This is a genomic window from Streptomyces sp. NPDC020965, assembly GCF_044333555.1.
Classification (GTDB): Bacteria; Actinomycetota; Actinomycetes; order Streptomycetales; family Streptomycetaceae; genus Streptomyces.
Window position 1 is genome coordinate 518,467 of sequence record NZ_JBIRRE010000005.1, and the last position, 47,436, is coordinate 565,902.

Below are 47,436 nucleotides of genomic sequence, written 5' to 3' on the forward strand. Positions count from 1 at the left end.
AGACGCCGGCGAGCGCGGGCGATCCGCTGGGGGAGTGGTGGAGGGAGCGTGCCCAGATCACGTCGTTGTCCGGTGGGGCCACCATGGCGTGCACCTCGGTTCTGATCAGATGTGCCGTCCCCCGTACGGGGGAACGACGTCAGGGCCGATCGGTCACTCGCACGCTAGGCAGCCGGATGCGGCGTCCTGGGAACCACACGGCCCGGGTGCGCGCCATCCACTCGGATGGGCGTACCCGGGCCGGGGCGGGCGGCGGCTCGGGGGTGGGTCCGCGTCGCCCGGGGGTGCGGTTCAGAGCTCTCGCCGGGGGGTGGCTCAGAGCTCGGGCTGGTGCGGCTCAGAGCTTGGTCCACGCCTCCGTGCGCACCGAGGCTCAGAGCTTGGTCCACGCCTCCGTGAGCACCGTGCGCAGGATGGCCTCGATCTCGTCGAACGTCGACTGGTCGGCGATCAGCGGCGGCGCGAGCTGGATGACCGGGTCGCCGCGGTCGTCGGCCCGGCAGTACAGGCCGTTCTCGAAGAGGGCCTTGGAGAGGAAGCCGTAGAGCACGCGCTCCGTCTCCTCGTCCGTGAAGGACTCCTTGGTGACCTTGTCCTTCACCAGCTCGATGCCGTAGAAGAAGCCGTTGCCGCGGACATCGCCGACGATCGGCAGGTCGTGCAGCTTCTCCAGGGTGGTCCGGAAGGCGTCCTCGTTGTCGAGGACGTGCTGGTTGAGGCCCTCGCGCTCGAAGATGTCGAGGTTGGCGACGCCGACGGCGGCGGAGACCGGGTGGCCACCGAAGGTGTAGCCGTGCAGGAAGGTGTTGTCGCCCCGGTAGAACGGCTCGGCGAGCCGGTCGGAGATGATGCAGGCGCCGATCGGGGAGTAGCCCGACGTCATGCCCTTGGCGCAGGTGATCATGTCCGGCACATAGCCGAACTTGTCGCACGCGAAGGTGGTGCCGAGTCGGCCGAAGGCGCAGATGACCTCGTCCGAGACGAGCAGCACGTCGTACTGGTCGCAGATCTCGCGGACCCGCTGGAAATACCCCGGCGGGGGCGGGAAGCAGCCACCGGCGTTCTGCACCGGCTCCAGGAAGACCGCGGCGACGGTCTCCGGGCCCTCGAACAGGATCTGCTGCTCGATCTGGTCGGCGGCCCAGCGGCCGAAGGCGACCGGGTCGTCGCCGTGGATCGGGGCGCGGTAGATGTTGGTGTTCGGCACCTTGCGCGCGCCGGGGACCAGCGGCTCGAAGGGGGCCTTGAGGGCGGGCAGCCCGGTGATGGCCAGGGCGCCCTGCGGGGTGCCGTGGTAGGCGACCGCGCGGGAGATGACCTTGTACTTGGTGTGCTGGCCCTTGAGCTTGAAGTACTGCTTCGCCAGCTTCCAGGCGGTCTCGACCGCCTCGCCGCCGCCGGTGGTGAAGAAGACCTTGTTGAGGTCGCCGGGGGCTTCATTGGCGAGCCGCTCGGCCAGCTCGACGGCCTTGGGGTGGGCGTAGGACCAGATCGGGAAGAAGGCCAGCTCCTGCGCCTGCTTGTAGGCGGTCTCGGCCAGCTCGATCCGACCGTGGCCCGCGTTGACCACGAAGAGGCCGGCGAGGCCGTCGAGGTAGCGCTTGCCCTTGTCGTCGAAGATGTAGGTGCCCTCACCGCGGACGATGGTGGGCACGGGTGCGTTCTCGTACGACGACATGCGGGTGAAGTGCATCCACAGGTGGTCGTAGGCGGTCTTGGAGAGGTCCTGGCTCACGGCTATCGGGTTCCCCACATGTAGGTCTGCTTCTTGAGCTTGAGGTAGACGAAGCTCTCGGTGGACCGCACACCGGGGAGCGCGCGGATCCGCTTGTTGATCACTTCGAGCAGGTGGTCGTCGTCCTCGCAGACGACCTCCACCATCAGGTCGAAGGAGCCCGCGGTCATCACCACGTACTCGCATTCGTCCATGGCGGTCAGCGCCTCCGCCACCGGGTCGAGGTCGCCCTCGACGCGGATGCCGACCATCGCCTGTCGTCGGAAGCCCACGGTGAGCGGGTCCGTGACGGCGACGATCTGCATGACGCCCTGGTCGAGCAGCTTCTGGACGCGCTGTCGTACGGCCGCCTCGGACAGGCCGACGGCCTTGCCGATCGCGGCGTACGGACGGCGCCCGTCCTCCTGGAGCTGCTCGATGATCGCGAGGGAGACGGCGTCGATCGTCGGGGACGATCCGGTCGCGTTCCTGGAGTCTGCGCTTCGACTGGCCACGGAGCCACCATGCACCGGGAGTCGTCCGTCTCGCAAGCCCTAATCGATGAAATTCGTTGTTGATCGCACTCGATAACACTGAATCCGCAGGTATGAGGGGTCAAGGCTAGGGAAAGCGTCACTCCAGCGCTTAGGGTGGGAGGGCTGGGTCGCCCATCCGGCCGGAGTGGCCGGGATCTCGGCCAGGGGGCCGCCCGGGGTTTACGGCGATACTCCGTAGGATTTACGGTGATCCACCGGTATCCATCCAGGTTTTCAGGCATCTGAGCTTTCAGACAGGAGGGTGGCCACAGTGACCACCGAGCTGCGTCGTCTGCGCAACTACATCAACGGGGAGTTCCGGGACGCCGCCGACGGGCGGACCCTCGATGTCATCGACCCGGCCACCGAGGAGGTCTACGCCACCTCGCCGCTCTCCGGTCAGGACGACGTCGACGCCGCCATGGACGCCGCCGAGGCCGCCTTCCCCGCCTGGCGGGACGCCACCCCGGCCGAGCGACAGAAGGTGCTGCTGAAGATCGCGGACGCCTTCGAGGAGCGCGCCGAGGACTTGATCGCCGCCGAGTCGCGGAACACAGGCAAGCCGCTGGAGCTGGTCCGTACCGAAGAGATCCCGCCGATGGTGGACCAGATCCGCTTCTTCGCGGGCGCGGCGCGGATGTTGGAGGGGCGCTCGGCCGGTGAGTACATGGAGGGCCTCACCTCCTTCGTACGCCGGGAGCCGGTCGGCGTCTGTGCGCAGGTCGCGCCGTGGAACTACCCGATGATGATGGCGGTGTGGAAGTTCGCCCCGGCGCTGGCCGCGGGCAACACCGTGGTGCTGAAGCCCTCCGACACCACCCCCGCCTCCACCGTGCTGATCGCCGAGATCATCGGTGCGATCGTGCCCAAGGGCGTCTTCAACGTCATCTGCGGCGACCGCGAGACGGGCCGTGAGATGGTCGAGCACCCGACCCCGGCGATGGCCTCGATCACCGGTTCCGTACGGGCCGGCATCCAGGTCGCGGCATCCGCGGCCAAGGACGTCAAGCGGGTCCACCTGGAGCTGGGCGGCAAGGCGCCGGTCGTCGTCTTCGAGGACACCGACATCGCCAAGGCCGTCGAGGAGATCGCGGTCGCGGGCTACTTCAACGCCGGACAGGACTGTACGGCCGCCACCCGCGTACTGGTCCAGGAGTCGATCCACGACGAGTTCGTGGTCGCACTGGCCAAGGCGGCGGCGGAGACGAAGACGGGTGCCGCGGACGACGCGGACGTGCTCTACGGTCCGCTGAACAACGCGAACCAGCTCGCCCAGGTGACGGGCTTCATCGACCGGCTGCCCGCGCACGCCAAGGTCGAGGCCGGCGGCCACCGGGTCGGGGAGAAGGGGTACTTCTACGCCCCGACCGTCGTCTCCGGGCTGCGGCAGGACGACGAGATCGTCCAGAACGAGGTCTTCGGCCCGGTGATCACCGTCCAGTCCTTCACGACCGAGGCGCAGGCGCTGGGCTGGGCGAACGACGTGGAGTACGCGCTGGCGTCCTCGGTGTGGACCAAGGACCACGCGCGGGCGATGCGGATGTCCAGGGCGCTCGACTTCGGCTGCGTCTGGATCAACACGCACATCCCGCTGGTGGCGGAGATGCCGCACGGCGGCTTCAAGAAGTCTGGGTACGGCAAGGACCTGTCGGCGTACGGGTTCGACGACTACACGCGGATCAAGCACGTGATGACGGCGCTGGACGGCTGACCGCGAGCTGCCCCCCCGGCAGCCCTGACAGCCCGGACCCCCGGTCGCTGGAGCACGCGCTCCGGTTGGCCGGGGTTCACGCTGTCCGGGGATCCGCGGGGGCGGGGGAGTACCGGGCGCGGTGCGTATCGGGAGGCGCGGCACCGGAGGCTCTGGCTCGTCCGCGGACGCGCCGCGGGCCGGACTGGGGTTGGTGTCGGGGCCTGAGGTCGGGGCTACGGCTTGCGGGCGACCGCGCCGTACTGCGCCACGAGCGGGGGCTCGCCGGCGGCCGGGTCGGGGCGCCAGCGGGAGCAGGAGACGACGCCCGGCTCCAGGATCTCCAGACCCGCCAGGAACGAGGTGAACTCCGCACCCGTGCGGGCGGTGATCGGCGGGGTCGCGTTCTCGTTCCAGAACGCCATCGCCTCGTCGTTGCCCTCACCGCCCAGCTCCAGCGTGGGATGGGTCAGGACGAGATAGCTGCCGGACGGCACCGAATCCATCAGCGTCCGGACGATGGAGCGGGCCTCATCGGTGTCGAGTACGAAGTTCAGGATGCCGAGCATGATCACGGCCACCGGCCGGTCCGCGTCCAGCGTCCGCCACACCGCGTCGAGGATTCCGCGCGGGTCGTGCGCGTCCGCGTCCAGATACTCGGTCACGCCGTCCCGTGAGCCGGTGAGCAGGGCGCGGGCGTGTGCCAGCACGATCGGGTCGTTGTCGACATAGACGATCCGGGCGTCGGGCGCGATGCGCTGGGCCACCTCATGGGTGTTCTCGGCGGTCGGCAGACCCGTGCCGATGTCCAGGAACTGCCGTACGCCCGCCCGCTCCGTCAGATAGGTCACGACGCGGCCCAGGAAGGCCCGGTCGGCACGGGCGACCTCGCCGATGCTCGGGAAGAGACCGGTGATGTGGTCGCCGACGGCACGGTCGACCGGGTAGTTGTCCTTGCCGCCCAGCCAGTGGTTCCAGACCCTGGCGTTGTGGGCGACGTCCGTGCGGATCCTGTCGTTCATCTCTGCTCCTCGGCCGGGATACGGGCCGCCTCCCGGCGGGGGGCTCCCATCATGCCGGAAGGATCACGTCACCCCGCTTTCGGGGAGCCCGGCCCCGCGGGCTTCCCGGCGGGCTTCCTGGCGGCCGGTACGGCGCCGGGTGCCGGGTCCGGGCGCGCGACACCGTACCGACCACGGGGATCCGGCGCCGGGATGGCCGGGCCGGTCTCCCGGCGTACGGAGTGCAGGGCGTCGATCCGATTGGTGGTGATGGAGTCGACCCCGGCTTCGATCAGCCGGCGCATCACCCGCCGGGTGTCGACCGTCCAGGCGGAGACCAACATGCCGTCCTGGTGAACCCGCTCGGCCAGCTCCGGCCCGACCAGACCGAACCGGTAGTTGAGCGTGCGCGGCCGGACCGCGGCGATCAGTACCGGCCGGGGCGGCGCCAGCGATGTCCAGGTCAGGGCGATCTCGGCGGCGGCGTCCGCCGTACGGACCCGGAGCATGGTGACCGGGCCCGCGCAGTAGTACACGCGATCGGCTGCGCCGTGCTCCCGGACCGTGTCGACGACCGTCCGCACCGAGTCCTCCGTGGCCCCCGGTAGATCGATCATCAGCCGGTGGGCGCCCGGTTCGGCCAGTGCCTCGGCCAGGGTCGGCACCCCGCCCCCGGTCACCCCGGACACCTCGGCGTGGGTCAGCCCCGAGAGCCGCCGGTCGTCCCCCCACAGCCGCTTCAGCGTGGCGTCGTGCAGCAGCACGGGCACTCCGTCGCGGGTGACGCGGACATCGATCTCGACGGCGTCCGCGCCGCGGACGACGGCCGAGCGGAGCGAGGGGAGGGTGTTCTCACGGACGAGGTAGGGATCGCCTCGGTGGCCTACGGCGGTGATGTTACGCATGGGGGCATTGTTCCCCGGGAGCGGCGCCGCATCCGTGCCGTGTCAGCCGTCCGGTGGCGCCGCATCCGTGCCGTGTCAGCGGCCCGCGAGCCACTCCGCCGTGTAGGCGTCGATCTCCGCCGCGATCCTCGCCTTGCCCGGGGAGTCCAGGAACGACGCGTCCACCGCGTTCTTCGCCAGCTCGGCGAGACCCCGCTCATCCAGGTCCAGCAGCCGGGCGGCGACGCCGTACTCGCTGTTGAGGTCGGTGCCGAACATCGGCGGATCGTCGCTGTTGATCGTCACCAGCACACCGGCGGCGACCATCTCCTTGATCGGGTGCTGATCGAGGTCCACGACGGCGCGGGTGGCGATGTTCGAGGTCGGGCAGACCTCCAGCGGAATGCGCTGCTCCGCGAGATGGGCCAGCAGCTTCGGGTCCCTGGTCGCACTGGTGCCGTGGCCGATGCGCTCGGCCCGCAGCTCGGTCAGCGCGTCCCAGATGGTCTCCGGTCCCGTCGTCTCCCCGGCGTGCGGCACGGAGCGCAGTCCGGCCGCGATGGCCCGGTCGAAGTACGGCTTGAACTGCGGCCTCGGCACACCGATCTCCGGCCCGCCCAGACCGAACGAGACCAGCCCCTCCGGACGCAGGTCCACCGCGAGCCGGGTGGTCTCGGCGGCCGCCTCAAGACCCGCCTCGCCGGGAATGTCGAAGCACCAGCGCAGGACGACGCCCAGCTCGGACTCGGCCGCCCGGCGGGCGTCCTCGATGGCGCTCATGAACGCGGTCTCGTCGATGCCGCGGCGGGTCGAGCTGAAGGGGGTGATCGTCAGCTCGGCGTAGCGGATGTTCTGCCGGGCCATGTCGCGGGCCACCTCGAAGGTGAGCAGCCGGACGTCTTCGGGGGTGCGGATCAGGTCCACCACCGAGAGGTAGACATCGATGAAGTGCGCGAAGTCGGTGAAGGTGAAGTAGTCCGCCAGCGCCTCGGGGTCGGTGGGGACCTTGGAGTCCGGGTGGCGGGCGGCGAGTTCGGCGACGATCCGCGGCGAGGCCGATCCGACATGGTGCACATGGAGCTCGGCCTTGGGGAGCCCCGCGATGAAGGGATGCAGGTCGGTCATCGGGTTCCTCCAGCAGACGATGTGTACCCGGGCGGCATCGCGCGGGCGATGGCGGCGGGCGCTGTGTGGTCGGGTGCGCTGTGTGGTCGGGTGCGCCGGGTGTCCGGTGCCGGCGCTGTGGGTCTGGTGCCGTGGGTGATCCTGCGCGCCGTGGCGGGGCGCGCCGTGTGGTGGGGCCCGGCGTGATTGGGCCCGGTGGTGGGGCCCGGCATGGTCGCGCACCGGCGCGCGACCGGTGTTACGGGACGCCGTTCGAGTCGGAGATCATCGTAGGCGGCCGGTCAGCCGGCCCGGAGCGGGGGAGGCGCCCCCCGGCCCGGAACGGGGGACCGAGCGCGGGAGGTGTACCCCCGGCCGGGGGCTCCGTCGGCGCGGTCCGGATGCGCCCCCGAGTGCCGGGGCCCCTCAGCCCGCGGCGGTCGCGGCTTCCGCTCCGGACCCCGCTCCGGACCCCGCGCCGGCGCCGGCACCATCCCCGTCCCCGTCTCAGGGGCCCTCGGCGTGGCGCAGCTCCGCCCGCGCCTCCATCAGCGCGAATCCCAGCAGATTCAGCCCCCGCCAGCGCGCCGGATCGGCCGCCCGCTCGTCTTCCGCGGCCAGTCCGATACCCCAGATCGGGTCCACCGGGCTGGCCTCGACAAGCACCCGCTCGCCCGTGGCCAGCAGAAACGCGAGCAGCTCGGGATGGTGGGCGAACTTGTGCGCACTGCCCGAGCGGACGATCCCGAACCGCTCGCGCCGCCATATCGCCTCGTCGAAATCGCGCACCAGCCGCCCCGCCCGCTTGGCCTGAGCCGGGGTCGCCGCCGCCAGGATCGACCGCTCCGCCGCCGAGTCACCGAAGAGGCGTGCCTTCTCCGCCATCATCCAGTGCTCCGCCGTGGCGTAGGCGACCCCGGCAACCGTGAAGGGCGACGGCCACCACTGGCTGAGACAGCCCGTGCCGATCCTTCTGTCCCGGCGCGGCGCATGGCCCCAGAAGTGCAGCCACTTCACCCGCTCGCCCGCGCCGATCCTTCGGACCAGCTCTGTCACCCGCTCGGATTCCCCCATACACGTGAGTCTCGCATCCACCACTGACACTCCGTACGGTCAATCGCTTCCGCACACGACAGTTGGTCGACCGATTCCGTCGCGTAATCAAAAGGCAACTACGGAATCACTTGTTGGCGAACTGGTGCTCTGCCAGGATCGGCACTCAATTCGTGCTGGGACGACATTCCGGTGCCGAACACCGAGTGGGAATGACGGAGAACAGTGATGGGCAACCGCCACCAGGCGCTGGACCGCTTCGCGGACGGTGCGCAGTTCATCGGCGGACGGCTGCGGCCCGGTACATCGGGCCGGACCCAGGACGTCGTGGATCCGGCCACCGGGGAGACCGCGTACCGCTATGAACTGGCCTCCACCGCCGATGTCGACGCGGCCGTCGCCGCCGCCAAGGGCGCGTTCCCGGAGTGGGCCGGAGCCACCCCGGGGGAGCGTTCCGACGCCCTCCACCGTTTCGCGTCCGTCCTCGGTGACCAGGCGGGTGACCTCGCCCGGGTGGAATCGCTCCAGTGCGGTAAGCCCATCAGGCTGACCACCGAGTTCGATGTGCCCGGCACCGTCGACAACACCGCCTTCTTCGCGGGCGCCGCCCGGCAGCTGCCGGGACAGTCGGCCGGTGAGTACAGCGGTGACCACACCTCCTACGTACGCCGGGAGCCGATCGGTGTCATCGGCTCCATCGCCCCCTGGAACTATCCGCTCCAGATGGCGGCCTGGAAGATCCTGCCGGCCGTCGCCGCGGGCAACACCATCGTCCTCAAGCCCGCCGAGATCACCCCGCTGACCTCACTGATGTTCGCCGAGGCGGCGAAGGCGGCGGGCATCCCCGACGGTGTGGTCAACATCGTCTCCGGCGCGGGCCCGGACGCGGGCGAGCGGCTGGTGGGGCACCCGGACGTCGCCATGACCTCGTTCACCGGCTCCACCGCCGTCGGTCGCCGGGTCGCCGAGATCGCCACCTCCACCGTGAAGCGGCTCCATCTCGAACTCGGCGGTAAGGCCCCCTTCGTCGTCTTCGACGACGCCGACCCCCGGGCCGCGATCGAGGGCGCGGTCGCCGGTTCCCTCATCAACTCCGGCCAGGACTGCACCGCCGCCACCCGGGTGTATGTGCAGCGCCCGCTCTACGAGGAGCTGGTCTCGGGCATCGCCGATCTCATGGCGACCGTGCGGGTCGGCGACCCCTTCGATCCGGCGACCGACCTCGGGCCGCTCGTCTCGCACGCCCACCGCGACCGGGTCGCCGGTTTCGTGGAGCGGGCGCGCGGCTACGCCACCGTGGTCACCGGGGGCGTGGTGCCCCCGGGCGCCGGCGCCTACTACCCGCCGACCCTCGTCGCCGGCGCGGCCCAGGACAGCGAGATCGTCCAGTCCGAGCTCTTCGGCCCGGTCATCGCGATCCTCCCCTTCGACTCCGACGACGAGGGCATCGCGCTCGCCAACGACACGCCCTACGGTCTCGCCGCCTCCGCCTGGACCCGCGACGTCTTCCGCGCCAACCGCGCCACCCGGGAGCTCGCGGCCGGCTGCGTCTGGATCAACGACCACATCCCGATCATCAGCGAGATGCCGCACGGAGGCTTGCGGGCCTCGGGCTTCGGAAAGGACATGTCGGTGTACTCATTCGAGGAGTACACGCAGGTCAAGCATGTGATGTTCGATAACACCGCGGTAGCGCGCAAGGACTGGCACCGCACCGTCTTCGGGGACAGATAGCGACCCCGCACCGGCCTCATCCCGAAAGGGCAACAGCCTCATGGACCCATACGAGCCCGATGGTCCCTCCCCGGCCCGGCTGGCGGCGGTGCGGCGCACGCTGACCAGTGGCCGGGGCGCCCTCACCCGCCGTTCGCTGCTGCGCGCCACCGGCTTCGGCGCCCTCGGCGCCGGTGGTCTGGCCACCCTGAGCGCCTGTGGCATCCCGCCCGCCAAGCGGGAGGGCGGGGGTGAGGCATCGGACGACCACTCGGCCGACGAGAAGACCGTCACCTTCTCCAACTGGACCGAGTACATGGACGTCAGTGAGGACGAGAAGAGCCGGCCGACGCTGTCCGGGTTCACCCGCCGTACCGGCATCAAGGTCAAGTACACCGAGGACATCAACGACAACGTCGAATTCTTCGGAAAGATCCAGCCGCAGCTCGCGGCGGGCCAGGACACCGGTCGCGATCTCATCTGTGTCACCGACTGGCTCGCCGCCCGGATGATCCGGCTCGGCTGGGTGCGCAAGCTCGACGCGTCGCTGTTGCCGCACGCGTACGCGAACCTCTCCCGCCAGTTCCGTACCCCCGACTGGGATCCGGGCCGCGCCCACTCCTATCCCTGGACCGGGATATCGACCGTCATCGCTTACAACACCAAGGCGACCGGCGGGAAGAAGGTCGACTCGGTCAGCCAACTGCTGGACGATCCCACCCTCAAGGGCCGGGTCGGCTTCCTCACCGAGATGCGCGACACCGTGGGCATGACCCTGCTCGACCTCGGCAAGGACCCGGCGAACTTCACCGACGCCGATTACGACGCGGCTATCGGGCGGCTCCAGAAGGGCGTCGACAAGAAGCAGATCCGCCGCTTCACGGGCAATGACTACACCTCCGACCTGGACAAGGGCGATCTCGCCGCCTGCCTCGCCTGGGCCGGTGACGTCATCCAGCTCCAGGTCGACAACCCCAATATCCAGTACGCGATCCCCGCCGCCGGATACATCACCTCAAGCGACAACCTGCTGGTCCCGGCCGGGGCCAGACACCAGCGGAACGCCACCCGGCTCATCGACCACTACTACGAGCTCCCGGTCGCGGCCCGGCTCGCCGCGTACATCAACTACGTCTGTCCGGTCGACGGGGTGGGGGCCGAACTGGCGAAGATCGACCCGGCCCTGGCCAGGAACACACTGATCATCCCGGATCGGGCGATGGCCGCGAAGTCCCGCGCCGTCCGCTCGCTGAGCAGCGCGGAGGAGACGGCGTACGAGGAGAAGTTCGCCAAGCTCATCGGCGCCTGAGAGGTCCGGGTGCGCCGGTGCCGCCCGACTGGCGCGCGGGTGAACGGGACGGCGCGGGCCTCCGGCCGGACCGGCCGGACCGACCGGACCGACCGGACCGGTCCGCGCGTCCGGCAGGGACCGTCCGCGTGGTCAGCGGGACCGGGTGACCGCTCCCGGCCGTGCGGAGCGCCCCCGGCCGGAGTGCCTTACGGCGGCCCGGAACCCGTACCCGTACCCGTCCCCGTACGTCCGACGCTCGCCTGTCCGCACCCGTACGCCTCACCCCGTACGTACGCCCGTACCTCCGCCCGTACATCCGAGCCCGGCCGGTACTGGTGTCCGAGCACCCCGCCCCCGATCGCCAGCAACCCCTGGGAACGCGACCCATGACTGACACGACAGCCGGCGGCGACGTCCGCCTCTCCGGGATCAGCAAGACCTACGGCAACTCCTTCACCGCCGTCCATCCGCTGGACCTGACCGTGCCCCAGGGCTCCTTCTTCGCCCTCCTCGGCGCTTCCGGCTGCGGAAAGACCACCACCCTGCGGATGATCGCCGGGCTGGAGGACCCGACCACCGGAACCGTCCTCCTCGGCGACCGGGACGTCACCTCCCTCCCCCCGCACAAACGGCCCGTCAACACCGTCTTCCAGAGCTATGCGCTCTTCCCGCACCTCTCCATCCACGAGAACGTCGCGTTCGGTCTCCGCCGCCGCGGCATCAGGTCGGTGAAGAAGCCGGTCGGCGACATGCTCGACCTCGTACAGCTCGGCGATCTCGCCCAGCGCAGACCGCACCAGCTCTCCGGCGGCCAGCAGCAGCGCGTCGCCGTCGCCCGCGCGCTCATCAACCACCCCCAGGTCCTGCTGCTCGACGAGCCGCTCGGCGCCCTCGACCTCAAACTCCGCCGTCAGATGCAGTTGGAGCTCAAACGCATCCAGACCGAGGTGGGCATCACCTTCGTCCATGTCACCCACGACCAGGAGGAGGCCATGACCATGGCCGACACGGTCGCGGTGATGAACGGCGGTCGCGTCGAACAGCTCGGGGCGCCCGCCGAGCTGTACGAGAACCCCCGGACGACCTTCGTCGCCAACTTCCTCGGCACCTCCAACCTCATCCAGGCCGAGGTGGTCTCGGTCGGCGGCGGCACCGTCGAGGTCACCGCCCCCGGCGCCACCCTCCGACTGCCCGCCGAGCGCTGCGCCACCACGCCCGCCGTCGGCGGCGCACTGCTGGTCGGTGTGCGGCCGGAGAAGATATCGCTGACCCACGCGGACGACGCCGACACCGTCGCGGCCGGCCGCAACCGGGTCACCGGCACCATCGCCGACGCCGGGTTCATCGGCGTCTCCACGCAGTACGTCATCGACAGTCCGGTCTGCCCGGAGCTGGAGGTGTACGCGCAGAACATCGAGCGCGATCCCCGGCTGACACCCGGCGCGGCGGTGATCCTCCACTGGAACCCCGACCACACCTTCGGTCTCGACGCGGCCCAGTCCCCGTCGGCCGGGACGGTGGGCGCCACGGCAACTGCCACGGCCACGGCCGGGGAGACGGTCGAGGCGACACCATGACCACCACCGAGGCACCCCCGGCGCCCGACCCGGCCGCCGCGCCACCGGTCCACCGACGGCCGCTGCGCCGCCGACTGGTCCCGTACTGGCTGCTGCTGCCCGGCATTCTCTGGCTGCTGGTCCTCTTCGCGCTGCCGCTGGTCTACCAGGCGTCGACCTCCGTACAGACCGGCTCCCTGGAAGAGGGCTTCCGGGTCACTTGGCACTTCCCGACCTACTGGGACGCCCTCACCGAGTACTGGCCGCACTTCGTCCGCTCGGTGCTGTACGCGGGCACCGCGACCGCCCTGTGCCTGCTGCTGGGGTATCCGCTCGCCTATCTGATCGCCTTCAAGGCGGGGCGCTGGCGCGCTCTGCTGCTGGTGCTGGTCATCGCCCCGTTCTTCACCAGCTTCCTGGTCCGCACCCTCGCCTGGAAGACGATCCTCGCGGACAGCGGCCCGGTGGTGGAGGTACTGAACACCGTCGGCTTCCTCGATGTGACGAACTGGCTCGGAATGACGGACGGCAGCCGGGTGCTCGCCACCCCACTGGCGGTGGTCACCGGACTCACCTACAACTTCCTGCCCTTCATGATCCTGCCGCTCTACACCTCGCTGGAGCGGATCGACCCGAGGCTGCACGAAGCGGCGGGCGATCTGTACGCCACGCCGGCCACCACCTTCCGCCGGGTGACCTTTCCGCTCTCCCTGCCGGGTGTCGTCTCCGGGACACTGCTCACCTTCATCCCGGCCAGCGGCGACTACATCAACGCGGAACTCCTCGGGTCCACGGACACCAAAATGGTCGGCAACGTCATTCAGTCGCAATTCCTGCGGGTGCTCGACTATCCGACGGCCGCCGCGTTGTCCTTCCTCCTCATGGCCATTGTGCTGATCATCGTCACGTTGTACATCCGGCGGGCCGGAACGGAGGATCTGCTCTGATGCGAGACCTGACCCGATCGCTGAGGCGAACTCCCGAGCCGACTCCCGAGCCGACTCCCGAGCGGAATCCGGCACGGCTTCCGGCCTGGTCTCCGGTGGCCTGGATCAAACGGAACCTGGTCGTCGTCGCGGGACTGCTGACGCTCGCCTATCTGATCCTGCCGAACATCGTCGTGATGGTGTTCTCCTTCAACCGGCCGGCCGGAAAGTTCAACTACTCCTGGCGGGAGTTCTCCACCGACGCCTGGCGTGACCCCTGCGGTGTCGCCGACCTCTGCGGCTCGCTCGCGCTCTCCCTCCAGATCGCGCTGCTCGCGACCGTCGGAGCCACCGTGCTCGGCACGATGATCGCCTTCGCGCTGGTCCGCTACCGGTTCCGGGCCCGGGGCGCGATCAATTCACTGATCTTCCTGCCCATGGCCATGCCCGAGGTGGTCATGGCGGCTTCCCTGCTCACGCTGTTCCTCAACCTCGGCGCCGAACTCGGCTTCTGGACGATCCTCATCGCCCACACGATGTTCTGCCTCAGTTTCGTCGTGGTGGCGGTCAAGGCGCGGGTGATGTCGATGGACCCCCGGCTGGAGGAGGCCGCCCGCGATCTCTACGCGGGGCCCGTACAGACATTCCTCCGGGTCACCCTGCCGATGGCCGCCCCGGGAATCGCCGCGGGCGCGCTGCTCGCCTTCGCACTCTCCTTCGACGATTTCATCATCACCAATTTCAATTCGGGTAGCACCGTCACCTTTCCCATGTTCGTCTGGGGGTCGGCGCAGCGCGGTACACCGGTCCAGATCAATGTCGTGGGCACGGCCATGTTCGTCATCGCGGTGCTGACCGTGGTCCTCGCACAGTTCATCGGCGCGCGCCGGAGGAATCGCGCGGGGAGGCCGTAGCCCGCACCGTCTCCATCCCCTGTCTCCTATCGCCTATCTCCTATCCCCCGCACCCTTCTCCTTCTCCTTCTCCTTCTCCTTCCCGTTCCCGTTCTCCTTCTCCGCCGACCCGACCCGACCTGCCCCGACCCGACCTGCCCCGTGTTGTCCGTCCGCCCTGTCCCGTACGTCCGCCCGGTCATCCATCGGCCGCCGAGGAGTGGAAACCATGGCCCCACCCGCGACGTCGTTCGCGTCGTCCCTGTCCGACGCCCGGCCCGTGTCCTTCTGGCTGGACGACCCGGCCAGGCCCGCCCCGCTCCCCGCGCTCAGTGGTGACGAGCGCTGCGATCTGGCCGTCGTCGGCGGCGGCTACAGCGGGCTGTGGACCGCGCTGCTCGCCAAGGAGCGCGATCCGGGGCGGGACGTGGTGCTGATCGAGGGCCGCGAGATCGGCTGGGCCGCCTCCGGCCGCAACGGCGGCTTCTGCGCCGCCTCCCTCACTCACGGTCTCGCCAACGGACTGAGCCGCTGGCCCGACGAGATCCGCACCCTGGAGGCGCTGGGGGAGCGCAATCTCGACGCCATCGAACGCGCGGTGGCCACGTACGCCATCGACTGCGACTTCCGGCGCACCGGCGCCATCGACGTCGCCACCGAACCGCACCATGTCGCCGAGATCGAGGAGGCGTACGAGGTGGCGGGGCGCCTCGGGCTGGACGGGTCGCAACTTCTCGACCAGGACGCCATGCGCGCCGAGGTGAACTCGCCGACCTTCCTCGGTGGCCTGTGGGACCGGCGCGGCACCGCGATGGTGAACCCGGCCGGGCTGGTGTGGGGACTCAAACGGGCCTGTCTGGACCTCGGGGTGCGGATCCACGAGAACACCCGTGCCCTCGACCTCGCCCCGTCCGGCACCGGAATGGCCGTACGCACGCCACGGGGACGGGTCTTCGCCGCCGAGGTCGCGCTCGGCACCAATGTCTTCCCCTCGCTGGTGCGGCGGGTCCGCCCGTACATCGTCCCGGTCTACGACTACGCGCTGATGACCGAACCGCTCAGCGCGCGGCAGCTCGACGACATCGGCTGGCGGGGCGGCCAGGGGCTCGGGGATGTGGCCAACCAGTTCCACTACTTCCGGATGACCGCCGACCACCGGATCCTCTGGGGCGGCTACGACGCGATCTATCCGTACGGTGGCCGGCTCAGTGCCGGGCTCGACCATCGCCGGGAGACCTACCTCAAGCTCGCCGAGCACTTCTTCCGCTGCTTCCCGCAGTTGGAGGGCGTGCGGTTCAGCCATGCGTGGGGCGGGGCGATCGACACCTGTTCCCGGTTCTCCGCCTTCTTCGGCACGGCCCACGGCGGCCGGGTCGCCTATGCCGCGGGGTACACCGGACTCGGCGTGGGGGCGACCCGCTTCGGTGCGGAGGTGATGCTCGATCTGCTGTCGGGGCGGCCGACCGAGCGCACGGAGCTGGAGATGGTCCGCGGCAAGCCGTTGCCCTTCCCTCCGGAGCCGTTCGCCTGGGCCGGGATCGGTATCACCAAGTGGTCGCTGGCCAGGGCGGACGCCCAGGGGGGCCGGCGCAATCTGTGGCTGCGGGCGATGGACCGCATCGGTCTCGGCTTCGACAGCTGAACCTTCCTCCCTTTCCCTCCATCCCTCCATCCATCCAGGGGATCCGTCGGCCAGGAGAGTTCGTACGCCGGAAAGGCCCGTACGTCGGGAGGGCGTCGGGGAAGCTCGTACGCCCGGAGGCTCCGTACCTCGGGACGGGTGGGCGCCTGGGGGGCGTACGACCGGGGCGTACGGGACGTGACCCAGTTCACTACCAGTGAGTAGCAAAACCCGCGTCATACCGCGAGCCCAGCCCGCTCTCTCCGTGTGAGAGGCGCTCACAGCGCCCGATGAACCACACGCGGAACGACGGATGGAGGCCGGGCGATGACTGGCTCGGGGGCAAAGACAGCGGTGGAGTGGCTGACGTCGGTGGCGCCGGACCCGGACGCGTGCCGGTGGGAGTGGGAGCGCAACCCGTTCGGGGTCGCCCTGCTGCCCGCCGGCCGCCACTGGGACGTACTGATCCTGCCGGGGGAACTGGGGCACCCGACCCTCGATGTGCTGTGCCGGCTGGTCGACCGACCGGGACCGGTGCTCGCCGACGCCGGTGACGCCCGGATGGGCTTCTTCGTCCCGGCCGGGACGGTCACGCACTGGCTCGGCACCGGTATCCGTGGTGCGGGCCGGGGTAGCTGGATCGTCGTGCCGTACCCGGGCCGCCCCGGCGGGAGCGGAGTCCGCTGGCTGATCACTCCCGACGGTTCGGGAACCCTCAGCGACCCCGTGCTGCTGGAGCTGGCGATGCACGAGGCGGCGGCCGTACGGGCCCGTCGGGAGGGGGAGTGAGGCTCTGGAGACTCACCTGGATCCTGGCGCGAGTGTCTGCCAGAAGTCTTGACAAGCCCATTGGTCTGGACCAAATTGTGCGCGCTCCCACTTCCCACCCCCCACGCACGGAGGCAGTTGTGGAACGCACCAGAGACCGCACCAGACTCATGGCCGCGCTGACGGCGGCCGTCCTCGCCTTCGGTGGACTCGTCGCCGCGACGACCACCGCCGAGGCCGCCGACGCCGAACTCGCCGTGAACGGAGGCTTCGAGGCCGGCCTCAGCGGCTGGAGCTGTACGGCGGGCAGCGGAGCCGCCGTCGGCGCACCGGTCCACGCCGGCACCTCGGCCCTGAAGGCCACCCCCTCGGGCGGTGACAACGCCCGGTGCAGCCAGACGGTCACCGTCAGACCCAACTCCGCCTACACCCTCAGCGGCTGGGTCCAGGGTGGCTATGTCTACCTGGGCGCCTCCAACACCGGGACCACCGACGCCGCCGCCTGGACACCGTCCGCGAGCACCTGGCAGAAACTCTCCACGACCTTCCGTACGGGCGCGTCGACCACTTCGGTCACCATCTACACCCACGGCTGGTACGGCACCCCGGCCTACCACGCGGACAGCATCTCGCTGTTCGGCCCCGGAGGCGATCCGGTGCAGATCCCGGCCGCCCCCACCGGGCTGACCGCGGGGTCGCCCGGCGCCACCTCCGTACCGCTGAGCTGGTCGGCCGTGCCCGGCGCCACCGACTACCACGTCTACCGGGGCACCACCCGGGTCGCCTCGGTGACCGGGACCTCCGCGACCGTGACGGGGCTGACCCCGTTGACCCCGTACACCTTCCAGGTCACGGCGGCGAACAGCGCCGGCGAATCCCCGAAGTCGGCGGCGGTGAGCGCCACCACCACCAGCGGTGGCACGCCCGGTGGCGGCCTCCCGGCCCATGCGCTCGTCGGCTATCTGCACAGCAGCTTCGCCAACGGCTCCGGCTACACCCGGATGGCGGACGTCCCCGACTCCTGGGACGTCATCAACCTCGCCTTCGGCGAACCGACCTCGGTGACCTCCGGCGACATCCGGTTCAGCCTCTGCCCGGTGGCGCAGTGCCCCAACGTCGAATCGCCCGCCGAGTTCAAGGCGGCGATCAAGGCGAAGCAGGCGGCGGGGAAGAAGGTGCTGATCTCCATCGGTGGCCAGAACGGGCAGGTCCAGCTCGCCTCCACCGGCGCGCGGGACGCGTTCGTCACCTCCGTCTCGAAGATCATCGACGAGTACGGACTGGACGGCCTCGACATCGACTTCGAGGGCCACTCCCTCTCCCTGAACACCGGCGACACGGACTTCCGCGCCCCGACCACCCCGGTGATCGTCAACCTGATCGCCGCGGTCAAGAGCCTCAAGGCGAAGTACGGCCCCGACTTCGTGCTCACCATGGCGCCCGAGACGTTCTTCGTCCAGCTCGGCTACCAGTTCTACGGATCGGGTCCCTGGGGCGGCCAGGATCCGCGTGCCGGATCGTATCTCCCGGTCATCCACGCCCTGCGCGACGACCTCACCCTGCTCCACGTCCAGCACTACAACTCGGGTCCGATCATGGGCCTGGACAACCAGTTCCACACGATGGGCAACGCCGACTTCCACATCGCCATGGCGGACATGATGCTCACCGGCTTCCCGGTCGCGGGCAACCAGTCCCGGATCTTCCCGGCGCTCCGGGCCGAACAGGTGGCCATCGGCCTCCCGGCCTCCAACCAGGCGGGTGGCGGATACACCTCGCCCGCGGATGTGACCAAGACCCTCGACTGCCTCACCAAGAAGGTCAACTGCGGCTCTTACGCCACCCACGGCACCTGGCCCGCACTGCGCGGGCTGATGTCCTGGTCGATCAACTGGGACCGGTACAACCAGTTCGTGTTCTCCCGGAACTTCGACGCCTATCCCTGGAGCTGATCGAGCTGATGGACCTGATCGAGCTGATGGAGCTGATCAACAACAACGCTCCGCACAGGCACCAACTGCCGAGGACGTCCAGCGGCCAGTGATAGCCGCGCAGCACCAGGCCGATGCCCGTCGCCAGGGTCAGCACCCAGGCGGCGGGCATCGCCCATCGGCGGCGCTGGTACGGGGCGAGCAGCAGGGCGGCGCCGCAGTAGGCGACCATCGCGGTGGCCGCGTGGCCCGAGGGGTAGTAGCCGCCTGTGCCGCCGATGCCGCTTCCGTCGGCGAGCGGGCCGGGGCGGTCGATCAGGGCCTTGAGGGGTACGACGAACGCGGGTAGGGCGACCATGACGAGCACGATGCCCAGTGCCTCGTACCGCCGCCGCCGGGTGCCTCCCGTGCGGGGGGATCCGCCGTCGGCCCGACCGCCGTCCTCATGCCCGCCGCTGCGGCGCCGTGCCGTGCGGTCCCGCCAGAGGGCGTACGCGAGGGCCGCGGTCAGTACCGGCAGCGCGACCGCCAGATTGCCGAGGTCGGCCAGGAACTCGGTGAGTGGTTCCGGTCCGAGGCCGACGATCGCCCGCTCGATCCGCTCGTCGACGGAGCGGGCCGGGCCGTCCGCCGCCACCTGCCAGGTGATGAGCGCGAAGAGAACCACACAGAGGATCAGGGCGCCGAACGGTGTGGTGAACGGCTTGATGACCGCCGTCCTGGTGACCGTCTTGGTGAACGCGGCCGTGAACAGCCGAAAGGCCGGCCGTCCCGGAACAGGGGGGTTAGTTCCGAGAGGGCCGGCCTGATCGGACCGCCGAGCGCCCCGGGGGGTTTGGGGCGAGCGGCCGTCCGATCGGTGAGGAGTTCCGGAGCCAGTGGCTCCAGTGGTGTGCGCGATGGCACGACCGGGCCGGGGCTGGGGATGCTCCGACACGGCATCGCCCGCAGTCCCCTGCGGACGGGGTGTTTCTCTCATCTGCGGAAACCGTACGGCAGGGGGCGGGGGAGCCGACAGCCGGAACTCCATCCCGCCATCGCCCCCGCACACGTTCTTCACAGGTAGCGACCGTTCCGCCTGGTCAGGGCCAGGATAGTTCGATCCGTACGACTCTTGGGCGGGAGCGCCGCAAGCCGTCTCAGGGCTTCGCGGCGCTCCCGTTCGGGCCGCTTCCGGACGCAGCCGGTCCGCTCAGTCCGCCGGCCTCGGAGCGCAGCGCCTCAGACCGTGGTGAACGCCTGCTCAAGGATGTCCAGACCCTCATTGAGGAGGTCCTCACCGATCACCAGCGGCGGCAGGAAGCGCAGCACATTGCCGTAGGTGCCACAGGTCAGCACGAGCAGGCCATCGGCCTGGCACGCCTTGGCCAGCGCGGCCGTCGCCGTCGCGTTCGGCTCCTTGGTCGCCCGGTCCGTGACCAGCTCGATCGCGATCATCGCCCCACGGCCGCGGATGTCACCGATGATGTCGAACTTCTCCGCCATCGCGGCGAGACGGCCCTTCATGACCTCCTCGATACGGCGGGCCTTCCCGTTGAGGTCCAGCTCCTTCATGGTCTCGATCGCCCCGAGCGCGCCCGCGCAGGCCACCGGGTTGCCGCCGTACGTACCGCCCAGACCGCCCGCGTGCGGGGCGTCCATGATCTCGGCGCGGCCCGTCACGGCGGCGAGCGGGAGACCGCCCGCGATGCCCTTGGCCGTGGTGATCAGGTCCGGGACGACACCCTCGTCCTCACAGGCGAACCACTGGCCGGTACGGCAGAAACCGGACTGGATCTCGTCCGCGACGAAGACGATCCCGTTCTCCTGGGCGAACTTCGCGATGGCCGGCAGGAAGCCCTTCGCCGGCTCGATGAAACCACCCTCGCCGAGGACGGGCTCGATGATGATCGCGGCGACGTTCTCGGCGCCGATCTGCTTGCTGATCTGATCGATGGCCTGCGCGGACGCCTCGGCACCGGCGTTCTCGGCGCCGGTGGGCCAGCGGTAGCCGTACGCCACCGGCACCCGGTACACCTCGGGCGCGAACGGGCCGAAGCCCTGCTTGTACGGCATGTTCTTCGCGGTCAGCGCCATGGTGAGGTTGGTACGACCGTGGTAGCCGTGGTCGAAGACGACGACGGCCTGGCGCTTGGTGTGGGCGCGGGCGATCTTGACGGCGTTCTCGACGGCCTCGGCACCCGAGTTGAAGAGCGCGGACTTCTTGGCGTGGTCGCCCGGCGTCAGCTCGGCGAGCGCCTCGGCGACGGCCACATAACCCTCGTACGGCGTGACCATGAAGCAGGTGTGCGTGAAGTCCGCGAGCTGCGCGGTCGCCCGGCGCACGACGGCCTCGGCACTGGCGCCGACGCTGGTGACGGCGATGCCGGAACCGAAGTCGATGAGCCGGTTGCCGTCGACGTCCTCGATGATCCCGCCTCCGGCGCGAGCGGTGAAGACGGGCAGCACGGACCCCACACCCCCGGCGACCACGGCGGTACGGCGGGCCTGAAGCTCGATCGACTTCGGTCCGGGGATGGCGGTGACGACGCGGCGCTCCTGCGGGATTGCGGTCATGAGGGGCTCCTGGGGGTGCTCTGGGACGCTACTTCTTCGCTTTCTCGCAGGCTAGGGGCGGGGGAGGGGGGCAGGCATGTGCCGTTCGGGAGTGTTGGGCGGAAGTCGTTGTCCGCGACGGACAGGCGCTGACGGAGGCGGGGCGCCTGGGCGGACGGGGGGTCGGGGGCTGTGGCCTGGGCATGGCGGGGACGGCAGGGGGCGCCGGGGTGGGGCATCGGGCGGGGCGAATCGGTGAACTACCCCCGGCTGGGCACTAGATTGACGGTGCACAGAGCGGGCCTGGCTGGTCAGGGGGCAGTGGTTCATGGATTCCGAAGGCACATTCGACACCCGGGGTACCCGGCCCGACTCGGTGCCGCCGTTCCCGCCAGGGCCGCCACCCGCCGCCGTACCCCGGCCGGCCGGGCCACCGGCACATCCGGGGGCGCCTCCCCGCCCTGGTCACGCGCCCACCCCCCGCCCGGCCGTCCTCGACTGGCTGCGCACCTCGCGCCCCGATGCAGACCCCGGGGTCTGGCGGTTCGGCCACCGGCCCCGGGCGGAGGAGAAACCTGATCAGGTCCCGGCGCGCCAGCTCTTCAGCGGGGCGGTCATCGCCTACCTGAGCGGCCTGCTCCTCTGGTCCCTGCTCTGGCACGGTTTTCTCGGCGGCTGGTGGATCTTCGGCGAAAAGTGGTGGACGCTGCCCATGCGCTGGGCGGTGCCCGATGAGTGGACGGCGAAGAGCCACCCCCAGTTTGGTCTGTTCATCGCGGTGACGTACCTCTACTACGGACTCGTGCTGGTCCTGATCGCCGTGGGCATGGGGCGGGTCGGGAACTGGGGTGACGTCTGGCGGCGGTACGGCGTACCCCTCTGGCCGCTGTTCGTCCTGACACCGGGCGTCTGGCGGGAGATGAGTGACGCGGCGGAGGGGGTGCCGAACGTGCCCCTCTGGTTCGAGTGGGCCCCCAACATCTACTACCTCCTGCTCGTGCTGGCGGTGGCCGCCGCAGTTGGACGCGTCGGCGTCCGGCCGTCCATCCGCAACCTGCTGAGCAGGTCGTCACGGACCACCACCCAGGCCCCACCCGCCGAGGCCGACCCTTCCGAATGGCCCGAGCTGCGGGCCGCAGGGCTGTCGGACACCGCGCGGAGTCTCGCCGAAGCGGTCCGGAACGGCACGCTCGGCGATGTGGACTATGCGCGGATCCGGCGCGCCTGGCAGGGCGTCCAGGCCAGGCCAGAACGGCTCGCCGCGTTCAGCGACACGGTGGGCAGGCACGGCCCGGCCGCCTGCGCCCACCCTTCCGGACTGCGTGATCTCCCGAGCCGCGCGGCCACCCACGACCTCGTCACCGGCCAGGTCAAGATCGGCACCGTGGTCGACAACGCCCGCAACCCCTACCCCCGCCGCACCACCGGCGTCGCCCTCGACCCCGCGCTGCTCGGCACCTCCCTGCTCGCCGTCGGCCCCTCCGGCTGCGGCAAGAGCGTGCGGCTCGTGCGGCCCGTGGTGGAGTCCATGTGTCTGCTGGCGCTCGCCAACCGGGCCGCCGTCGTCGCCGTCACCGCCCACGGGACGGGCCTCGCCCCCGACGACGCCTTCGACCTCGTCATCGGGGTCGGGCGCGCCGACGCCACCCATGACCTCGACCTCTACGGAGGCGCCGACGACCCCGACGAAGCCGCCCGGGTGCTCGCCGAGGCCCTGGTGGGGGATCTCACCGTGACCCTGCCCGGGGGTGACAGCAGGCGTGCCGCGACCGCGCTGGCGCAGCTCATCGGCCCGTACGAGAGTGTCCACGGCCACTTCCCCGGCGTGCCCGAGCTACGCGAGCTGCTCGGTGGCGCGCCCGCCGCCGTCGAGGCGTTGCGGGCGGCGCTGGAGGAGCGGGGCGGTGCCGGTGCCGCCGCCCAGTTGCGGGAGCTGGACGCCCGGCAGCGGCAGTCGGCCCGCGCCGACGACATCGGGGTGCTGCTGGCGGAGCGGATCGCCTTCCTGGACCGGCCCGCGTTCGCGCGGTTCTTCCGTACCGACGACGGCGGCCGGCAGTTCTCCCTGCGGGCGATCGAGCACCCGTTGCGCGTCCGGATCGACCTCCCCGAGCGCGGCCACGCCGAGGCGTCGCGGATCATCGCCCGGCTGCTGCTCGCCCAGTTCACCGAGGCCACGCTGAACCGCGCCGACCGTTCGCTGTTCGCCGCGCTCGTCCTCGATGACGCGACCTACACGGTGACCGCGGACTCGGTGCGCGCGATCCAGCGGCTGCGCTCCGTCAACGCCGGTGTCGTCCTCGCCCTGCGCACCCTGGAGGACGTGCCCGAGTCCTTGCGCGGGCCGCTGCTCGGCGCGGTCGGCTGCCGGATGGCGTTCGCCGGTCTGGCGCCCTGGGACGGCAACCGGTTCGCCGAGGCATGGGGCACCGAGTGGGTGCAGACCCGTGATGTCACCAATCGGCAGATCATCTCCGACGAGCCGCTCACCAAGGCGCTGCACATGATGCGCCGGCTGGTCACCGGCCGGGCGGTGACCGCCGAGGCCATCACCGTCCGGGAGGTGGAGCGGGCCCGCTGGTCCGCCTCCGACCTGGCGCACGCCGTGCCGCCGGGGCACGCGGTGCTGTCACTGACGACCGTACGCGGTGATCATGCACCGCCCCTGCTGATCGATCTACGCACATAGCGACGTATCCATCTCCAGGCGGCGACAACCAGCAACAACCAGCGACAAACGGCGGTAAACGGCGGCAAGTAGCGACGGCAGACGCCAGTAAGCGGGGCAAGTGGTGAAATCGGCAGCAAATAGCCACAAGCAGCCTCAAAAAGCACCAGATGGCGCCAACCGCTGCCAACTGCTACGAGATGGCAGAATCGAAGCAGGCCGTTCATACGGGACGGCGAAGTCCGGCCGCGGGCCCCGGCCCGTGACCCCGAAGCCCCGAGGTTCTTGAAACCCCCATGCCGCCAACCCTCGCCTCCCTCGTCCAGCACTCGGCGCTCAAACTCACCGTGCGCGCCGGGGAGGACCGGCTGGACACCCCGGTCCGCTGGGCGCACGTCAGCGAGCTGGCCGACCCCGTCCCGTACATGGAGGGCGGCGAACTCCTCCTCGTCACCGCGATGACCCTGGACGCCGAGGACCGCGATGCCATGCGCCGCTATGTGCGACGGCTCGCCCGCGCCGGTGTCGTCGGCCTCGGATTCGGGGTCGGCGTCTACTACGAGGACATCCCGGACGCGCTCGTCGACGCCGCCCGCGAGGAGGGCTTCCCGCTGCTCGCCGTGCCGCGCCGGACGCCCTTCCTCGCGATCAGCAAGGCCGTGTCGGCGGCCATCGCGGCCGATCAGTACCGCGCGGTGACGGCCGGTTTCGAGGCCCAGCGCGAGCTGACCCGGGCGGCGCTCGCCGACGGCCCCGGCGGGCTCGTCGCCCGGCTCGCCGCCCATGTCGACGGCTGGGCCGCGCTGTACGACGCGGCCGGCGCGGTCGTCACCGCATCGCCCGAGTGGGCCGCGCGCCGGGCCGCCCGGCTCACCGGCGAGGTGGAGCGGCTGCGCGAGCGGCCCGCCCCCGCCAGCGCCGTCGTCGGCGACACCGGTGACGGCGACGACCGGGTCGAACTCCAGTCGCTGGGCTCCGGGCGCCGGGTCCGCGGCGCGCTCGCCGTCGGTACGGGAGCGCCGCTGGGCACCGCCGGGCGGTACGCCGTGCACTCCGCCGTCGCCCTGCTCACCCTCTCCACCGAACGTTCCCGCTCCCTCCAGCGCGCCGAGCAGCGGCTCGGCGCCGCCGTGGTGCGGATGCTGCTCTCCGGCCAGCCGGACCACGCCCGCGCGGTCGCCGGCGACCTCTACGGCACCCTGCTCGACATGCCCTTCCGACTGCTGATCGCCGAACCGGTCGGAGAGGCGGACCAGCGCCCCCTCCAGGTGCTGACCGATGCGGTGGAGTCGGCGGGCGCACGGTCGGGCGAGAGCGTCCTCGTCGTGCCGGACAGCGAACACCGGCTGGTGGTCCTCGCCGCCGACGGGGGAGCGGTGGTCGCCGCGTGTGCCGCCGAGTACGGGACGAAGGAGGCGGAGGAGGCCGAGGTCGTCGTCGGGCTCTCGGCGCCGACCGGCCCGATCGCCGCCGCCGGCGCCTACAAACAGGCCGAACAGTCGCTCTCGGTCGCCAGACGGCGCGGTCGTGCGCTCGTGGAGCACGACGAACTGGCCGCCGGTTCGCTCCTGCCCCTGCTCGCGGACGACGCGGTACGCGCCTTCGCGGACGGGACGCTGCGCGCGCTGTACGAGCACGACGCGACCGGGCGTGGCGATCTGGTGGACTCGTTGCGGGCCTGGCTCTCGCGGCACGGCCAGTGGGACGCGGCGGCGGCCGACCTCGGCGTGCACCGGCACACCCTGCGGTACCGGATGCGCCGGGTGGAGGAGATCCTCGGTCGTTCGCTGGACGATCCGGACGCGCGGATGGAGCTGTGGCTGGCGCTGAAGACGACGGCCGGCCCGGCGCGCTGAGCCCGACCCATCCTCCGCGGCGGATGTGCCGGTGACCGGCCCGGGGCTCCAGTGCGGCGGCCCGCCCCGCCGCTCCCGGTGCCTAGGCGCCGGAGACCGACCCCGCCCCGCCCGGTCCCCAAGCGCCTGCGGCGCCCCACCCCCACCCTCCGGACCTGACGCGGACTTGCCCGAAATGCCCAGGCAAGCGCAGACCCGCCCCGCCCACGACCGCACCAGGCACCTCCCCGGGGCTCCAAAGCGGCGGGAACGCCGCCCCGACCACTCCACCCCGGACAAACACCGCCACGGCCTCCCGGTCCTAACGTGGGGGCAGACCATCCACCCCAGCTACCTCGGAAGGGCCGGGACATGACCTCCACGCACGCCTTCTGGCTCGCCGGCCGCCAGGCCACCGGCGAGACCGCCTTCGACGTCACCTCCCCCTGGGACGGACGCCTCGTCGGCCAGGTCTCCGTCCCGACCGAGGCGCAGGTCGAGGAAGCCGTCGCCGCCGCGTACGCCGTACGGGACGAATTCGCGGCCACCCCGGCCCATGTGCGTGCCGCCGCCCTCGACCATGTCTCCCGACGGCTCGCCGAGCGCACCGAGGAGATCGCCCTGGTCATCTCCGCCGAGAACGGCAAGCCCATCAAGTGGGCGCGCGGCGAGGTCGGCCGTGCCGTCTCGGTGTTCCGGTTCGCGGCCGAGGAGGCCCGCCGTTTCAACGGCGGCGAGGCCCAGCGCCTCGACACCGACGCGGGCGGCACCGGCCGGCTCGCCCTCACCCGACGGATCCCCAAGGGAGTCGTCCTCGGGATCGCGCCGTTCAACTTCCCGTTGAACCTCAGCGCCCACAAGGTCGCCCCGGCCATCGCCGTCGGCGCGCCGATCGTTCTGAAGCCCGCCCCGGCCACCCCGATCTCCTCGCTGATCCTGGGCGAGCTGCTGGCCGAGACCGAGCTGCCGGCCGGCTCCTGGTCCGTGCTGCCCGTGCCGAACGACCGGATGCCCGCCCTCGTCCAGGACGAGCGCCTCCCGGTGATCTCCTTCACCGGCTCGGGCCCGGTCGGCTACGCGATCATGGACTCGGTCCCGCGCAAGCACTGCACCCTGGAGCTGGGCGGCAACGGCGCCGCCGTCGTCCTGGGTGACTGGGCCTCCGAGACGGACCTGGACTGGGCGGCGTCCCGGATCGCCACCTTCTCCAACTACCAGGGCGGCCAGTCCTGCATCTCCGTGCAGCGGGTCATCGCCGACGACACCATCTACGACCGGCTGCTGCCGAAGATCGTCGCCGCCGTGGCGGCACAGGTCACCGGCGACCCGTCCGACGACGCCACCGAGGTCGGCCCGCTCGTCAGCGAGGACGCCGCGAAGCGCGTCGAGTCGTGGGTGGACGAGGCGGTCGGCGCGGGCGCGAAGCTCCTGGTCGGCGGCGGACGCGACGGCGCCTCCTACGCGCCGACCGTGCTCACCGAGGTCCCCGCCGAAGTCACCATCGCCAGCGAAGAGGTCTTCGGGCCGGTTCTCACGGTCACCAGGGTGTCGGGCGAGGCCGAGGCGTTCGCCGCGGTCAACGAGTCGAAGTACGGCCTGCAGGCCGGTGTCTTCACCCATGACGTCCAGACCGCCTTCCGGGCCCACCGCGCCCTGGAGGTCGGCGGTGTGATCATCGGCGATGTGCCGTCCTACCGCGCCGACCAGATGCCGTACGGCGGTGCCAAGCAGTCCGGCGTCGGCCGTGAGGGCGTCGCCTACGCGATGGCCGACTACACCTACGAGCGCGTTCTGGTCCTCACCGGCCTCGCGCTGTAACGAACGTCCGCTCCCCCCGGCCGTCGGCGGACGCCGGGGGGCCGACATGGCCGGAGTCCCCGTACGCGGGGACTCCGGCCGCTTTTCGTCCATTTCCGTCAGCGAGTGCACGCGCCGGGCCCCCGGAAGCGGTACGGACCGCTGTCGTACGGGCGTGAACGCCGCCCCCGGGCGCACCCCAGTGCAGCCTCGCACCCCCGGGCGCACCCCCCGCCCCCGGGCGCACCCCACCCCACCCTCACTCCCGCCCCGTCTCCGGCGCACCCCCACCCACCCCGGTGCCCACCCCCACCCCCGGCGTTCGCCCGACTGCGGCCCGGGACTGGTGGACCGCCCCCCGATCGGGTAGTACGGACGGGTAGCACCGGTCGGTAGCGCCAGTCGGCCCCCGGCCGCCGTGCCCCCGGAATCCCGACTCGCGGCGAGGTGAACCTCATGACCGCACCACTTGAGAAGAATCTGCCCCCCAAGGTCACCGAGCGAGAGGCGCGGCAGGTCGCCGAGGCCGCGCGCGAACAGGACTGGCACCGGCCCAGCTTCGCAAAGGAGCTCTTCCTCGGCCGCTTCCGCCTCGATCTGATCCATCCGCACCCCCTCCCCACCGGCGAGGACACCCGGCGCGGCGAGGAGTTCCTGACCAGACTCCGGGCCTTCTGCGAGACGCGCGTCGACGGCGCGCTCATCGAGCGGGAGGCCCGCATCCCGGACGAGGTCATCAACGGCCTCCGGGAACTCGGCGCGCTCGGGATGAAGATCGACACCAAGTACGGCGGTCTGGGACTCACTCAGGTCTACTACAACAAGGCCCTCGCGCTGATCGGCTCCGCCAGCCCCGCGATCGGTGCGCTGCTCTCCGCGCATCAGTCGATCGGCGTACCCCAGCCGCTCAAGACCTTCGGCACCGATGAGCAGAAGGACCAGTTCCTGCCCCGACTGGCCCGTACCGCTATCTCGGCCTTCCTGCTGACCGAACCGGACGTCGGCTCCGATCCCGCCCGCCTCGCCACCACGGCGGTGCCGGACGGCGACTCGTACCTCGTCGACGGCGTCAAGCTGTGGACCACGAACGGCGTCGTCGCCGATCTGCTCGTCGTGATGGCCCGGGTGCCGAAGTCGGAGGGGCACCGCGGCGGTATCACCGCCTTCGTCGTGGAGGCGGCGAGCGAGGGCATCACCGTCGAGAACCGCAATGCCTTCATGGGCCTGCGCGGTCTGGAGAACGGCGTCACCCGCTTCCACCGGGTCCGGGTCCCCGCCGCCAACCGGATCGGCCCCGAGGGAGCCGGTCTCAAGATCGCCCTCACCACCCTCAACACCGGCCGGCTCTCGCTCCCCGCGATGTGTGTCGGCGCCGGCAAGTGGTGTCTGAAAATCGCCCGCGAATGGTCGGCGGAACGCGAACAGTGGGGCAAGCCCGTCGCCCGGCACGAGGCCGTCGGTACGAAGATCTCCTTCATCGCCGCCACCACGTTCGCGCTCGAAGCCGTGGTCGACCTCTCGTCCCAGATGGCCGACGAGGACCGCAACGACATCCGTATCGAGGCGGCGCTCGCCAAGCTGTACGGCTCGGAGATGGCCTGGCTGATGGCCGACGAGCTGGTCCAGATCCGCGGCGGCCGGGGCTTCGAGACCGCGGAGTCGCTCGCCGCGCGCGGCGAGCGCGCCGTACCGGCCGAGCAGATGCTGCGCGACCTGCGCATCAACCGCATCTTCGAGGGCTCAACCGAGATCATGCACCTTCTGATCGCGCGGGAGGCCGTCGACGCCCATCTCAAGGTCGCCGGTGATCTGATCGACCCGGAGAAGACCGTCGGCGACAAGGCCAGGGCGGGCGCGCAGGCCACCGCCTTCTACGCCCGCTGGCTCCCCAGACTGGTCACGGGCCCCGGGCAGTTGCCCCGGACCTATGCCGAGTTCCATCCGCAGGGACACCCCGATCTGGCCGCCCATCTGCGCCATGTCGAACGATCGTCCCGCCGGCTCGCCCGCGCGACCTTTCTGGCCATGGCCCGCTGGCAGGGGCGGTTGGAGACCAAACAGGCATTCCTCGGCCGGATCGTGGACATCGGCGCCGAGCTGTTCGCGATGAGCGCGGCCTGCGTCCGGGCGGAGCTGCTGCGGACCGGGGGCGGCCCCGGCCGCGAGGCGTACCAGTTGGCCGACGCCTTCTGCCGGCAGTCCCGCATCCGGGTCGAGGAGCTGTTCGACCGGCTCTGGTCGAACACCGACGACGTCGACGGCCGGGTCGTCGAGGGCGTGCTGTCCGGCCGGTACGGCTGGCTGGAGGAGGGCATCGTCGACCCGAGCGGCGAGGGGCCCTGGATCGCCGACGCCACCCCCGGGCCGTCCGCACGGGAGAACCTCCACCGCCCGATCCCCTGACCGCACCGGCCGCCCGGCCGGGGGTGGCTCGCACATGGGCGGGGGACGCACTGTCCTCCGTTGGCGCGGGTACGGCCACAATGGGGGGATGAGCGACAGCCCATCCCCCCTCGCCGACCCGCATATCGCCTTCGACCCGCAGGAAGGACGCCGGGACCTCGTGGTCCTCGGTTCCACCGGGTCCATCGGCACCCAGGCCATCGACCTCGTGGTGCGCAACCCCGACCGCTTCCGGGTCACCGGGCTCTCCGCCGCCGGTGGCCGGGTCGGTCTGCTGGCCGAGCAGGCGCGGCTGCTCCGGGTCGGGACGGTCGCCGTGGCACGGGAGGACGCCGTGCCGGCCCTCCGCGAGGCGCTCGCCGGCGCGTACGGCTCCGAGACCCCGCCCGAGATCCTGGCGGGGCCCGACGCCGCCGCCGAGCTGGCCGCGTCCGACTGCCACACCGTGCTCAACGGCATCACCGGCTCCATCGGGCTCGCCCCGACCCTCGCCGCGCTGCGGGCCGGCCGCACCCTCGCCCTGGCCAACAAGGAGTCGCTCATCGTCGGCGGGCCGCTGGTGAAGGCCCTGGCCGCGCCCGGTCAGATCATCCCGGTGGACTCCGAGCACGCCGCGCTCTTCCAGGCGCTGGCGGCGGGGACCCGGGCGGATGTGCGCAGACTGGTCGTGACCGCGTCGGGCGGTCCGTTCCGGGGCCGTACCCGGGCGGAGCTGGCGCGGGTCACCCCCGACGACGCCCTCGCCCACCCCACCTGGGCGATGGGACCGGTGATCACGGTCAACAGCGCGACCCTGGTCAACAAGGGGCTTGAGGTCATCGAGGCGCACCTCCTGTACGACATCCCCTTCGACCGGATCGAGGTCGTCGTCCACCCCCAGTCGTACGTTCACTCCATGGTGGAGTTCGTGGACGGCTCGACGCTGGTCCAGGCCACCCCGCCCGATATGGGCGGCCCGATCGCCATCGGCATCGGTTGGCCCGACCGGATCCCCGACGCGGCCCCCGCGTTCGACTGGACAACGGCTTCCACCTGGGAGTTCTTCCCGCTGGACACCGAGGCATTCCCGTCCGTGGGACTCGCCCGGCAGGTCGGCGAGCTGGGCGGCACGGCGCCGGCGGTGTTCAATGCCGCCAACGAGGAGTGCGTTGACGCGTTTCTCGGCGGTCGGCTGCCGTTCAACGGAATCATGGATACGGTCACCAGGGTCGTCACCGAACACGGAAAGCCGGCCGGGGGCACCCGGCTCACGGTGGCGGACGTCCTGGAGGCGGAGAACTGGGCGCGGGCGAGGGCCCGTGAACTGGCGGCGAAGGTCACAGCGGAGGCTCGCGCATGACGATGTTGTTGACGGTCCTCGGAATCGTGCTGTTCGCCGTGGGCCTGTTGTTCTCCATCGCCTGGCACGAACTGGGCCATCTCTCGACGGCCAAGCTCTTCGGCATCCGGGTCCCGCAGTACATGGTCGGCTTCGGCCCGACCATCTGGTCGCGGCAGAAGGGCGAGACGGAGTACGGCCTCAAGGCCATCCCGGCCGGTGGTTACATCCGCATGATCGGCATGTTCCCGCCCGGCGCGGACGGCCGGATCGAGGCGAGATCCACCTCCCCCTGGCGCGGCATGATCGAGGACGCCCGCACGGCGGCGTACGAGGAGATGAAGCCGGGCGACGAGAGCCGGCTCTTCTACACGCGCAAGCCGTGGAAGCGCGTGATCGTCATGTTCGCCGGACCGTTCATGAATCTGATCCTCGCGGTGGCGATCTTCCTCGGGATCTCGATGTCGTTCGGTTTCGCCACCCAGACCACCGAGGTCGCGGGCGTCCAGCAGTGCGTCATCGAGCAGAGCGACAAGCGGGACACCTGCGCCAAGACCGACCCGGTGTCGCCGGCCCAGAACGCCGGACTGCGGACGGGCGACAAGATCGTCGCTTTCAACGGAGAGCGGGTGGACGACTGGGCGGTCCTGTCGAACCACATCCGCGAGACCATCGGCCCGGCCACCATCACGGTCGAGCGGGACGGCACCGAGCAGGTCCTGCACGCGACGCTCATCAAGAACCTGGTCGCCAAGAAGGACGCGGACGGCGAGGTCGTGCCGGAGAAGTTCGTCGCGGCGGGCTATCTCGGCTTCGCGGCGAAGACGGAGATCCTGCCGCTCGGCTTCGTCGACTCCGTCGACCGCATGGGCGACATGATGGAGAACGGTGTCGAGTCGATCATCGCGCTTCCCGCCAAGATCCCCGACCTCTGGGGTGCGGCCTTCGGCTCGGGCGAGCGCAAGGACGACTCCCCGGTGGGCGTCGTCGGCGCGGCCCGGATCAGCGGCGAGGTGATGAACCTCGACGCGCCGACGCAGAACATCGTCGCGACCTTCATGATGCTGCTCGCTGGCTTCAACCTCTCGCTCTTCCTCTTCAACATGCTGCCGCTGCTGCCGCTGGACGGCGGGCATATCGCGGGGGCCCTGTGGGAGTCCGTGCGCCGCAATGTGGCCCGGCTGTTCCGGCGCCCGGACCCCGGTCCGTTCGACGTGGCCAAGTTGATGCCGGTCGCCTATGTGGTGGCGGGGATCTTCATCTGTTTCACCCTGCTGGTACTGGTCGCGGACATCGTCAATCCGGTCAAGATCAGCTGACGCCTGGCGCGCCCGCCGGCGTGAAGCCGGACACGCCGTAGGGAGAGCGGGCCGACTTCGGCGGGCAGGGGAGTGGCGGCCGGGTGCGTTTCGCATCCGGCCGCGCCTTTTTGGGTGGATATGCACCGGAGCGATGTGCTCGCCCCAACCGAGGTGCCGTAACCTCGGATGCTGGAGCCCGCCGACTCGGGACCCTCCATCCACACCTTGGGGTTGCACAGCAGATGACCGCGATTTCTCTCGGTATCCCTTCCATTCCGACCAAGCTCGCCGACCGGCGGGTCAGCCGGAAGATCCAGGTCGGTTCGGTGGCCGTCGGCGGGGATGCCGCCGTGTCGGTGCAGTCGATGACGACGACGCGTACGTCCGACATCGGGGCGACGTTGCAGCAGATCGCGGAGCTGACCGCGTCGGGCTGCCAGATCGTACGGGTGGCCTGCCCGACGCAGGACGACGCGGACGCGCTCTCCGTCATCGCGCGCAAATCGCAGATCCCGGTGATCGCGGACATCCACTTCCAGCCGAAATACGTCTTCGCGGCGATCGACGCGGGCTGTGCGGCGGTCCGGGTGAACCCGGGCAACATCAAGCAGTTCGACGACAAGGTGAAGGAGATCGCCAAGGCGGCCGGGGACGCGGGCACCCCCATCCGTATCGGCGTGAACGCCGGGTCGCTCGATGCGCGCCTGCTGAAGAAGTACGGCAAGGCGACCCCCGAGGCCCTCGTCGAGTCCGCCCTCTGGGAGGCGTCGCTCTTCGAGGAGCACGGTTTCCAGGACATCAAGATCTCCGTCAAGCACAACGACCCGGTCGTGATGGTCAACGCCTACCGGCAGCTCGCCGCCCAGTGCGACTACCCGCTGCACCTCGGCGTCACCGAGGCCGGACCGGCCTTCCAGGGCACGATCAAGTCGGCCGTCGCGTTCGGCGCACTGCTGAGCGAGGGCATCGGCGACACGATCCGGGTCTCGCTGTCGGCGCCGCCGGCGGAGGAGGTCAAGGTCGGCATCCAGATCCTTGAGTCGCTGAATCTGAAGCAGCGGCGGCTGGAGATCGTGTCGTGCCCGTCCTGCGGTCGCGCGCAGGTGGACGTGTACAAGCTGGCGGACGAGGTGACGGCCGGCCTGGAGGGCATGGAGGTGCCGTTGCGGGTGGCCGTCATGGGCTGTGTCGTCAACGGACCGGGTGAGGCCCGGGAGGCCGATCTCGGTGTCGCGTCGGGCAACGGCAAGGGGCAGATCTTCGTCAAGGGCGAAGTGATCAAGACCGTGCCCGAGTCGAAGATCGTCGAGACGCTGATCGAAGAGGCGATGAAGATCGCCGAGCAGATGGAGAAGGACGGCGTCGCCTCGGGCGAGCCCCAGGTCTCCATCGCCTCCTGACACCCTGCCGTCAGCGCCTCAGCGCCTCAGCGCCGTAGGGCAGGAGTAGCACCGGCCGGCTCGCGTACGAGTGGTACGCGGGCCGGCCTTCGGCGTTCCCGCCCACGGATTCGGGGCGGGCCGCCCGACCCGTGCGTACGGACCCGACCCGACACCCGCGGTACCCCGCCACCCCTCGCCCGAGTCCCACCGACGGCCCGTCCCGCGGACCACCAGCAGCGCTCTCGGCCCGGTCCGCCGGAACCGGCCCCCACTCCGCGCTCGGCACCCGGCACACCCGGCAGGTACAGTTCGGAGATCAGCAGACCGTATGGTGAGGGCCCCTCGTGTTGACGCAGACCACCACCCGGGTCCTCGAACCCGGCGACCTCGCCGCGGCGCTCGCCGTTCTGGAGAGCGAGCCGGTGGCGAACGCCTTCGTGACTTCGCGGGTCCAGGTCGCCGGACTCGACCCCTGGCGTCTCGGTGGTGAGATGTGGGGCTGGTACGCGGACGGACGGCTGCGTTCGCTCTGCTACTCCGGCGCCAATCTCGTCCCCATCTGCGCCACCCCCGAGGCCGTCCGCGCCTTCGCCGACCGCGCACGCCGGGCGGGCCGCCGCTGCTCCTCCATCGTCGGCCCGGCGGAGGCCACCGCCCAGCTCTGGCGGCTCCTCGAACCGAGCTGGGGCCCCGCCCGCGACGTACGCCCCCAGCAGCCCCTCATGGTGGCCGAACGGCTCCCGGACGATATCGAGCCCGACCCGTACGTCCGCCGCATCCGCAAGGACGAGCTGGACGTGATCATGCCCGCGTGCGTGGCGATGTTCACCGAGGAGGTCGGCGTCTCCCCGATGGCGGGCGACGGCGGGCTGCTCTACCAGGCCCGGGTCGCCGAACTCGTCGGCGCCGGCCGGTCCTTCGCCCGGATCGACGACGGTCGGGTGATCTTCAAGGCCGAGATCGGTGCGGCGACCCCGCAGGCGTGCCAGATCCAGGGCGTCTGGGTGGACCCGGAGTTCCGGGGGCGCGGTCTCTCCGAGACGGGCATGGCCGCCGTCCTGCGGTACGCCCTCGCCGATGTCGCCCCGGTCGTCAGCCTCTACGTCAACGACTACAACCTCCCGGCCAGGGCCGCCTACCGCCGGGTCGGTTTCCAGGAGACCGGCGCGTTCATGAGCGTGCTGTTCTGACCTGTGCCCGGACCACGGCCGGTGACCCCGGCAGCCCGACGCGCCGTCCCGACCGGCGGCGGCGCCCAGTAGGGTTCGCGCATGGCAGCCCTTCCCGATGTCGTGGTCGCGCCGATCAACCTCGCCGCGCGGGTCGATGAGGCCCTCGCCGTGCAGGCCCTCGCCTTCGGGCTCACGGACGGCGAGATCGAGGTGCGGCGCCATATCGTCCACCGGCACCTCCTCCAGCCCGGCGCCCGTGCGCTCGGCGCGCTCACCGGGTCGGGGCGGCTCGTCGGATTCGTCTACGGGATGCCCAACGACCGCGCGCACTGGTGGTCCACCGTGGTGGAGCCCTATCTGCGCCGGGACGGCGACGACGGCTGGCTGGACGACTCCTTCGTGATCACCGAACTCCATGTCCACCCCGACTTCCAGGGGCGCGGCATCGGCCGCTCACTGATCACCACGATCACCGACGGCGCGGACCAGCCGCGCTCCATCCTCTCCGCGATCGACGTCGAGTCCCCGGCCCGGAAGCTCTACCGACGACTGGGGTACGAGGACCTCGCGCGGCATGTCGTGTTTCCCAGCGCACCCAGTCCGTACGCCGTGATGGGGGCCCCGCTGCCCCTGTCGCGGGACAACTGATTTCCGCCCGTACCCGGACCCGGCTAACCTCCTGCACACCGCCTTTTTCTTGACGCAGGAGATTCCCTCATGGCAGCCCAGGTCCAGCGCATGTCCCGTCTGATGGTCAAGACATTGCGCGACGACCCGGCGGACGCCGAGACGCTCAGTCACAAACTGCTCGTCCGCGCCGGGTACGTACGGCGCAACGCGGCGGGCATCTGGTCCTGGCTGCCGCTCGGCAAGCAGGTCCTGGACAACGTGGCCCGCGTGGTGCGCGAAGAGATGGACGCGATCGGCGGCCAGGAGGTCCTGCTGCCGGCCGTGCTGCCCAAGGAGCCGTTCGAGGCCACCGGCCGCTGGGAGGAGTACGGCGCCGAGCTGTTCCGGCTCAAGGACCGCAAGGGCGCGGACTACCTCCTCGGCCCGACGCACGAGGAGATCTTCACCCTGCTGGTCAAGGACCAGTGCACGTCCTACAAGGACCTGCCGGTGATCCTCTACCAGATCCAGAGCAAGTACCGCGACGAGGCGCGCCCCCGTTCGGGCATCCTGCGCGGCCGTGAGTTCCTCATGAAGGACTCGTACTCCTTCGACGCCACGGACGAGGGCCTGGCCGACGCGTACGCCCAGCACCGCGCGGCGTACATCAAGATCTTCCAGCGGCTGGGACTCGACCACCGGGTCGTCTCGGCGGTCTCCGGCGCGATGGGCGGCTCGGCCTCGGAGGAGTTCCTGGCTCCGGCCGCGGCGGGCGAGGACACCTTCGTCCACTGCCCGTCCTGTGAGTACGCCGCCAACACGGAGGCCGTGACCTTCACCGTCGCGCCGCCCGCCGCGGTGGAGCACCCGGCCCCGCGGGAGCTGGACACCCCCGACACCCCGACGATCGAGACGCTCGCCGAGCACCTGGGCGTGCCCGCCTCCGCGACCCTGAAGAACCTGCTGGTGAAGGTCGACGGCGAGATCGTCGCGGTCGGCGTGCCGGGGGACCGCGAGGTCGACCTCGGCAAGCTCTCCGACCACCTCGCCCCGGCCGAGGTGGAGCTGGTCACCGCGGAAGACTTCACCGGCCGCCCCGACCTGGTGCGCGGCTACGTCGGCCCGCAGGGCCTGGAGAAGGTCCGCTACCTCGCCGACCCCCGGATCGCGGCCGGCACGGCATGGATCACCGGCGCCAACAAGGCCGGCGTGCACACCGAGAACGTCGTCGCGGGCCGTGACTTCGAGGTCGACGAATACGTGGACGTCGTGGTCGTCGAGGACGGCGACCCCTGCCCGAACTGCGGTACCGGGCTGAAGCTCGACCGCGCCATCGAGATCGGCCACATCTTCCAGCTCGGCCGGAAGTACGCGGACGCCTTCCAGCTCGACGTGCTCGGACAGAACGGCAAGCCGGCGCGGGTGACGATGGGCTCGTACGGCATCGGTGTCTCGCGCGCGGTCGCGGCGCTCGCCGAGCAGACGGCGGACGACAAGGGCCTCTGCTGGCCCGCCGGGATCGCCCCCGCCGACGTGCACGTCGTGGCGGCGGGCAAGGCCGTCCAGACGGAGCTGGCGCTCCAGGTCGCGGACGAGCTCGCGGCGGCCGGTCTGCGGGTGCTGGTGGACGAGCGGCCGGGGGTCTCCCCGGGCGTGAAGTTCACCGACGCGGAGCTGCTCGGTGTCCCGAAGATCCTGGTGGCCGGCCGGCGCTCGGCCGAGGGCGTGGTGGAGCTGAAGGACCGCAGGACCGGGGAGCGCGAGGAGCTGTCCGTGGCGGACGCGGTGGCGCGACTGCGCGCCTGAGAAGACCCCCCTGGGGGCCGACGGTACGACGTGAGGGGCCGGGGAGCACCTGTTGGCGCTCCCCGGCCCCTCACGCGCTCCCCGGCGCTCTCCGGCCCGGTGGCGGGGGCTACAGCCAGGACGCGAACTCCAGCGTCAGCTCACCCTCGCGCACCCGGCCGGCCTGCACGGTCCTCGTCCCGGACTCCACCGCCCGGAAGAGCACCCAGCCGCGCAGCCGGTCCGCGTCCAGCTCCAGCGAGTCCGCCAGCTTGTTCACCCTCCGGCGGGCCGCCGACGCGCCCGACGCCGACGCGATCAGATCCTCCAGCCGGTCCCGCACCAGCCGCGCCAGGTCATAGGCCCGCTCGCCGACCAGGGGCTCGGGGCCCACCGTCAGCCAGGGCGCCCGGTCCGCCGCCAGGACCTTGCCCTGCCGGAAGTTGCCGTGCAGCAGCAGGGTCTCCGGGGCGTCGGCGACCAGCGCGTCCCGCGCCGCCAGGGCCGCCGCGACCAGTGGCTCCCCGACCTGGTCCCGCAACGCCTCCGCCTGTCTGCCGGTCCGGTCCGCGACCGTCTCGAAGCCGTGGCCGGGCGGCGGCTCCACCCAGAGCCGCCGGACGATCCCGGCCGCCTCCAGCAGCGCCTTCGCCTCCGGCAGCGACCGCAGGGACACCTCCGGCCGCAGCCGCTCCAGCAGCAGCGCGTCCCCGGCCCCGGGCGTCGGGAGGGTACGCACCGCGCCCCAGCCGTCCCAGTGCTCCAGCGCCGCGCGCTCCAGCGCGGGCGCGGCGGCCGGGGGCGCGAGCTTCAGCGCGGCCGGGGTGCCGTCCTCGCGGTGGACGAGCAGGACCAGACCGCTCCGGCCCCCGGGGGCCGTCACTCGTTCGACATCCAGATGCTGCCGGGCCACGGTCTCCTTGACGAGGGCGGGCAGCCGCCGCAGCCACTCGTCGTTCTCGCCGAGGGCCCGCACCAGACGCTGGGGCACTTCACCAGCCATACGCGCGCGATTCCCCTTCGATGACCGTCACCGGCCGCTCACCGGCCGGTGGGCCCGCTCCGCGAGCCCAGGAAAGGCTACGCCGCCGCCCCGCCAGCGCACGGCCCGCACCGCCGCGTCCCGCAGCGCCACCGCGGCCTCGCGCCGTACGGGACCTTCTCCGGCCCGTACGAGATCGGCGTAGACGCCCGCGACCCGGTCCTCCAGGAACGCGGCGAGACGGACGGCCGCCGCGGCGTCCGGGACGGGGAAGGGCAGCGCGTAGGCGGGGGCGGCGGGGTCGGGCTCGCCGCCGAGGTCGCGCACCGTACGGGCGAGCGCGTCGCGCTGGGCGCGGTGGGCGCCGTGGGCGGCCCGCGCCTCGGCCGTCCGGGCCTGTCCGGCACGGGCGCCGACGACCCCGTACCCGTACACCGCCGCGTGTTCGGCGGCGAGCGCGGCCTGGACGGCGGTCAGTACGGTGCCTGCGTTGTCGCTGTTATCGCTCATCGGTGACCTCTCATCGGTGACCCCCGCGGAGGGCGGCCGGGTCGGTACTCATCGGCGACCTCTCTTCGGAAACGGCCCCGCGCCGACCACAGCCGCCCCGCCCGTCCAGCCGGTGCCTGGGGTGCCATCCGTCCGGCCCGGTCTTGCGGTGCCGCCTGCCGGGTGTCGCGATGCCGGCGGTTCCGCCCGGACCCCGGGTGCTGCCCGTCCTGCCGGGTGTCGCTGTGCCGGCCGTCCCTCCGGGCTCCGGGCTCGTGGTGCCGCCTGTCCTGCCCGGAGCCGCCGTGTTGTCTGGTGCCGCCCGTCCCGTCCAGGCTCGCTCTGTCCCGTCCGGGCCCGCCGCGCCGCCCGTCCTGCCGGGAGCCCGCCGTCGCGTCCGGGCTTGCGGTGTCACCCGTCCAGCCAGGGCCCGCCGCGGTGCCGGCCTTTACGTCCGCGCCCGCCGTCCCGTCCGGGCCGTCGCGCCGCCCTTCCCGTGCCGGCCGGCCGTGGTGCCCGTCCCGCGCTGAGCCGCCGTCCAGCCGGGGCCCGCGGCGGCGCGGGTCCATCAGGCGTCCCCGCTCGTCAGCAGGTATGCATGGGCCGCGCCCGCCGCCGCCATCGACGCCAGCAGCCGGGCCAGCTCGGGTTCCGCGTCCGCCAGCGCGGCCGTGTGCGCGTCGGCGGCCCGGCGCTCGGCCGCCGCCAGGGCCCGTAGCGCGGCCTTTGAGTCGGCCGGCACCCGGAGGGGTCCCCCGACCGACGCGGGGGCGTCGGCGGACGCGGCCCCGGGGGCCGACGCCTCCGCGCCCAGCGCGGTGGCATGGGCCGCCACCGACGTCCGCAGGTCCGTCAACCGGGCGGCCAGCGCGGGATGGCGCGCGATCGTCGCGTCGTACCGGTCGCGTACCTCGCCACTCGCCGCGGCCAATCGTTTCCGCAGCGCGGCGCCGGTCTCCGCGCCGCCGCCCGTCGCGCTCGGCGCGCGCCCGCGCGCGGGCGACCCGTCCGAGCAGCCCGACAGCGCTCCCGCCAGTCCCGTCGCGACGGCGCCCGTCACCATGAGCGCACGTCTTCGTGTCGTCCCCGTGCGGCCCACGCGTCTCTCCCTCGGTCTTTCGAAGATCATCGCCGCAGGCGAGCGTACCCGCGGCTCCCGACCGGATGGACGGCAACACCCTTCTGGACCGGATACCCTTTGATCTGACACGCGACGATCCCACAACAGCACACGCGGCCGAGGAGTCACCCGGATGAGCACCACCCAGAGCGAGAGGCTGCGCGGGTTGCTGGAACCGCTCGTCAGCGCCGCGGACCTGGATCTGGAGGAGATCGAGGTGTCCCGCGCCGGGCGTCGCCGCCAGCTCAGGATCATCGTGGATTCCGACCAGGGCGCCACTCTGGACGCCTGCGCCGAGCTGAGCCGTGCCATCTCCGAGAAGCTCGACGAGACCGACGCCATGGGCGACGACGAGTACGTACTCGAAGTCAGCTCGCCCGGCGCCGACCGCCCCCTGACCGAGCACCGCCACTACGCGCGTGCCGTCGGGCGGCTGGTCAAGTTCCAGTTGCACGAGGGCGGCGAGCTGGTGGCCCGCGTCCTCACCGTGGACGACGAAGGACTCGACCTCGAAGTGCCCGGTGTGAAGGGGCGCAAGCCCACCGCCCGCCGCGTCGCCTTCGACGAGATCACCAAGGCGCGCGTGGAGATCGAGTTCAACCGCAAGGACCAGACGAAGGAAGAGGAGGCGTAGCCGTGGACATCGACGTAAAGCTCCTGAAGGGCTTGGCACAAGAGAAGGAGATCCCCTTCGACCTGCTGGTCGAGGCGATCGAGTCGGCCCTCCTCATCGCGTACCACCGCACCGAGGGCAGCAGCCGCCACGCCCGTGTGGTGCTCAGCCGGGAGACCGGCCATGTGACCGTGTGGGCCAAGGAGGACCCGGCCGATCTGGAGGAGGGCCAGGAGCCCAAGGAGTTCGACGACACCCCGTCGGACTTCGGCCGGATCGCCGCCACCACCGCCCGCCAGGTCATCCAGCAGCGGCTGCGGGACGCCGAGAACGACGTCACCTTCGGCGAGTACGCCCGCCGTGAGGGCGACATCGTCGCCGGCATGGTGCAGCAGGGCAAGGACCCCAAGAACGTCCTGGTCCGGCTGGACGACAAGCTGGAGGCGATGCTCCCGGTGCAGGAGCAGGTCCCCGGCGAGGAGTACACCCACGGGCTGCGGCTGCGCACCTATGTCGTCCGGGTGGCCAGGGGTGTGCGCGGTCCGTCCGTGACGCTCTCCCGCACCCACCCCAACCTGGTGAAGAAGCTCTTCGCGCTGGAGGTCCCGGAGATCGCGGACGGCAGCGTCGAGATCTCCGCCATCGCCCGTGAGGCCGGCCACCGCAGCAAGATCGCGGTCCGCTCCACCCGCTCCGGGCTCAACGCCAAGGGCGCCTGCATCGGCCCGATGGGCAGCCGTGTGCGCAATGTCATGGCCGAGCTGCACGGCGAGAAGATCGACATCGTCGACTGGTCGGACGACCCGGCCGAGATGGTGGCCAACGCCCTCTCCCCGGCCCGCGTCAGCAAGGTCGAGGTCGTGGACCTCGCCGCCCGCTCCGCCCGGGTGACCGTGCCCGACTACCAGCTGTCACTGGCGATCGGCAAGGAGGGGCAGAACGCCCGCCTCGCCGCCCGTCTCACCGGCTGGCGCATCGACATCCGCCCCGACACGGAGCAGACCGAGGACCAGCGCTCCGACCGGGACTGAGAAGAAGGCCCGGGAAAGAGTCCGGGAAAGAGATCCGGCGCGGACCCCGGTTCGCCGGTGGGACACCGCCCGAGCGCGGCGGTGGGATCCCATCCGGATCGGGACAACGATCGTTCGACGCCTCCCCGGCAAGGGTGACGTCGGTACGGGGAGGTAGACTTAATCGTGTCTGGCCGGACGCAAGCCCGAGTATGCCCTGAACGTACGTGTGTGGGCTGCCGGGAGCGAGCGGCCAAGACCGATCTGCTGCGCATCGTGGTGATCGGGGACGACTGCGTCCCCGACGATCGCGGTACGCTGCCCGGCCGGGGTGCGTATGTTCACCCCGCCTTGGTCTGTCTCGACCTGGCTGTGCGCCGCCGGGCGTTCCCCCGGGCCTTCAAGGTCAAGGGACCGCTGGAAACAGGTGGAGTACGGGGTCATATGGAACGGCAGGCTCTGTAAGAAGAAGTACGGCACGGTTTCCCGTGCGGTCAGGTACCTCGCGAGTTGGAAGTAGGTCGAGATTGCGATGAGCACTCGATGAGTACGCGATGAGTACGCCCATGAAGTAGCGACGGTCCGGCGGTAACCCGGACCTAAAAGGAGCGAAGTGGCTAAGGTCCGGGTATACGAACTCGCCAAGGAGTTCGGCGTAGAGAGCAAGGTCGTCATGGCCAAGCTCCAAGAGCTCGGTGAATTCGTCCGCTCGGCGTCCTCGACCATCGAGGCGCCGGTTGTACGCAAGTTGACTGACGCACTGCAGGGGTCCGGCTCAGGTGCCGGCAAGCCCGCTGCTAAGCCCGGCGCGCCCCGCAAGGCAGCGCCGTCCCCCGCGGCCCCCCGTCCGGGTGGCCCGACCCCCGGCGCGCCCTCTCCGGCCGCGCCCCGTCCCGGTGCCCCCAAGCCCGGCGCCCCGGCTCCCAAGCCGGCCGCCGCCGCTGAGGCGCCCGCGGACACCACCCCCAGCAGCGCACCCGCCGCTGGTCCCCGTCCGGGTCCGAAGCCCGCCCCGGCCCGCCCCGCGGCGCCGGTGCCGCAGGCCGAGTTCTCCGCGCCTGCTCCGGCCCAGCCCGCTGCCCCGCAGCAGGCGGCCCCGGCCTCGCGTCCCGCCCCCGCCGCCCCCGGCCCGCGTCCGGCCCGTCCGGCCGCCGCTTCCGGTGGTCAGCGTGATGGCGGTCAGCGTGATGGCGGCCGTGGCGGCGAGCGCACCGACCGCGGTGACCGTCCGGCCCGTCCCGCCGGCCAGGGCGCCCCGCGCCCCGGTGGCAACCGTCCGGCCGGTCCCCGTCCGGGCAACAACCCCTTCACCTCCGGCGGCTCGACCGGCATGGCGCGCCCGCAGGCGCCCCGTCCCGGTGGCGCCCCCCGTCCCGGTGGCGGCGGTGCGCCCGGCGCTCCGCGTCCGCAGGGCGGCCCCGGCGGCGCTCCCCGGCCGCAGGGCCAGGGCGGCGCTCGTCCGACCCCCGGTGGCATGCCTCGTCCGCAGGCCCCCCGTCCCGGTGGCGGCCCCGCGGGCAACCGCCCGAACCCGGGCATGATGCCGCAGCGTCCGGCTGCCGGTCCCCGTCCTGGTGGCGGTCCCGGTGGCGGCGGTCGCGGTCCCGGCACGGGCGGAGCCGGTCGTCCCGGCGGCGCCGGTGCCGGTCGTCCCGGTGGTGGCGGCGGCTTCGCCGGTCGTCCCGGTGGCGGCGGTGGCGGCGGTCGTCCCGGTGGTGGCGGCGGCTTCGCCGGTCGTCCCGGTGGCGGTGCCCCCGGTGGTGGCGGCGGCTTCGGCGGCGGTCGTCCCGGTTTCGCCGGCCGACCCGGTGGCCCCGGTGGCCGTGGCGGCACACAGGGCGCCTTCGGTCGCCCCGGTGGTCCCGCGCGTCGTGGTCGCAAGTCGAAGCGGCAGAGGCGCCAGGAGTACGAGGCCATGCAGGCCCCGTCGGTCGGCGGCGTGATGCTGCCCCGCGGCAACGGCGAGACCATTCGCCTGTCGCGCGGTGCCTCGCTCACCGACTTCGCGGAGAAGATCAACGCCAACCCGGCGTCGCTCGTCGCGGTCATGATGAACCTCGGCGAGATGGTCACCGCGACCCAGTCCGTCTCCGACGACACCCTCTCCATGCTGGCCCAGGAGATGAACTACCTGGTCCAGATCGTCAGCCCGGAGGAGGAGGACCGCGAGCTGCTCGAGTCCTTCGACATCGAGTTCGGCGAGGACGAGGGCGGCGACGAAGAGCTGGTCTCCCGTCCGCCGGTGGTGACCGTCATGGGTCACGTCGACCACGGTAAGACCCGCCTCCTCGACGCCATCCGCAAGACGAACGTCGTCGCGGGCGAGGCCGGTGGCATCACCCAGCACATCGGTGCCTACCAGGTCGCGACCGAGGTCAACGGCGACGAGCGTCGCATCACCTTCATCGACACCCCGGGCCACGAGGCGTTCACCGCCATGCGTGCCCGTGGTGCGAAGTCGACCGACATCGCGATCCTCGTGGTGGCGGCCAACGACGGTGTGATGCCGCAGACGATCGAGGCGCTGAACCACGCCAAGGCGGCCGACGTGCCGATCGTGGTCGCGGTCAACAAGATCGACGTCGAAGGTGCCGACCCGACCAAGGTGCGCGGTCAGCTCACCGAGTTCGGTCTCGTCGCCGAGGAGTACGGCGGCGACACGATGTTCGTCGACATCTCCGCCAAGCAGGGTCTGAACATCGACTCCCTGCTGGAGGCCGTGGTCCTCACCGCGGACGCCTCGCTCGACCTGCGGGCCAACCCGGAGCAGGACGCACAGGGCATCGCCATCGAGGCCCACCTCGACAAGGGCCGCGGCGCGGTCGCGACCGTCCTGGTCCAGCGCGGAACGCTCCGCGTCGGGGACACGATGGTCGCCGGCGACGCCTACGGCCGTGTCCGCGCCATGCTCGACGACAAGGGCGAGAACGTGGAAGAGGCGGGTCCGTCGACCCCGGTCCTCGTCCTCGGTCTCACCAACGTCCCGGGCGCCGGAGACAACTTCCTGGTGGTCGACGAGGACCGTACGGCCCGTCAGATCGCCGAGAAGCGTGCCGCCCGTGAGCGCAACGCCGCGTTCGCCAAGCGCGTCCGCAGGGTCTCCCTGGAGGACCTGGACAAGGTGCTCAAGGCCGGCGAGATCCAGCAGCTCAACCTCATCATCAAGGGCGACGCGTCCGGTTCGGTGGAGGCTCTCGAGTCCTCGCTGCTCCAGCTCGACGTCGGCGAAGAGGTCGACATCCGGGTGCTGCACCGCGGTGTGGGTGCGGTCACCGAGTCGGACATCGACCTGGCGATGGGCTCCGACGCCATCGTCATCGGCTTCAACGTCCGTGCGGCCGGTCGTGCCGCGCAGATGGCGGAGCGCGAGGGCGTCGACGTCCGCTACTACTCGGTGATCTACCAGGCCATCGAGGAGATCGAGGCAGCCCTCAAGGGGATGCTCAAGCCGGAGTACGAAGAGGTCGAGCTCGGCACCGCGGAGATCCGCGAGGTCTTCCGCTCCTCCAAGCTGGGCAACATCGCGGGTGTGCTCATCCGCTCCGGCGAGGTCAAGCGGAACACGAAGGCCCGACTGCTGCGCGACGGCAAGGTCATCGCGGAGAGCCTCAACATCGAGGGTCTGCGCCGCTTCAAGGACGACGTCACCGAGATCCGCGAAGGCTTCGAGGGCGGTATCAACCTCGGAAACTTCAACGACATCAAGATCGACGATGTCATCGCGACGTACGAGATGCGCGAGAAGCCTCGCGGCTGATCACGCATCCCCCGGGGGCTCGCCCCCGGGACAGCGCGATGGTCGGGGCCGGTCGGCGGGAGATAATCCCGTCGATCGGCCCCGGCCGCGCGTGTACGGTTCTCGTGTCCCTGCCAAGCGCTGGCAGGTGTCACGAACCCGAACCGGCGGGACATCCGGACACACCTATGTATGTGGGGACACTCTCCTTCGATCTGCTTCTCGGCGACGTACGGTCGTTGAAGGAGAAGCGGTCCGTGGTCCGCCCGATCGTCGCCGAGCTCCAGCGGAAGTTCGCGGTGAGCGTGGCGGAGACCGGTGATCAGGACCTCCATCGCAGGGCTGAAATCGGCCTGGCGGTGGTATCAGGTGACACGGGACACCTCATAGACGTACTCGACCGGTGCGAGCGCCTTGTCGCCGGCCGGCCGGAGGTGGAGCTGCTCTCCGTTCGACGCAGGCTCCACAGCGACGAAGACTGATGGCAAGGCAAGCAGGTAAGAAGGAGACGGACCAGTGGCCGACAATGCGCGGGCGAAGAAGCTGGCGGACCTCATCCGGGAAGTGGTCGCCGAGAAGCTGCAGCGCGGCATCAAGGACCCGAGGCTCGGCACCCATGTGACCATCACGGACACCCGTGTCACCGGCGATCTGCGGGAGGCCACGGTCTTCTACACGGTCTACGGGGACGACGAGGACCGGGCGGCGGCCGGGGCGGGGTTCCAGAGCGCCAAGGGCGTGCTGCGCTCCGCGGTCGGCGCCGCGGCGGGCACCAAGTTCACGCCCACCCTGACCTTCGTGGCGGACGCCCTCCCGGAGAACGCCAAGACGATCGAGGAACTGCTCGACAAGGCGCGGGCCTCGGACGCCAAGGTCCGCGAGACCTCGTCGGGCGCGGACTACGCCGGTGGGGCGGACCCGTACCGCAAGCCCGACGCCGACGACGACGCCGCCGACGAGGCAGCCGGCCCCGCCAAGGACGAGGACGACACCTCGGCATGACAGAGCGCACCCCCCCGCCCGACGGCCTTGTCATCGTCGACAAGCCGTCGGGCTTCACTTCGCACGACGTCGTCGCCAAGATGCGCGGAATCGCGCGGACCCGCCGCGTCGGACACGCGGGGACGCTCGACCCCATGGCCACCGGTGTCCTGGTGCTGGGCGTCGAGAAGGCCACCAAGCTCCTCGGACACCTGGCCCTGACCGAGAAGGAGTACCTCGGTACGATCCGCCTCGGCCAGACCACGGTCACCGATGACGCCGAGGGCGAGATCACGGCCTCCGCCGACGCCTCCGGGGTCACCCGGGAGGCGATCGACGCGGGCGTGGCCGCCCAGACCGGCCCGATCATGCAGGTGCCGTCCAAGGTCAGCGCCATCAAGATCGACGGCAAACGGTCCTACGCGCGGGTACGCGGTGGCGAGGAGTTCGAGATCCCGGCGCGCCCGGTGACGATCTCCTCGTTCCGGGTGTACGACGTACGGGAAGCGGTCGCCGACGACGGGACGCCGGTCATGGACCTGGTCGTCTCGGTGGTCTGTTCGTCCGGCACCTACATCCGCGCCATCGCCCGGGACCTCGGTGCCGGGCTCGGCGTCGGCGGTCACCTCACGGCACTGCGCCGGACCCGGGTCGGTCCGTACGGACTGGACGCGGCGAAGACGCTCGACCGGCTCCAGGAGGAGCTGACGGTGATGCCGATCGCCGAGGCCGCGGCGGCTGCGTTCCCCCGCTGGGACGTGGACGACAGACGGGCCCGGCTGCTGATCAACGGCGTCCGGCTGGACATGCCGGCGTACGACCGGTCACCGGTCGCCGCCTTCGGCCCGGACAACCGGTTCCTGGCCCTGGTGGAGGAGGAGCGCGGCAGGGCCAAGAGCCTCGCCGTCTTCGCCTGACCACCCCGCCACGGACGCGTCGTGGGGGGGGCCCCCCCCCCCCCCCCCCCCACCCCCCCCCCCCAACCCCCCCCCCCCCCCCCCCCCCCCGCCCCCCCAGCA

The 47,436-nt window shown here is 71.1% G+C and carries 38 protein-coding genes (1 of these 38 only partly in view); 26 read left to right on the forward strand and 12 right to left on the reverse strand.

Annotated elements, in window-relative coordinates; all coding sequences use genetic code 11:
- From ACH4S7_RS18740 to ACH4S7_RS18750, 3 genes are all read right to left on the reverse strand, one after another.
- Nucleotides 1-85, reverse strand: the start of a protein-coding gene (locus ACH4S7_RS18740; RefSeq protein WP_398522296.1) for an ABC transporter ATP-binding protein. It extends 638 nt beyond the left edge of the window; only the first 85 of its 723 coding nucleotides appear in the window; the start codon lies at nt 83-85; the stop codon falls past the left edge of the window.
- Between the two features lie 288 nt (nt 86-373).
- Nucleotides 374-1,753 (reverse strand): aspartate aminotransferase family protein, encoded by a 1,380-nt coding sequence (locus ACH4S7_RS18745; protein ID WP_398522297.1) that lies wholly within the window; start codon nt 1,751-1,753, stop codon nt 374-376.
- A complete protein-coding gene (locus tag ACH4S7_RS18750; RefSeq protein WP_398522298.1) occupies nt 1,738-2,229 on the reverse strand; it encodes an Lrp/AsnC family transcriptional regulator in 492 nt (163 codons plus the stop codon). The genes ACH4S7_RS18745 and ACH4S7_RS18750 overlap by 16 nt, the downstream gene beginning before the upstream one ends.
- Nucleotides 2,230-2,521: 292 nt before the next feature.
- Between ACH4S7_RS18750 and ACH4S7_RS18755 the strand changes: the two genes are divergently transcribed.
- A complete protein-coding gene (locus tag ACH4S7_RS18755) occupies nt 2,522-3,961 on the forward strand; it encodes a gamma-aminobutyraldehyde dehydrogenase (protein WP_398522299.1) in 1,440 nt (479 codons plus the stop codon).
- Nucleotides 3,962-4,176: 215 nt separating this feature from the next.
- Here ACH4S7_RS18755 and ACH4S7_RS18760 read toward each other — a convergent pair whose 3' ends face one another.
- From ACH4S7_RS18760 to ACH4S7_RS18775, 4 genes are all read right to left on the reverse strand, one after another.
- Nucleotides 4,177-4,962 (reverse strand): SAM-dependent methyltransferase, encoded by a 786-nt coding sequence (locus ACH4S7_RS18760; RefSeq protein ID WP_398522300.1) that lies wholly within the window; start codon nt 4,960-4,962, stop codon nt 4,177-4,179.
- Nucleotides 4,963-5,030: 68 nt separating this feature from the next.
- The gene (locus tag ACH4S7_RS18765) at nt 5,031-5,846 is read right to left on the reverse strand and encodes a glycerophosphodiester phosphodiesterase (protein ID WP_398522301.1); all 816 of its coding nucleotides are present in this window, start codon (nt 5,844-5,846) and stop codon (nt 5,031-5,033) included.
- Between the two features lie 75 nt (nt 5,847-5,921).
- Nucleotides 5,922-6,950, reverse strand: a complete 1,029-nt coding sequence (locus tag ACH4S7_RS18770) for an adenosine deaminase (RefSeq protein WP_398522302.1) — start codon at nt 6,948-6,950, stop codon at nt 5,922-5,924.
- A 486-nt stretch (nt 6,951-7,436) separates the two neighbouring features.
- Nucleotides 7,437-8,003 carry an NADAR family protein gene (locus tag ACH4S7_RS18775; protein WP_398522303.1) on the reverse strand — a complete coding sequence of 189 codons (567 nt, stop codon included), beginning with the start codon at nt 8,001-8,003 and terminating at the stop codon, nt 7,437-7,439.
- Nucleotides 8,004-8,210: 207 nt separating this feature from the next.
- Between ACH4S7_RS18775 and ACH4S7_RS18780 the strand changes: the two genes are divergently transcribed.
- From ACH4S7_RS18780 to ACH4S7_RS18815, 8 genes are all read left to right on the forward strand, one after another.
- Nucleotides 8,211-9,716, forward strand: coding sequence for a gamma-aminobutyraldehyde dehydrogenase (locus ACH4S7_RS18780; protein ID WP_398522304.1), 1,506 nt, complete (start codon nt 8,211-8,213; stop codon nt 9,714-9,716).
- A 40-nt stretch (nt 9,717-9,756) separates the two neighbouring features.
- Entirely contained in the window at nt 9,757-11,004 is a 1,248-nt protein-coding gene (locus tag ACH4S7_RS18785) for a spermidine/putrescine ABC transporter substrate-binding protein (RefSeq protein ID WP_398522305.1), read from the forward strand.
- A 368-nt stretch (nt 11,005-11,372) separates the two neighbouring features.
- A complete protein-coding gene (locus tag ACH4S7_RS18790; protein ID WP_398522306.1) occupies nt 11,373-12,563 on the forward strand; it encodes an ABC transporter ATP-binding protein in 1,191 nt (396 codons plus the stop codon).
- On the forward strand, nt 12,560-13,489 hold the full coding sequence (locus ACH4S7_RS18795; RefSeq protein ID WP_398522307.1) for an ABC transporter permease: 930 nt from the start codon (nt 12,560-12,562) through the stop codon (nt 13,487-13,489). Before ACH4S7_RS18790 ends, ACH4S7_RS18795 begins: the two co-directional genes overlap by 4 nt.
- A complete protein-coding gene (locus ACH4S7_RS18800; RefSeq protein WP_398522308.1) occupies nt 13,489-14,382 on the forward strand; it encodes an ABC transporter permease in 894 nt (297 codons plus the stop codon). The genes ACH4S7_RS18795 and ACH4S7_RS18800 overlap by 1 nt, the downstream gene beginning before the upstream one ends.
- 208 nt (nt 14,383-14,590) lie before the next feature.
- The gene (locus tag ACH4S7_RS18805) at nt 14,591-16,003 is read left to right on the forward strand and encodes an NAD(P)/FAD-dependent oxidoreductase (RefSeq protein ID WP_398522309.1); all 1,413 of its coding nucleotides are present in this window, start codon (nt 14,591-14,593) and stop codon (nt 16,001-16,003) included.
- Nucleotides 16,004-16,309: 306 nt separating this feature from the next.
- Nucleotides 16,310-16,771, forward strand: a complete 462-nt coding sequence (locus ACH4S7_RS18810) for a hypothetical protein (protein WP_398522310.1) — start codon at nt 16,310-16,312, stop codon at nt 16,769-16,771.
- 149 nt (nt 16,772-16,920) lie between these two features.
- Nucleotides 16,921-18,702 (forward strand): chitinase, encoded by a 1,782-nt coding sequence (locus ACH4S7_RS18815; protein ID WP_398522375.1) that lies wholly within the window; start codon nt 16,921-16,923, stop codon nt 18,700-18,702.
- Here the strand turns inward: ACH4S7_RS18815 and ACH4S7_RS18820 are convergent.
- Both ACH4S7_RS18820 and gabT read right to left on the reverse strand, forming a co-directional pair.
- A complete protein-coding gene (locus ACH4S7_RS18820; RefSeq protein WP_398522311.1) occupies nt 18,638-19,348 on the reverse strand; it encodes a phosphatase PAP2 family protein in 711 nt (236 codons plus the stop codon). The genes ACH4S7_RS18815 and ACH4S7_RS18820 overlap by 65 nt on opposite strands.
- A 554-nt stretch (nt 19,349-19,902) precedes the next feature.
- The gene (gene gabT / locus ACH4S7_RS18825; RefSeq protein WP_398522312.1) at nt 19,903-21,237 is read right to left on the reverse strand and encodes a 4-aminobutyrate--2-oxoglutarate transaminase; all 1,335 of its coding nucleotides are present in this window, start codon (nt 21,235-21,237) and stop codon (nt 19,903-19,905) included.
- 307 nt (nt 21,238-21,544) lie between these two features.
- On the opposite strand from gabT, the gene ACH4S7_RS18830 reads away from it, so the two are divergent.
- From ACH4S7_RS18830 to ACH4S7_RS18875, 10 genes are all read left to right on the forward strand, one after another.
- Nucleotides 21,545-23,905 carry an ATP/GTP-binding protein gene (locus tag ACH4S7_RS18830; RefSeq protein ID WP_398522313.1) on the forward strand — a complete coding sequence of 787 codons (2,361 nt, stop codon included), beginning with the start codon at nt 21,545-21,547 and terminating at the stop codon, nt 23,903-23,905.
- 275 nt (nt 23,906-24,180) lie between these two features.
- A complete protein-coding gene (locus tag ACH4S7_RS18835) occupies nt 24,181-25,740 on the forward strand; it encodes a PucR family transcriptional regulator (RefSeq protein ID WP_398522314.1) in 1,560 nt (519 codons plus the stop codon).
- A 351-nt stretch (nt 25,741-26,091) separates the two neighbouring features.
- A complete protein-coding gene (locus tag ACH4S7_RS18840; RefSeq protein WP_398522315.1) occupies nt 26,092-27,537 on the forward strand; it encodes an aldehyde dehydrogenase family protein in 1,446 nt (481 codons plus the stop codon).
- Nucleotides 27,538-27,972: 435 nt separating this feature from the next.
- Nucleotides 27,973-29,919: an acyl-CoA dehydrogenase family protein gene (locus tag ACH4S7_RS18845; protein WP_398522316.1), complete on the forward strand. Its 1,947-nt coding sequence runs from the start codon at nt 27,973-27,975 to the stop codon at nt 29,917-29,919.
- An 88-nt stretch (nt 29,920-30,007) separates the two neighbouring features.
- The gene (dxr, locus tag ACH4S7_RS18850; RefSeq protein WP_398522317.1) at nt 30,008-31,258 is read left to right on the forward strand and encodes a 1-deoxy-D-xylulose-5-phosphate reductoisomerase; all 1,251 of its coding nucleotides are present in this window, start codon (nt 30,008-30,010) and stop codon (nt 31,256-31,258) included.
- Entirely contained in the window at nt 31,255-32,556 is a 1,302-nt protein-coding gene (locus ACH4S7_RS18855) for a M50 family metallopeptidase (RefSeq protein WP_398522318.1), read from the forward strand. Before dxr ends, ACH4S7_RS18855 begins: the two co-directional genes overlap by 4 nt.
- 224 nt (nt 32,557-32,780) lie before the next feature.
- A complete protein-coding gene (ispG, locus tag ACH4S7_RS18860; protein ID WP_398522319.1) occupies nt 32,781-33,938 on the forward strand; it encodes a flavodoxin-dependent (E)-4-hydroxy-3-methylbut-2-enyl-diphosphate synthase in 1,158 nt (385 codons plus the stop codon).
- A gap of 326 nt (nt 33,939-34,264) precedes the next feature.
- Nucleotides 34,265-35,110, forward strand: a complete 846-nt coding sequence (locus tag ACH4S7_RS18865) for a GNAT family N-acetyltransferase (RefSeq protein WP_398522320.1) — start codon at nt 34,265-34,267, stop codon at nt 35,108-35,110.
- A gap of 81 nt (nt 35,111-35,191) precedes the next feature.
- A complete protein-coding gene (locus ACH4S7_RS18870; RefSeq protein WP_398522321.1) occupies nt 35,192-35,740 on the forward strand; it encodes a GNAT family N-acetyltransferase in 549 nt (182 codons plus the stop codon).
- A 69-nt stretch (nt 35,741-35,809) separates the two neighbouring features.
- Entirely contained in the window at nt 35,810-37,507 is a 1,698-nt protein-coding gene (locus ACH4S7_RS18875; RefSeq protein ID WP_398522322.1) for a proline--tRNA ligase, read from the forward strand.
- Between the two features lie 109 nt (nt 37,508-37,616).
- Here the strand turns inward: ACH4S7_RS18875 and ACH4S7_RS18880 are convergent, their stop codons facing one another.
- The 3 genes from ACH4S7_RS18880 to ACH4S7_RS18890 form a co-directional block, all read right to left on the reverse strand.
- On the reverse strand, nt 37,617-38,489 hold the full coding sequence (locus tag ACH4S7_RS18880; protein ID WP_398522323.1) for an aminoglycoside phosphotransferase family protein: 873 nt from the start codon (nt 38,487-38,489) through the stop codon (nt 37,617-37,619).
- A gap of 27 nt (nt 38,490-38,516) precedes the next feature.
- Nucleotides 38,517-38,978, reverse strand: a complete 462-nt coding sequence (locus ACH4S7_RS18885) for a ferritin-like domain-containing protein (RefSeq protein ID WP_398522324.1) — start codon at nt 38,976-38,978, stop codon at nt 38,517-38,519.
- A 547-nt stretch (nt 38,979-39,525) separates the two neighbouring features.
- Nucleotides 39,526-40,056: a hypothetical protein gene (locus ACH4S7_RS18890; RefSeq protein ID WP_398522325.1), complete on the reverse strand. Its 531-nt coding sequence runs from the start codon at nt 40,054-40,056 to the stop codon at nt 39,526-39,528.
- Between the two features lie 154 nt (nt 40,057-40,210).
- Between ACH4S7_RS18890 and rimP the strand changes: the two genes are divergently transcribed.
- The 7 genes from rimP (at nt 40,211) to truB (ending at nt 47,334) form a co-directional block, all read left to right on the forward strand.
- Nucleotides 40,211-40,711, forward strand: a complete 501-nt coding sequence (gene rimP, locus ACH4S7_RS18895) for a ribosome maturation factor RimP (protein ID WP_398522326.1) — start codon at nt 40,211-40,213, stop codon at nt 40,709-40,711.
- A 2-nt stretch (nt 40,712-40,713) separates the two neighbouring features.
- Nucleotides 40,714-41,721 carry a transcription termination factor NusA gene (nusA, locus tag ACH4S7_RS18900; protein ID WP_398522327.1) on the forward strand — a complete coding sequence of 336 codons (1,008 nt, stop codon included), beginning with the start codon at nt 40,714-40,716 and terminating at the stop codon, nt 41,719-41,721.
- A gap of 165 nt (nt 41,722-41,886) precedes the next feature.
- Nucleotides 41,887-42,165 (forward strand): YlxR family protein, encoded by a 279-nt coding sequence (locus ACH4S7_RS18905; protein WP_398522328.1) that lies wholly within the window; start codon nt 41,887-41,889, stop codon nt 42,163-42,165.
- Between the two features lie 148 nt (nt 42,166-42,313).
- Nucleotides 42,314-45,457, forward strand: coding sequence for a translation initiation factor IF-2 (gene infB, locus ACH4S7_RS18910; protein WP_398522329.1), 3,144 nt, complete (start codon nt 42,314-42,316; stop codon nt 45,455-45,457).
- 167 nt (nt 45,458-45,624) lie between these two features.
- Complete coding sequence (locus tag ACH4S7_RS18915; RefSeq protein ID WP_398522330.1) at nt 45,625-45,918, forward strand: DUF503 domain-containing protein; 294 nt, start codon at nt 45,625-45,627, stop codon at nt 45,916-45,918.
- 34 nt (nt 45,919-45,952) lie between these two features.
- Nucleotides 45,953-46,438: a 30S ribosome-binding factor RbfA gene (gene rbfA / locus ACH4S7_RS18920; protein WP_398522331.1), complete on the forward strand. Its 486-nt coding sequence runs from the start codon at nt 45,953-45,955 to the stop codon at nt 46,436-46,438.
- On the forward strand, nt 46,435-47,334 hold the full coding sequence (truB, locus tag ACH4S7_RS18925) for a tRNA pseudouridine(55) synthase TruB (RefSeq protein WP_398522332.1): 900 nt from the start codon (nt 46,435-46,437) through the stop codon (nt 47,332-47,334). The genes rbfA and truB overlap by 4 nt, the downstream gene beginning before the upstream one ends.
- Nucleotides 47,335-47,436: the final 102 nt, after the last annotated feature.

Bases quoted from the DNA above. Each gene is read 5' to 3' on its own strand.
- ACH4S7_RS18810 (WP_398522310.1), top strand. From the start codon at position 16,310: ATGACTGGCTCGGGGGCAAAGACAGCGGTGGAGTGGCTGACGTCGGTG.
- ACH4S7_RS18770 (WP_398522302.1), bottom strand. From the start codon at position 6,950: ATGACCGACCTGCATCCCTTCATCGCGGGGCTCCCCAAGGCCGAGCTC.
- ACH4S7_RS18805 (WP_398522309.1), top strand. From the start codon at position 14,591: ATGGCCCCACCCGCGACGTCGTTCGCGTCGTCCCTGTCCGACGCCCGG.
- ACH4S7_RS18790 (WP_398522306.1), top strand. From the start codon at position 11,373: ATGACTGACACGACAGCCGGCGGCGACGTCCGCCTCTCCGGGATCAGC.
- ACH4S7_RS18870 (WP_398522321.1), top strand. From the start codon at position 35,192: ATGGCAGCCCTTCCCGATGTCGTGGTCGCGCCGATCAACCTCGCCGCG.
- ACH4S7_RS18880 (WP_398522323.1), bottom strand. From the start codon at position 38,489: ATGGCTGGTGAAGTGCCCCAGCGTCTGGTGCGGGCCCTCGGCGAGAAC.
- ACH4S7_RS18815 (WP_398522375.1), top strand. From the start codon at position 16,921: ATGGCCGCGCTGACGGCGGCCGTCCTCGCCTTCGGTGGACTCGTCGCC.
- ACH4S7_RS18765 (WP_398522301.1), bottom strand. From the start codon at position 5,846: ATGCGTAACATCACCGCCGTAGGCCACCGAGGCGATCCCTACCTCGTC.
- ACH4S7_RS18800 (WP_398522308.1), top strand. From the start codon at position 13,489: ATGCGAGACCTGACCCGATCGCTGAGGCGAACTCCCGAGCCGACTCCC.
- ispG (WP_398522319.1), top strand. From the start codon at position 32,781: ATGACCGCGATTTCTCTCGGTATCCCTTCCATTCCGACCAAGCTCGCC.
- ACH4S7_RS18830 (WP_398522313.1), top strand. From the start codon at position 21,545: ATGGATTCCGAAGGCACATTCGACACCCGGGGTACCCGGCCCGACTCG.
- ACH4S7_RS18785 (WP_398522305.1), top strand. From the start codon at position 9,757: ATGGACCCATACGAGCCCGATGGTCCCTCCCCGGCCCGGCTGGCGGCG.
- rimP (WP_398522326.1), top strand. From the start codon at position 40,211: ATGAGCACCACCCAGAGCGAGAGGCTGCGCGGGTTGCTGGAACCGCTC.
- ACH4S7_RS18835 (WP_398522314.1), top strand. From the start codon at position 24,181: ATGCCGCCAACCCTCGCCTCCCTCGTCCAGCACTCGGCGCTCAAACTC.
- ACH4S7_RS18760 (WP_398522300.1), bottom strand. From the start codon at position 4,962: ATGAACGACAGGATCCGCACGGACGTCGCCCACAACGCCAGGGTCTGG.
- ACH4S7_RS18840 (WP_398522315.1), top strand. From the start codon at position 26,092: ATGACCTCCACGCACGCCTTCTGGCTCGCCGGCCGCCAGGCCACCGGC.
- ACH4S7_RS18795 (WP_398522307.1), top strand. From the start codon at position 12,560: ATGACCACCACCGAGGCACCCCCGGCGCCCGACCCGGCCGCCGCGCCA.
- dxr (WP_398522317.1), top strand. From the start codon at position 30,008: ATGAGCGACAGCCCATCCCCCCTCGCCGACCCGCATATCGCCTTCGAC.
- gabT (WP_398522312.1), bottom strand. From the start codon at position 21,237: ATGACCGCAATCCCGCAGGAGCGCCGCGTCGTCACCGCCATCCCCGGA.
- truB (WP_398522332.1), top strand. From the start codon at position 46,435: ATGACAGAGCGCACCCCCCCGCCCGACGGCCTTGTCATCGTCGACAAG.
- ACH4S7_RS18915 (WP_398522330.1), top strand. From the start codon at position 45,625: ATGTATGTGGGGACACTCTCCTTCGATCTGCTTCTCGGCGACGTACGG.
- ACH4S7_RS18775 (WP_398522303.1), bottom strand. From the start codon at position 8,003: ATGGGGGAATCCGAGCGGGTGACAGAGCTGGTCCGAAGGATCGGCGCG.
- ACH4S7_RS18875 (WP_398522322.1), top strand. From the start codon at position 35,810: ATGGCAGCCCAGGTCCAGCGCATGTCCCGTCTGATGGTCAAGACATTG.
- ACH4S7_RS18780 (WP_398522304.1), top strand. From the start codon at position 8,211: ATGGGCAACCGCCACCAGGCGCTGGACCGCTTCGCGGACGGTGCGCAG.
- ACH4S7_RS18885 (WP_398522324.1), bottom strand. From the start codon at position 38,978: ATGAGCGATAACAGCGACAACGCAGGCACCGTACTGACCGCCGTCCAG.
- ACH4S7_RS18845 (WP_398522316.1), top strand. From the start codon at position 27,973: ATGACCGCACCACTTGAGAAGAATCTGCCCCCCAAGGTCACCGAGCGA.
- ACH4S7_RS18855 (WP_398522318.1), top strand. From the start codon at position 31,255: ATGACGATGTTGTTGACGGTCCTCGGAATCGTGCTGTTCGCCGTGGGC.